The following is a 56,674-nucleotide window of genomic DNA, read 5'->3' as shown; positions in this document are numbered from 1 at the left end:
GACCTTGATGACCGCGATGCCGCCCGAGAGCTTCGCCAGACGCTCTTCGAGCTTCTCGCGATCCCACTCGGAGTCGGTGTTCTCGATCTCGCGGCGGAGCTGACCGACGCGCGCGTCGATGTCGTCCTGCGTGCCCGCACCGTCGACGATGGTCGTGTCGTCCTTGGTGACGACGACGCGACGAGCGCGACCGAGCAGCTCGAGTCCGGCTTCCTTCAGGCTCAGACCCACATCGGCGGTGATGACCTGGCCGGCCGTCACGACCGCGAGATCGTCGAGGAACGCCTTGCGACGATCACCGAAGAACGGTGCCTTGACCGCCACGGCCTTGATCGTCTTGCGGATGGAGTTGACGACCAGCGTCGAGAGAACTTCACCTTCGGTGTCCTCGGCGATGATGAGCAACGGCTTGCCACTCTCGGCAACCTTCTCCAGCAGCGGCAGAAAGTCCGGAAGCGAGGTGATCTTCTCGCGGTACAGCAGGACGTACGCGTCTTCGAGAACTGCTTCCTGCGCGTCGACGTCGGTGACGAAGTACGGCGAGAGGTAGCCCTTGTCGAACTGCACGCCTTCGGTGACCGAGAGCTCGGTGAGCAGCGTCGAGGACTCCTCGACGGTGACGACGCCGTCCGCGCCGACGCGGGTGAGCGCCTCGCCGACGAGTTCGCCGATCTCGGGGTCACGCGAGGACACGGTGGCCACTTGAGCGATCGCCTGCTTGCCCTCGACCGGGGTTGCGGCGGCGAGCAGAGCCTCGGCGACCTTGTCGGCCGCCTTGGAGATGCCGGTGCCGAGTGCGATCGGGTTGGCACCTGCGGCGATGTTCTTCAGACCGCCGCGCACGAGCGCCTGCGCGAGGACCGTCGCGGTGGTGGTTCCGTCGCCTGCGACGTCGTTGGTCTTGGTGGCGACGCTCTTGACCAGCTGCGCGCCGAGGTTCTCGAACGGATCTTCCAGGTCGATCTCACGAGCGATCGAGACGCCGTCGTTCGTGACGGTCGGACCGCCGAATGCCTTGGACAGGACGACGTGGCGTCCCCGCGGCCCGAGCGTCACCTTGACGGCGTCGGCCAACTTGTCGACGCCGCGTTCGAGTGCGCGGCGCGCTTCCTCGTTGAATTGGATTTGCTTTGCCATGTTTCGGTGTTACTCCTTCGAGTAAAGAAACTCGATCGAACGCACACCGCCCCGGGACCGACACGAAAATCGGATACCGGGGCGGGATGCGTTGTGGCCTACTTGGCGATGACAGCCAGCACGTCGCGTGCCGACAGAATCAGGTACTCCTCGCCGGCGTACTTGATCTCGGTGCCGCCGTACTTGCTGTAGATGACGGTGTCACCTTCTTTGACGTCGACCGGGATGCGGTTGCCCTTCTCGGTGACACGGCCTTCGCCTACGGCGACGACGGTGCCCTCCTGGGGCTTCTCCTTGGCTGTGTCGGGGATGACCAGACCGGAGGCGGTCGTCGTCTCGGCCTCGTTGGCCTGGACGAGGATCTTGTCCTCGAGCGGCTTGATTTTCACGCTCGCCACGTTGAGCCCTCCAAAGTTATGGGGTACGCGTCCGGGGTCGGATCCCCGGACAGCTGTGTGTAAGTACTTCTCCTGCGGTTCTGACAATCACGGCCTGAACTCGTTCCCGTCGTCGCGGGTGCCGGGACTTCGCTCGGTGCCAACTAGCACTCTATACACGAGAGTGCCAGCACTCAAGGGCTGGGTTCGCCAGGTTCGTGACACGTGGGTCGCGCGCGTGCGCACGCGCCCTCCTGCACCACCGCAAAGATCCGAAAACGGGCGAATCAGGACCCGAAACGCCGAACACCGGAGTCGTTTCCCGCTGTTTTACCGGCGTCCGCGAAGCCATCGAAAGACCAGGTAGGAGGCTATGAACTCTCACCGAAGAACCTACCGAGCGGCATATCGCGCTCGCGATGAGGCACGAAGTAACGTTACGATAACGGAGCTGTCCGAGCGATAACGGTCGACAGCCGTGCCGCGACATGGCACACAGAGCAGTCGATTCCGGACAGGTACACAGGGGCGGGAGGTGCAGCATGCGAGTAGGCGTGGGTATATCCACCGGATCCGAGGTCGTGTGCGCAGCCCTCGTCACCGTCGACACCGACGGTAGTCGCACGGTCGAATACCGCACCGTATCCACCGATCGCCAAGCGAACACCGACATCGGTGATCTGGTCACCTCGGCCATCGAACTCATGGCCTCTCTGATTCCCGGTCACCGGACCCCCGACGCGATCGCCGTCACCTACCGCACCGAGGAGCACGCTGCGGGAATTCGCGCAGCGCTGGCCCACACCACCCGCGATGTTCGACTGGTGCCCGAATCCGCTGCCGCGTCCGCGCATCTGGCGACCACCGGCCTCATCGATCGATACGACACGATCGCGCTGGTCGATCTCGGTGCCTCGGGCATGTCGGTCACCGTCACCGATCGGACCACCGACAAGGTACTGGCGCACGGCCGATCGGACGCCGTCGGCGGCGACGCCATCAACGTGCTCGTCCGGAACCTCGTGCAGGACATGACCCGTGACAACCTTCGGGACGACATCCGCGACGACCGCGGAATCGGGTCCGCGCGGTACCGATCGGTCAAGGAACAGCTGTCCCACTCGGACGAAGTCAGCATCGCGCGTTACAGCGGAATCCCGCTGACGGTCACCCGGGACGCATTCGACACCGCCGCGACCCCGATCTTCGGCACCGCAGCCGAGTTCGTACGAGGAGTGTTCGACGAGAGCACTCACGAACCCGAGGTCATCGTGCTGATCGGTGGAGGGGCGCACATCCCCCTGCTCGCCGCCACGCTCACCGACATGTTCCACGCCCCGGTCGTTCGAATGTCCGAGCCCGACGCGGTTCTTGCCGTCGGCGCTGCCTCCGTTGCCGCATCTGCCGACGGCGGCGGCTACCAACTCGTCTCGGCCACGCGCAACACCGCGACCCGGATGAGTCGATACTCCGGTGCGATCGCGGCCGCCGTCGTCGCAGGTGGTCTCGTTCTCGCCTACGGCGTGCAGACGATGACGCCTGCCGACGATGCCAGCGTCTCTCCGGCCGGAAGTACCGCGCGATCCGCGACCGAATCCAGCGATACCGGTGCGCCGGCCACCGGGGGCTACTCCCCCGACGAGGATCAGACGACAGCAGGACGCACCCCCGGGGATCGATCCGACCCCACGGCGACCTCGGTGGACGCCACCGGGTCGTCGGCGCGGTTCACCACGACCGCTCCGCCGACCAGTACCCCGACACTGCGTCCCGCACCGGACCTCCCGCGGATCGAGTGGCCGATCGACCCCACCACGAACCCGTCGTCCCCCGATGCCACCACCGGGATCCCGATCGAGCCGCCGACCTCGGTCACCACGACTCCGGTTCGACCCTCCGAACCGATCGAGTCCTCGGACCCGAGCGACACGACCGAGATCGTTCCCGGCCCGACGCCCGAGCCCACTACCGAGGTCACACCCGAGTTCACTCCGGTGCCGACCGAGTCGATCACCGTGCCCACCACCGATGTCAGCGGTTCGGAACCCACCCCGGAACTGACGGCACCACCGACGGTATGGTCGCCGCCGGTCGCAGCTCCCGCGGCGTCCGGATCCCCGACCGAGCCACTGTCGGCAGCCGAGCCGTCGGTTCCGCGTTCGTCCGAGACCACAGCCGCAACGCAGGACGCTCAGCCGGGCACCTGACTGGTCGCGACCGAAAGGCCGGGGTCGGTCACAGCGGTCAACGCCGACGGCTCGGCTCCGCCTGCAACGAGGTGGGCACCCAGTGCGGCGATCATCACGCCGTTGTCGGTACACAGTCGCGGCTTCGGAATTCTCAGCGTCAAACCCTGCTCTGTACAGCGACTTTCGATCAGCGAACGAATGCGAGAGTTGGCGGTGGCACCCCCACCCAGCACGATCGTGTCGACATCGACGTCGGTTGCCGCGCGAACGGCCTTCATCGTCAGGACATCGGCGACGGATTCCTGGAAGGACGCCGCGATGTCTGCGACAGGAATCGGATCCCCCGCACGTTGTCTGGCCTCGACGAATCGAGCGACGGCCGTCTTGACCCCGGAGAAGGAGAAGTCGTAACGGGCATCGCGTGGGCCGGTCATGCCTCGGGGAAACGCGATCGCAGCCGGATCGCCCTCGCGCGCAGCATCATCGAGTGCCGGGCCACCCGGGTATCCCAATCCGAGGAGCCGCGCAACCTTGTCGAAGGCCTCCCCCGCTGCGTCGTCGACCGTGGTCCCGAGCTCGGCGATCGGCCGGGACAGATCGTCGACGTGCAGCAGATGAGTGTGACCTCCGGAGACCAACAGCGCCACGCACGACGGCATCGGGCCGTGCTCGAGCGTATCGACCGCGACGTGGCCACCGAGATGGTTGACCGCATAGAAGGGCACGCCCCAGGCCGCGGCGTACGCCTTCGCAGCGGCAACCCCGACCAGCAACGCCCCGGCCAGCCCCGGCCCGATCGTCACCGCGACGGCGTCGGGCCGCTCGATGTCCGCGGCCGCCAGAGCCCGCCGCATGGTCGGCACGATCGCTTCGAGATGTGCGCGCGACGCCACCTCGGGCACCACTCCGCCGTACCGCGCGTGTTCGTCGACGCTGGAGGCGACCTCGTCGGCCATCAGTTCGCACGTCCCCGCTCCGCCCCAGCGGACGATCCCGACTCCTGTTTCGTCGCAGGAACTTTCGATACCCATGACGATCATCGGGCTGATCCTTTCGTGTTCTGGGGCCGACGCATGGTGAAGGCGTCGGCCCCGCTCGGCTGGTAGTACCCGGCCCTGGTGCCCACGATCTGGAACCCTTCGCGTCGGTACAGCTCGATGGCGGGCTCGTTGTCGGTGCGGACCTCGAGAAAGACCGGCCCACCGTGCTCGTCGGCCACGCGCAGCAGTTCGTCGAGCAATCGCCCGCCGATTCCCCTGCGGTGATGCGACGGATCGACTCCGATGGTGTGCACCTCGGACTCACCGACGACGAACGCTCCGCGGCTCGGCTGCCCCAGCAGCGAGATGCCTGCGTAGCCGACGACCTCGTCGTTCTCTCGCGCGGTGACGTAATGATTGTGTGGCGCGGCCAATTCCGCGATGAATGCATCCTCGGCCCACGGGTCGTCACCCGGGAACAGCACGGTCTCGAGATACGCGCACCGAGCAGCATCCGCCGCCGTCATCGACTCGATCGACACGGTCACTTCGGAGCCTTCGCTGCGGCTCGCTCGTCGAGCGTCTTGGCGTCGGGGCGGCGCAGGTACAACGGGACGAGCGGGCCGGGCACGATCCCGCTGCCGATATCGGCGGCGGCCACCGCGACCAGTCCGGCCGGAGACGGTGCCTGCACATCATGAACCGGAAGCTCGAATGCCGCAGCATGCGGTGCCGATCCGGCGACCGCGTCGACTCCCACACGGTCCAGTTCGGCCGGGGCCACGACGTCGGGTCCCGCGACTCGCACTCCCGCTTCGTAACGCGCCCAATAGATTTCGCGTCGACGCGCATCGGTCACCACCAACAGGGACCCGGGTTCGGAGACATCCGAGGCAATGGCGTCGAGACTACAGACGCCGAACACCGGAAGACCGAGTGCGTCACCGAAGGCCGCTGCCGTCGCCATTCCCACCCGTAAGCCGGTGTAGGGCCCTGGACCGACGCCGACGACGACGGCACCGAGATCGGCGGCGGTGATCTGCGCCTCGGACAGGCACTCGAGGATGTTGGGGGTGAGTATTTCTGCATGCGATCGCGCGTCCACCCGAACCCGCGTGGCGAGCGTCGTGGCCACTGCACCGACGGCGGACTCGGTCAGACTCACCACACCTGCGGTGACGGCGGGGGTCGAGGTGTCGACGGCAAGTACAAGCACGATGTTTCAGATTACCCGCACGCTCGCATGCCGACTCACTGCCGTCGTGCACAGCCGGCCGGGCTCAGTGCTGCGGCGTGACCACCGATTCCACGCGGCGTGCCGTCGCGCGTCGAACGTCGGAGTCCGGGTCACGCGTCAGATGAACCGACACATGGCCGTCAGTCAGCTTCTCGACCAATCCCTCACCCCACTCGACCACGACCACGGCGTCCGTGAGGTCGGTATCGAGGTCGAGGGCATCGAGTTCGTCGAGCGCCGACTGCCCCGTCATCCCCAGCCGATACGCATCGACGTGGACGAGCGCAACCGGCGGCAGACCGTGGGGCCGCGACCCGGCCCGGTGCTCACGGGCGATCACGAACGTCGGCGAGGTGACGCGGCCCTGCACACCGAGTCCGGCCGCAATCCCCTTCGTCATGGCTGTCTTTCCGGCCCCGAGCGGGCCGTCGAGAATCACCAGATCGCCGGCGACCAGAACGTCCGCAAGCCGTGCGCCGAACTCGGCAGTGTCTGCGGCAGTGGCCAATTCGACATCCACCGGCAAGATCAGCGGCTCGTCAGACAACGCCCCACCGCCGCTTCTTGCCCGCGGCCTCCGTTGCCCGTGCCACGAGGCGCGCGATCGCACCGTTGACCTGTTCCGGAAATTCGAGTTGAACCAGGTGCCCGCCCTGGCGCACACGCACCATCTCCGAACGCGGCAGGGCCTGAGCCAGAGCCTCCGAGCTCGCGAACGGAATGATCCAATCCTCGTCGCCACACACGACCGATACCGGAATGTTCTCGAATTCCAGCAAGGCCTCGGACTCGTCGTGCAACTCGAGCGTCTCGAGGAAATTGACGATCGTGACGACGGACGTGTCGTCGATCATCGACTGGGAGAATGCCACCAGTCGTGGGGACACCCTGGTGCCGTAAGACGCCGCGCGCAGTACCGGTGAGATGAGTGCGCGCACAGCTCCGCGACCGAACTGCACGAAGCCGGGCGACGTCCGCACCGCGAGCCGGAACGCGTCGACGGCCGGATTCTGCAGACTTCGGCCCACCCCGGATTGCGCGAGACCGGCAGCTGTCGTCGAGATCAGGACTGCGCCGATGACACGCTGACGCAGCACGTCCGATCGTTGCCGCGCCATCGACAGGATCGACATTCCGCCCATCGAGTGCCCCACCAGAACGATGCGGCCCTTGGGTACCACCGAGCGAATCACCGCATCGAGATCGAGGCCGAGTTGACCGATGGTGCAACTCTCCGGGCTCGGTACTCCCGACCGCCCGTGACCGCGCTGGTCGTAGAAGACCATGCGGACCGTCGAACCCCATTGCTGTTCGAGTGCACGTCGTTGGAAATGCCACGACGACGTGCGAAGGCAGTAACCGTGTACGAATATCACGGTCAGTTCGGCATCCGAGGGACCGACTTCGCGAACCGCGAGCGGCACGCCGTCGTCCGCGGTGACGATACTGCCTCGGTCGGCATCCATCAGGTCGAGATTCTCGGTGGCCAGCGGATCCTTGTTGGACCGGAACGCCGTCTCGCGCACCACAATTGCAATACTCTGCAGCAATCCGAGCATGATCTATTTCGTCGCCTCCCCTGAGTGCGCGGCGACGAACCGTCGTCGAACACGTCCACGAATGCCGGTGACGACCTCGTAGCTGATTGTGTCGAGCGCATCCGCCCAATCCTGAGCGTGCGCTTCTCCCCTGTCCCCTGGCCCGAACAGTAGCGCCTCGTCGCCGACCGCGACACCCGAGCCGCCGCCACCGAGGTCGACGACGAATTGATCCATGCACACGCGCCCCACCGAGGGATAGCGGCGACCTCCGATGGTCACACCGAACCGCCCACTGAGGCGGCGAACGACACCGTCGGCGTAACCGAGAGCGACGAGTGCGACCACGGTGTCTGCGGGAGCGGTCCAGGTGTAGCCGTAGGACACCGATTCACCTTCGCTCACCTTCTTGATGTTCGCCACCTGCGCCGAGAGCGTCAGGACCGGGCGTAGCCCGTATGTCCCCAGCTCGGGTACCGGCGACAAGCCGTACAGAGCAATACCCGGGCGGACCATGTCGAAACCGAGATCGGGTCTGGTCAAGGTGGCAGCCGAGTTGGACAGATGCACGACGGCGGGAGGTGTTCCGCGGCGGGTAGCGCGCCGCACGGCGTCTCGAAGCCGCTCCGCCTGGGCATCGTTGGCCGGATGACCCGGCTCGTCGGCGCATGCAAGATGCGAGAACATTCCGGTCAACCGAACAGTGCCTTCCGCGACGGCAACCGCCGTCGTGTCGAGGACGTCGTCGAGATCTGCTTCCGCGACCCCGTTGCGGTTGAGCCCGGTGTCGATCTTGAGCGTGAGATCAGCGGTTCGGCCGACTCGGCGCGCGGCGTCGACCACGGCATCGAGCTGGGCGGCCGTGGACACTGCGATCCCCACCTGCCCGGCGATTGCCGCAGCGAAGTCCGAATCCGTTCGATGCAACCACGCCAGCACCGGGACCGTGATTCCCGCTGCCCGGAGTTCGAGGGCCTCGCCGATGGTGGTGACGCCGAGCTCCTGCGCCCCCGCTGCCACTGCGGCGCGTGCGACTTCGACGGCACCGTGGTTGTATCCGTCGGCCTTGACGACCGCCATCACTGCGGCGTCCCCGGCGAACTGCTGCAACATGTGGACGTTGTGAGCCACTGCGTCGAGGTCGACGGACGCCACAGCGCCCGAACCCGTCCGAGGATCGGTCCTCTCGTCGTCGCAGCCGATACTCACAACATTCGATAGTGCCATCCGGGCCGCCGATACGACGGATCAGGGTGCCACAAGTCGTGACACACCTGGTGTCGGACGTGGGCCACGCACGACCACGGTCACGTTGGGAGTGAGCGCACGGTTCGGATCGCGTCGGGAACGGCCTCACACAGTGGGCTCGCAGAAATGGGTGCCGCGAACTCTCCACCGGACCCGTGAGCCGCACGGGCGGCGGCCAGGGCGTGGACCTTCGCTCCGCAGGCAGCCGCCGTGGACGGTGCCATTCCCGACGCGAGCAGGGCCCCGAGAATGCCCGACAGTACGTCGCCCGAGCCGGCGGTCGACGCGGCCGATCCTCCGGCATCGCTGACGAACGTGGTGCCGTCCGCATCGGCCACGATCGTCGCCCGTCCCTTGAGCAGAACGGTGACGCCCCAACGCGCGGCGAGATCTCGAACCGATCCCACTCGGTCGGGTGCGGGGTCGGATCCGGTCAGGCGGGCGAATTCTCCGGCATGCGGGGTCAGCAAAGTCGGTGCGGCGCGTCCGGCAACCCAGCGTTCGTTCTGTGCGAGGACAGTGAGCGCATCCGCATCGACGACCACCGGCAGGTCCGTGTCCAGAACTCGACGCACGATCTCCGCCGAATCCTCGTCGGTGCCGAAACCGGGACCGACCACCCACGCCTGCACCCTCCCGGCCGTGTCGAGATCCGGGGCGGCAACGACCTCCGGACAGTGAGACACGACCTCTGTGCCTGCACTTCCCACGTAGCGGACCATCCCGGAGGTGGCCGCAACAGCCGCGCCTACACAGAGCAGTGCGGCACCGGGGAACGTGGCGCTGCCTGCCAAAACACCCACCACGCCCTGCGAGTACTTGTCGTCCGCGGCCGTGGGAATCGGCCACACCCGTCCTACGTCGGCCGGCTCGAGCGACGCCATCGCCGGCGCGGGCAGCTCGAGGCCGATGTCCACGAGTTCGATTCGGCCACAACGAGGTACGGCCAGTACATGCACGGGCTTGCGCGCTCCGAACGTCACCGTCACGTCGGCGGTCACGGCCGGCCCCGGTGCGGCACCGGTCTCCGCGTCGACTCCGCTGGGAATGTCCACGGCCACGATCGGTGCGGTGATCTGCTCGACCACCGCAGCCGCATCGGGCCGCAACGGACCCTTGCCGGAAATTCCCACGATGGCGTCGACCACGATGTCGGTAGGTCCGCACCGAGTCACCACTCGTCCGCCCGACGCTCGCAGGGCTGCAAGACCTTCCGCGTGCGCCCGCGTCGGGTCGAGCAGAAGTGCCGACACCGAGACACCGCGGCGACGCAGATATGTCCCCGCCCACAGACCGTCTCCGCCGTTGTCGCCCGTGCCCACCAGAATCGTCACACGCCGTCCGGCGACGCCGCCCGTGCGCGCAGCCAGTTCGCCGGCCACGACGGTCGCCAAGCCGTACGCGGCGCGCCGCATGAGAACACCGTTGGGCAACGAGTTCAGCAGCGGCGCTTCCGCATTCCGAATCTGCTCGGGTGTGTAGTAACCACGCATGCCGAGCGCTACTCGACGGTGACGGACTTGGCCAGGTTGCGCGGCTTGTCCACGTCGTAGCCGCGCGCCTGCGCAACCTCGGCGGCGAACACCTGCAGCGGAATCGTCGACAGAAGGGGCTGCAACAGCGTCGAGGCTGCCGGGATCTCGATGAGATCGTCGGCGAAAGGCCGAACGGCCTCGTCTCCTTCTTCGGCGATGACGACCGTTCGTGCACCACGCGCTTGAATCTCGCGAATGTTGCTCAGCATCTTCGAGTGCAACACCGCACGACCCTTCGGCGACGGCATCACGATGATCACCGGGACACCGTCCTCGATCAGCGCGATCGGACCGTGCTTGAGCTCGCCCGCTGCGAAACCCTCCGCGTGCATGTACGCGAGTTCCTTGAGCTTGAGCGCGCCTTCGAGCGCAACCGGGTACCCGACGTGTCGGCCGAGGAACAGAATGGTCGTGGCCGTCGAGAGCTCTCGTGCCAGTGCCCGAACCGGTTCGACCGTCTCGAGCACCCTCTGCACCAACTCGGGCATCGCTTCGAGTTCGGCGAATTCACGCGCGACCTCGTCGGGATACTTGGTGCCGCGAGCCTGCGCCAACGCCAACCCGACCAGATAGTTCGCGGTCACCTGCGCGAGAAAGGCCTTGGTCGACGCGACGCCGATCTCCGGACCGGCACGCGTGTAGAGCACGGCGTCGGCCTCACGCGGAATCTGCGATCCGTTGGTGTTGCACACCGCGAGAACCCGGGCCTTCTGATCCTTGGCGTGCCGAACTGCTTCGAGAGTGTCCGCAGTCTCGCCGGACTGCGAGATGGCGACGACCAGGGTCGATCGATCGAGTACCGGGTCGCGATAGCGGAATTCGCTGGCCAGTTCCACCTCGACCGGAAGCCGAGTCCAGTGCTCGATCGCGTACTTGGCGAGCAGGCCCGAGTGGTACGCGCTACCGCAGGCCACGACGAACACCTTGTCGACGTCGCGCAGCTCCTGATCCGACAGTCGCTGCTCGTCGAGCACGATTCGACCGTTGTCGAAGTGGCCGAGCAACGTGTCCGCCACCGCGGCGGGCTGCTCCTGGATCTCCTTGAGCATGAAGTAGTCGTGGCCGCCCTTCTCGGCGGCTGCCAGATCCCAATCGATTCGGAACGGACGCCCCTGCGCCTCGTTGCCCTCGAAATCGCTGATGTCGTAGCCGTCGGCGGTGATGACGACGACCTGATCCTGGCCGAGTTCGACGGCGTTGCGGGTGTGCTCGATGAACGCAGCGACGTCGGACCCCAGGAACATCTCACCCTCGCCGACGCCGAGAACCAACGGCGTGGAGCGGCGCGCCGCGACGATCGTGTCCGCATGATCGGAATGGGTGAACACCAGGGTGAACGCACCCTCGAGACGACGCAGAACTGCTTTCGCGCTGGCCACGAAATCGCCCGCGGTCGGGCCATCGGCGTAAGCCCGCGAGACCAGGTGCACCGCGACCTCGGTGTCGGTATCGGAGAGGAACTCGATCCCGACCGCTTCCAGTTCGGCACGCAGCGGTCCGAAGTTCTCGATGATGCCGTTGTGCACCACCGCGACCGTTCCGGACGCGTCCCGATGCGGATGGGCGTTGCGGTCGGTGGGACGGCCGTGTGTCGCCCACCGGGTGTGACCCATTCCGGTGGTGCCGACGAACGTATCGGTACCGATGTCGTCCAGTTCGGCTTCGAGATTCGCCAGTCGACCCGCCTTGCGCTCGACGGCTGTCGCTCCTGCACCGTCGAGAATGGCGATGCCCGCGGAGTCGTAACCCCGATATTCCATACGCCGAAGCGCTTCGACCACCACACCCAGAGCTGGGCGGTGGCCGACGTAACCCACGATTCCGCACATGGACAATCAGGGTACTCGGCGGGGCGCGCACGACCCATTCGCTCAGGTTGACGTGTCCGGTGTCCCCCTGCCGGGCCGCGGTTCGGTAGCGTCTTCTCTCGTGGCGAAACCGAAGAAGCTGGCATCTGCTCTCTCCAAGCGCGGCCCGCACAAGGTGCTGCGAGGCGACCTGGCCCTCGCCGGGCAACCCGGTGTCGTCTACACCCCAGCCGAGGGTTACGGCCTGCCCGGCGTCGCCTTCGCACACGGCTGGATGCTGCGTCCCAGTCATTACACCGACACCCTGAAGCATCTCGCGTCCTGGGGCATCGTGGTTGCGGCACCGGACACCGAGCGCGGTCTCGTGCCCTCACACCGCGGACTCGCCACCGATCTGGGCACTGTGCTCGACATCATGACGGGCGTGCGACTGGGCCCAGGCAACATCAGCGTGCATCCGGACAAACTCGCCACGGCGGGCCACGCGATGGGGGCAGGCACCGCAGTGCTCGCCGCCTCCCGACGATCGGACATCAAGGCCGTCGCCGCGCTGTTCCCCGCACCGACTGCGCCCTCGTCCGAGGACGCCGCAGCCGGCCTTTCCGTGCCGGGACTCGTCGTCGGAGACAACTCGAACGCCGATTCGCTCACCGACAACTCGCTCGCGCTCGCCCAGGCCTGGAACGGCCCGACTGTCCTGCGCCGAATCGACGGCTCGACGGCGGACGGTTTCGTCGAGGGCCGCCGGATACTCGGCGCACTGGGCATCAACAAGCCCGACCGCAAGACTCAGCAGCGCACCCGCGCCGTCCTGACGGCCTTCCTGCTGTTCCATCTGACCGGTGACTCCGACTACGAGGAACTGGCCGGATCGACCGGCGAGATCGACGGCACCCGAGCTGTCGATCCACACGCGCCTCTCGACGCGCAGCCCAAGCCCAAGGCGTCCGCGTCGATCAAGGCGCTGCTCGGACGGGGCTAGTCTCGGCTGTCGTCAGACCAGCCAGGACCTCGGCCGTCCGTCGGGTTCGGTCTCGACGTGCGGCGTGGGTTCGCGACGGTCCAGGTGAGCCGGTTGCAGCACCGATCCCGACCCTGGCTCGACGTCGAAATCCGCTCCGCTCGCCTCGGCCGAACTCCGTGCTCCTCGGTCCATTGCCGGAGCCTGCGCCCGACTCAACGCCTCCGCCGCCCGCCCCATCGCGATTCGGTGCTGGTCTCGTATTCGATGCAACTCCCGACGCCACCCACTGTCGGTGCTCACAGCTCCCCTGCTTCACTGAGGCCCGCACCGCTACCGATGTCGGCGGGTTGCGGATCGGTGACCGGTCGATCCGCAACCACCGGATGCTGCACAGCAGGCTGCTCGATGTCGGGTGACTCCGGCGTGCACTGCACCGATGCATCCGAGTCGAATTCGGATGTGGGTGCCGGTTCGGCAGCCGGCACGGGTTCGGCGGATAACACCGGTTCCGCCGCTGCGACGGATTCGGCCGTGGGTGCCGGTTCTGCCGTGGGTGCCGGCTCGGACGGGGGTTCCGGTTCGAGCGGCGACGCTGCAGCCGGGGCCGGTGCGTCCACCGCGTCGACGACACCGGGGACCTCGACGATCTGAGGTAGGCCGAGCGGTCCGATTCCGAGCTCGAACGAGCGAGTTCCGAGTCCAGGAGTCTCGAGTTCGACAGACACCGTGCCGTCGTGTTCGAGTGCGATGCGGGCGCGATGCCCGTCGAGCTCGGCCTCGAGATGGCCGCGCTCGTCGCCGGCCGCGGGCCACGACTGCCCGGGCTGCGGCAACGGGTCCGACTCGGGTGGCCGGTCGCCGCTCACGTCCGGAGAAGCTTCCTCGGTGTTCTCGTCACCTGTCCGGCTGTCGAGTGCGGTATCGCCTGAGCCCTGGAGATCTCCACTGTCGATCGTCTCGGCCAGCGCGTCGTCGACACGGTCGACGATCTCGGCAACGACTAGATCCACGAGTCCGTCCAGAGAGTCCCCCAATCGATCGACGACACGACCGTCGGCGATCTGGGATTCGGCCGGATCCACGCTGTCCGATCCGGCGAGTGCGTTGCCGCCGGGTGGCGAGACGGCCGGGCCGACAGCGGCGGGTCCGACCGCTGGCGGCCCGACAGCTGCGGGCCCGAAAGCTGTTCCGGCTCCGGAACCGGCAGGCGTGGAACCGATCCCGGCAGGAGTCGGGTCTACCGAAGAGCTGTCGGGCCCCGTCCACGGCACTGCTGTACCGGGCTCGAGTGCCCAACTGCGCTCGTCGAGTCCGCCGAACGAAGGCTCGTGGACACTGCCCAGAATGTCCACCACCAACTTCAGACAGTCTCTGACGGCGGTGTCCGTGGCGCTGCATGCTGCGAGGACGGCCTCGCACGCGCCCTGTACGCGCGGAACGAACTCGGTGTCGATCCAGCGCCCGCAGCGTTCGGTCACCTCGGCAGCGAACTCGTCGGAGACATCGCCGCTGCGCACACCGTCGTTCAGATCCTCGAACGCAGACGCCAATCGTGGGAACACCGACTCTCGATCGACCGGCAGGCACTCCATTCCCGACGCAAGCAGAATCGCATCGATCTGGTCGACGTCCTTACCGTCCACCAGGTCGATGTCGAGGCCGCCGACGAGCTCGGCCTTGTCGGTCACTGCGTCACGGAGAACGTCGACGGCCGCACACATCGTCTGGTGAGAATCTTCGATCGACGCAAGGAACTGGGAAGCCTTTTCCTGTTCGGCCGAAAGATAGGTCTGCACGGCCTGCCCCGCCTCACCGTGCCAACGCAACTGCAGGATTCTACGAAGCTGAATCTGCTCCTCGAGTTGATCGGCGAGTACTGCGGACACCGTCCCCACGGCGTCTGCATCGTGTCCGAGCGCACCGAGGTTCAGCCCACGCTGCTCGTCGTACCTGGCGCACATGTCCTGATACTGCGGAACCTCGACGCCCGGGACACGGCCGACCAGCGGCAGGAACCGCTCGAAATACAGCAAGCCTTCTGCGTTCGCATCGAGAATCTCGTCGATCGACGCCCTGTCACCGGACGAGGCCGAAGGAGGTGTCACCGGGGTGACTCGATCGCGTACGCGGTGGCGTCGTCCTGTTGCTCGTACTCGTTCATCGCGGTGGTGAGGGCATCGGCAATGTCGTCGACCGCGGACCGCCATGCCCCGACGGCACGCCCGAGCCCCAGGTACGCCTGGGAGTACGCAGCGCCCAGGTCACCGTAGTTCCGTCCGGCCCCGGCTGCGCCGAAGCCTGCGTCGGCAACGGAATCGGCGGCGTCACCGAGCACTTCCGCCGACGACACCAATGCATCTGCCACCCCGCGAACCCGGTCCGCGTCCACCCGAACTCCGTCGCTCATACGTTCCCGTTCCCCCTCCGAGTACCCCTTTCTCACTATGACGTGCGCCGACTCACATCGGTTCCCCAGAGAGCGGTAACGTCCCGATGTGAAATGTCCGTAACAGGTACCTGAAGTGGCTGCACCAGCTACTCACCGAACGAGGAGTCCCATGCACATCGGAACGATGCTGAACTACAGCGGTGGTTTCAACGAGACCGTTGCCGAGGTCGCCGAGCTCGAGAAGGCAGGTCTCGACATCATTTTCGTGCCCGAGGCCTACTCGTTCGACGCCGTCAGCCAACTCGGATTCCTCGCGGCCAAGACGAGCACGATCAAGATCGCGTCCGGCATCTTCCAGATCTACACCAGGACACCGTCACTGACCGCCATGACCGCCGCCGGTCTCGACTACGTCTCCGAGGGCCGATTCGTGCTCGGGCTCGGCGCTTCGGGGCCGCAGGTCGTCGAGGGCTTCCACGGCGTCAAGTACGACGCTCCGATCGCCAGAACCCGCGAGGTCATCGAGATCTGCCGCCAGGTCTGGCGTCGCGAGAAGGTGCAGTATCAGGGCAAGCACTATCAGATCCCGCTGCCGGCCGACCAGGGAACCGGTCTGGGCAAGCCGCTCAAGTTGATCAATCACCCTGTGCGCGATCGCATTCCGGTTGTCATTGCCGCACTGGGCCCCAAGAACGTCGAACTCACCGCCGAAATCGCCGAAGGCTGGCAGCCCATCTTCTACTTCCCGGAGAAGGCCGCCGACGTGTGGGGCGATTCCCTCGCAGCAGGCAAGGCCAAGCGTGACCCGTCACTCGGCGAGCTCCAGGTCTTCGCAAGTCCGACGCTGGCCATCGGCGAGGACGCGGAGAAGTACCTCCCCTGGGTCAAGCCACATCTGGCGCTGTACATCGGCGGCATGGGAGCCAAGGGCAAGAACTTCTACAACTCCCTGGCCCAGCGATACGGATACGAGGCCGAGGCCGAGAAGATCCAGGACCTGTACCTGGCCGGCAAGAAAGAGGAGGCCGCCGCGGCAGTTCCCGACGAGCTCGCGCGCGCGGTCAACCTCATCGGCCCAGAAAGCTTCGTCAAGGAGCGGGTCGCAGCATTCGCCGAAGCGGGTGTCACCACTCTCAATGTCGCGCCCCTCGCCGAGAACACCGCAGGCCGCGTCGCGCAGCTGACCGCACTGCGCGAACTGACCGCCTGAGAAACGTCAGACCGACGCGACCCGGCCCGCCAGCTCTTCGGCGAGCCGGGTCGCGACGTCGAGTTCGGACGCTTCCACCATCACCCGCACCAACTGTTCGGTACCGCTGGGGCGCAACAGAACTCGACCAGATTCCCCTAGTTCGCGCTCGGCCGACGCGACGGCGTCCGACACCGACGGTGCCGACGCCACCGCGGCTTTGTCCGACACACGGACGTTGATCAGCACCTGCGGCAGTGTCCGCATCGCCGACGCCAGGTCCGCGAGGGACCGCCCGGTCTGCGCCATCCGCTCCATCAGTCGCAGGGCAGTGGCAATTCCGTCTCCGGTCGTTCCGACTGCGGGCAGCACGACGTGTCCACTCTGCTCACCCCCGAGCGCGAACCCGCCGCGGCGCAACTCCTCGAGCACGTATCGATCTCCGACCGCCGTGGTACGCAACGTGATTCCGGCCTCGCGCATCGCAATGTGCAGACCGAGGTTGCTCATTACCGTTGCGACCAACGTGTCGTCGGTCAGGTGACCGGCGTCGTGCATCGCGATGGCCAACACCGTCATGATCGCGTCGCCGTCCACCACGGAACCCGACGCATCGACGGCAAGACAACGGTCGGCGTCTCCGTCGTGCGCGATACCGAGGTCGGCACCGTGCTCCACGACGGCCTTCTGCAATCCCTCCAGGTGCGTCGACCCGCACCCGTCGTTGATGTTGATGCCGTCGGGTTCTGCATTGATCGCCACGACCGTCGCACCGGCCCGTCGGTAGATCTCGGGCCCGACGACAGAGGCGGCACCGTGCGAGCAATCCACCACGACGGTCACGCCGTCGAGTCGATGCGACACCGACGAAGCGAGATGCTCGGTGTAGCGGGCTGCCGCGTCGCGCGCGACGTCGATGCGGCCGATCGCGGCACCGGTGGCGTCGTAGGGCTGTCTGTCGTTCGAAGAGCGCCCCTCGGGATCGAGGGCAGCTTCTATCCGGTCTTCGACGTCGTCGTCCAGCTTGTGCCCGCCCGCGGCGAAGATCTTGATTCCGTTGTCGGGCATCGCATTGTGCGACGCCGAGATCATCACGCCGAGCGCCGCGTCGTATTCGGCGGTGAGGTAGGCAACCGCAGGCGTGGGGAGAACTCCGACGTCGATCACGTCGACCCCCGATGCGGTCAGTCCCGCGGACACGGCTGCGCTCAGCATCGCCCCACTGATACGCGGATCACGACCGACCACTGCCACACGTCTGATGCCGTCGACGTTCGGTGCCAACACGGCGGCTGCGGCTCGCGCGATTCTCAAGGCCAGTTCTGCGGTCAGAACCCCGCCTGCCAGTCCGCGAACTCCGTCGGTGCCGAACAATCGCGCCATGAACCAAGAACCCTTCGAGCGGAGAGAATGTGGTGGGAAACGCCTCGAGGGCAGGCGTCCGATACTGCTGGATGCCTGCCCTCGAGGATGAAACGGGTAAGACGCGTCAGCGCTTGGAGTACTGCGACGCCTTACGGGCCTTCTTCAGGCCGTACTTCTTGCGCTCGACTGCACGCGCGTCACGCGTGAGGTAGCCCGCGGCCTTGAGCGGCGGGCGATCGTCGGGTGCGAGTTCGATCAGTGCGCGCGAGATGGCCAGACGCAGTGCGCCTGCCTGTCCCGACGGTCCGCCACCGTGCAGCAGAGCGACGATGTCGAAGGACTCCGCGCGGTCCACCAGAACGAGAGGAGCCTTGATCAGCTGCTGGTGCACCTTGTTCGGGAAGTAATCCTCGAGGGTGCGGCCGTTGAGCTTGAATCCGCCGGTGCCCGAGGACAACCGAACACGAGCGACGGCTTCCTTACGGCGACCGACGGTCTGGATCGGGCGATCGAACACGATCGGGGCCGGAGCGGCTGCGGCTTCGATGTCCGAGACGACCTCGGGATCTTCGACTGCCACGAACTCGTCGGCGGCGATCTCTTCGATGTTCTCCTGCGACGTCACGTCATTTCCCTCCGGCGCCGTCACTGGGACACCTGCTTGATCTCGAACGGAACGGGCTGCTGAGCGGCGTGCGGGTGGTTCGGTCCCGCGTAGACCTTCAGCTTGCTCGCGATGGCACTACCGAGCTTGTTCTTGGGGATCATGCCGACGACGGCCTTCTCCACGAGACGATCGGGGTTGCTCTCGAGGACCTGACGGGTCGAACGCGACTTCAGACCGCCCGGATGGCCGGAGTGGTGGTGGTGGAACTTGCCGTCGAGCTTGTTGCCGCTGATGGCAACCTTCTCGGCGTTGATGATGACGACGAAGTCGCCGCCATCGACGTTGGGTGCGTAGGTGGGCTTGTGCTTACCGCGGAGCAGTGTCGCGGCCTGGACGGCGAGGCGTCCGAGCACGACGTCCGTGGCGTCGATCACATGCCACGTCCGGGTGGTGTCCCCGGCCTTCGGGGCGTAAGTAGACACAGAAAATTCCTGTCTTCATGATGTCGCTGCTGGCCAAGACGTGTGGATGCCCTCGGCGGCCAGTTGAGACCCGAGGACAAGAGCTCGATACGCACGTGAATACGTGGCGAGCCCATACACGCCAACGGGGAACGATACCGGGAGCGGACGCCCAGGTCAAAACGCCTCCGCTCGTCAGCGCAGGCGCACACACTGCACGCACCGACGGGCAGCGGGCAGCGCCTCCAGCCTGATCGCCGGAATCTCACCACCGCACCGCTCACAGAAGCCGTACGTCCCGGCCGTGAGCCGCGACAACGCCGCACCGATCTCGCGTATCTCGGATTCGGTGTCCGTGATCAGCGCCGCGATCTTCGCTCGCTCGAACGCGATCGTCGATCCCTCGGGATCGTGCTCGTCATCGTCGGTGGTGAGCCGCGATCCCTCGATCACCGACGCGAGTTCGCCACGAAGCGACTCGAGACGATGCAGGGAGCGCGACCGCTCCGTCCCGAGTGCTGCTGCGAAGTCCGTCACCACTCCAGTAGACACCGCGACGGACCGGCGTGCGACGAAACGACGTCTGCCCCGACCGATGTTCTCGGTCGGGGCAGATGCGTGTTGTCGAGACAGGTCAGCGAGCCATCCGCGCCTTGTTGGCCATCTCGACGCCGTGCATCGTCTCGCCACCGGTGCGGGCGGCTGCGACAAGGCTCGACAGAATGAGGTTGAGCTCGTCGGATGCAGAATTCCACTGACGCTGCAGCTCGTAGTAGGACGTCATCGCGTCGCCCTCCCACGACTGGTAGAGCCGCTTCGCGGTGCTGTCCACGTCCCCGAGGAGGTCCTTGGTCACGTTCGCCTGCTTGTTCATCGCCTCTGTCAGCGCCGCGATCTGCGCGAAGTCGTATTTCATATCGGATCGGTCTCCTTGGTCGAGCGTGGTCGTGTGAGTTGTCGTGTGGTCACCGGATGCGGCGTCACTTGAACGAGGACAGTCCCGAGTTCAGGGATCCGGCCACCTGGTTCACGGCCGACACGTTGTCGTCGTCGGCGTCCGAGTAGCCGTGGCCGTTGGTCTTGATGTCCGCGGAGATCTGTTCGAGCGCACTGCGCATCTTCTGCGCACTGGTGTCCCACTGGGCCATCACGTCCTGAAACGATTTGCCCGCCTTGCCGACCCACGCCTCGGCGGTCTGCTCGACGATCGAGCGAACGGCCGAATTGGACGCGTTGATCGACACGCTCAGGCCTTCGATCGTCGCTCCGGCAGCCATGAGCTCCTGCGGCGTGACTATGACACCGTTCGACGAACCCGTAGATTCCGGTCCCCCTGGATATCCCACTTCGACTCCTTGTCTTCGATACTCGATTCACCTGCACCCGCGGCGCACGTGCTGCTCGACCGAGAGGCCACTGTCGGCCCGCTCACTCCCCTACATCTCCTTGGACGCAACGACCCCTCGATTCGGTTCCGGCCGTGCGTGAAAAATGTGGGCCGCTCTCAGGAGGCCGGAACGATGTCCAACGTCTGCGTTGCCTGCCCGCATTCGGCGTCGATCACCGTCGCGTCGTCTCCCTCGAACTGACAACCGAGGCTGACCTGCAGGTCGGATTCGACGAACACCCGCCACAGCACCGTCGAATCGTCGATCGGCCGCTCGGTGTAGGCGATTCCGACGCGGCCGCCGAAATCTCGTGTGGATTCGAGAGATCCGATGGTCGAATCCGGCCCACGGGCATCGATGGCCGACCGGAGCTCGGCAGCGACCTGCTCCTGCGTCGAGCCCGGCAACAGGTCCGCCACGGTGACGACGATCCGACGCTCGGGCGGGGTCGGTGGAATCAGCACCATGCGGTCGGGGTCGTCCAGCTTCGTCCAGGTGCTGGGCAACTGCATCGACACCCGGCCGGACACGAAGGTGACCGTCTCGACCGGCGGTGGCGCGTCGGCTGTCGTGGTCGGTAGCGGTGCGGCTACGGACGAGGATGTAGCACTCGGGGCCACGACCGGTGAGAACGGTTGTGCTGCAGTCCCATCCGGCTCCATCGGAGACCGTCCGGCGAAATACACAGCTGCGCAGACGAACACGAGGATCGCCGCCACGGCACCCACGGCTGCGAGCAAAGGGCGACGTCGTTTCTCCCGGGACCGCGGCGGTGCGGCGACGTCGTCGAGCCATGCCGCCGATCGCGTCGTCGCGGCACGTACCGACGGTGCCGGGACGAGATCCGCCCCGGCTCGCCGGTACAGCGATCCGGCGACATCGAGACCGGTCAGCCATTGCGTGGGGTGATCGACGACGGGATCCGCTCCGATGGGCGCCCCCACCACGTAAACCTCATCGGGGCAGCGCGTGATCGACGACCGAACGTAGTCCCCGACCGCTCGTCGCCACGCATCGTCGTCACCGATGCCGAACGGAAGGATCGCGCCGGTGTCTCCGCCGTGCGCCCCCGACTCGTCGAGCACGACGACGGACGTATCGAGAGCTCCGACTTCGACGACCACCGCGGCCGACGGTGCCCGTTCACCCGAGGACGCAACGGCGGCCTCGGCCGTCTCCACGAGCACCACCTCGTTTGCCGAGGTCGCGAACATTGCACGAACGATGCCCACACGTTCCTCGCCCCAGGTCGACGGATACGCGATCTCCAGCACGTCGAGTCGGTCGTGTACGCCGGCACCGCGCAGGGCCGACCACACCATTCCGTGGAACACCGCCTCTCGATCCCACACCGTGGTCCCGACCGGGATCGACGCATCGTCGATGCACAGCAGCGGCGGTATCTCGTCTTCGGCTGCGCCCCGGCCGAACACCAATCGGCCACCCTCCTCGGTGGCGAACGCCGATCCGACGCTCTCTCTCGGCCCCTCGAAGGCTGCGCCCGTGGCGACGACGGAAATTTCCGTGTAGCCCAGATGCACTGCGGCATAACGCCACGAGTGGCCCGTCAACTCGAATGTCCGAGCTGGACGAGCGACTGGCCGGAGCGGTCGACGAAGACCCCGCGTCCGGGTGGCATGGCACTGGGACGGACCGTCCCGAGCAGGTTCCCCTCGTCGCGGCTTCCGCTCATGACCAGTCCCGGCGTCACCAGATCGCGCAACCGTCCGATCACCGGGTCGAACAGCGCCCGGCCTGCGCCGCCCGAACGACGCGCCACGATGACGTGCAACCCGATGTCCCGCGCATGAGGAAGGTGTTCCACCAACGGGGCCAACGGATTTCCCGACGACGTGGCAACCAGGTCGTAATCGTCGACGACGACGAACACCTCGGGGCCGTTCCACCACGACCGCTCGCGAAGCTGTTGCTGGGTCACGTCCGCTCCTGGCATGCGATCGGCCATGCGGCCGGCGAGGTCGACGAGCATGGCCGTCAGCGTCGCCTGCGAGGCCGCGTACCCGGCCAGATGCTCGGAATCGACGGTGCCGAGCAGAGTGCGGCGGTAGTCCGCGACGATGAGTTTGACGCTGTCGGGCGAGTTCGCCTCGACGAGCGATCGACAGATTCCACGCAACAAGGAAGTCTTGCCGCACTCGCTGTCACCGAACACCACGAAATGTGGATTCTCCGCGAAATCGACCTTCACCGGTGCCAATTCGGCCTCGTCGATGCCGATGGGAACTGCGAGCTCTGGGATGCCGCCACGGGTTCGTGGCCACGCATCACCGAGCTGATCGAGCACCGCTGATCGTTCGAGCAGCTCCGGCAGCATCCGCACCGGCGACGCTGGAGTTCCCGCAGATGCAGCCGCGATCGCGGCGACCGACTCACCGACTGCGCGAGACAGGTCGTCGACGGAACAGACGTCGTCCACTCGCGGAAGTGCGATCAGTAGATGCAGTCCGTCCCTGGTCATGCCCCGGCCCGGCCGCCCCTCGGGAACGCTCGCCGCCTTGGCGCGACCCATGTCCGAATCCGACGGGTCACCGAGTCGCAGTTCCAATCGGGTACCGATCAGGTCCTTGGTCGCGGGCCGAACTTCCGCCCACCGCGAGGCGGTGAGGATCAGATGCAGACCGAAGGCGAGGCCCTGCGTCGTCAAAGTGGCGATCTGCTGTTCGAGACTCTCGAAATCGGACCTGATGGACGGCCAACCGTCGATGACGAGAAAGACGTCGCCGAATCGATCCTCCGGGTCGACGGGTTGCGTTGCACGTCGCCGTCGGAACTCGGCCATCGAGTCGATCCCGCGATCCCGGAATGTCTTCTCTCGCTGCCGAACGACGCCGGCGACTTCGGCCACGGTACGCCGAACCCGATCGACGTCGAGCCGATTGGCCACCGATCCGACATGCGGCAGATCGGCCAACCCGGCCAGCGTTCCGCCGCCGAAATCCAAGCAGTAGAACTGGACCTGCGCGGGCGAGTGCGTCATCGCGAGAGCCAGGATCAACGACCGAAGCGCCGTCGACTTGCCCGATTGTGGGGCACCGACGATGGCGACGTGGCCCGCAGCACCGGACAGATCGACGGTCAGTAGATCGCGGCGCTGATCGAAAGGCCGGTCGATGATTCCGATCGGGGCGCGGAGGGTGCTGAGCGGACCGTTCCGCTCGGTCAGAACCGATGCGGGCAGCAACCGGTTCAACGTCGGTGCGGTGTCCAACGGCGGCAACCACACCTCGTGGGCCGGCACTCCCCGACCCCGAATTCGTCCGACGACCACGTCGAGCACCGTCGCACCGGTGCTCTCGGAGTCGACCGGATCCGGTTCGGCCGCCGGCGCAGTGGCAGCCTCGGTCCGGCCGACATCGATGGAATCGAGTGGTACCGCGTAGGCGGTGAAGGGCTTCGGTCTGATGTCACTGCCGAGCGAGGGCCGCGCGCCAGGACCGGAACGCGGGGGCGAGTAAGGACCGGAGACGTATGCCGCAGCGAACCTGACGATCTCGGCCGAATCGCACTTGAGATAGCCCGCACCCGGCTGAGCGGGAAGGTGATACGCGTCCGGAACCCCGAGCACCGAGCGAGACTCGTTCGCGGAGAACGTCTTCAGACCGATTCGGTACGACAGGTGACTGTCCAGACCGCGTAGCTTCCCTTCTTCGAGACGCTGGCTGGCCAGCAGCAGGTGCATGTGCAGCGAACGTCCGAGCCGACCGATCGCGACGAACAACTCGGCGAATTCGGGTTGCTGACTGAGCAATTCCGAGAACTCGTCGACCACCACGAACAGGGCGGGCATCGGTGCCAGATCCGCTCCCCCGGCGCGCGCCCTCTCGTAGTCGGAGACGTTCGCGAAGTTGCCTGCCGAGCGCAGAGACTCCTGCCGCCGGTTCATTTCACCGGCCAACGCGTCGCGCATTCGATCCACCAACGCCAAGTCCTCGGACAGGTTGGTGATGACCGCGGCCACGTGCGGTGCCGATTCGAGACCCGCGAACGTCGCGCCACCCTTGAAGTCGACGAGCACCAGATTCAGCTGTTCCGGCGAGTGAGTCGACACCAAGCCGAGCACCAACGTACGGAGAAACTCGGATTTCCCGGAACCCGTTGCCCCGATGCACAATCCGTGCGGTCCCATACCGTTCTCGGCGGATTCCTTCAGGTCGATCTCGACGGCGCTGCCGTCGGGGGCGACACCGATCGGTACCCGCAGCCTCTCGCGTCCGCGGCGCATCGTCCACGCTCGTTCCGTGTCGAGTGCGCCCACATCGGCGATACCGACCAGGCTGTTCCACCCCGAAATCCGGACTCCGCCGTCGTCGACCACATCGACGACCGACGAGGACGACGGCGCGCGGTACGGCGACAGGCGTCGCGCAACGGCGTGTGCTTGCGTGGTGCTCATCGAATCCGCGACGGCGAACACTTCGACCGTGGTGCCGCTGACCGCTCCGATCGACCCGTTCTCGGCGAACAGCTGGATTCCACGCGATGCAGCCAGTCGTGGGCAGAGGCCGGACAGATCGATGATCGTGACGGAATCGAGGCCCGTGTCGGTGAGATCGGTCGAACGGTTGTCGAGAAGCCCGCCGTCCACCACGATCACCAACTGCACGACGCCGGCAACCGGCACAGCTCCACGCGCAAATCGATTCCGCACACTCAGCACGTCGCCCAGCGCACCCTCGAGTTCGAGGAAACTACCGAAGATCATCCGGGCGGACCCGGCCCCGTCGCGCAGAACGTCGTGCTGAGTGTGCGGAAGCCACTTGGCCCACTCCCACTGCTGCACGGTGTCCGGACCACTGACGATCGCGACCGCGACGTGGTCGGGCCCGTGAAACGTGCACAACGAGGCCAACATCGCGCGCACCATAGCGCGGGCATCGTCCCGGTCGCCCGCTACGGACAGCGCCGCGAACCCCCTCAGTGACACCGCGGTCGGCAGTGCGGCCACCACCGAATGCGCCCGCACGAATCGACGCAGGGACACCGCCGAAACCGGTTCGAGTTCCTCCACGGGCCCGGTCTCAGGCGGAACCAGTCGAGTCGCAAGCCGCTGATCCCCCACGCCGACTCGGACGTGAGCAAAATCCGGATCCGACAGTCGCCGTTCCCACATGCGCTCGGTTCCGGCGACCGACCACAACGTATCGGGGCCCGGGTGGCTCCATTCGAGGGCTCGGCGCTGCGCGCGTTCGGTTTCTGCAACGTCGCGGCGGAGCTGATCGAGATAGCGGAGGTAATCCTTGCGGTCCTCGTTCGCCTCGGCGGTGCGCGCTCCGCCGGACTTCCCGCCGCCGGCCAGCATCCCCACCATGGACATCAGCATCATGGCCGGGAACATCAACATCATCGGGTTCGCCGCTGCCCCGGAGGTGAACATCAGCGCGACCATCCCGACCATCGCGGCAACCATCACCAGCGGCATCAGCTTCATCAGCAAATTGCCCGGCACCGCGCGTGGGATCTCGGGTGGCGGCTGCAGGGTGACTTCCCCGCCAGGAGATCGAGGCACTTGCCGTCGGGCACCGCGAACGAAGCGCACGGTACTCATAGATCCGCCCCCACGGCCACGCCCCCAGAACTGCATCGCGGCAGCCTCCCCCCGAGGCTGCAGGACGACAGGCTAGCGCATCGAAGACCGGGCGGTCCACGGTCGGTGTCGCCGGCCCCGGACGGACATGACCACCGGTATACCCGACGAGAAATAGAACGCTGCCCGACGCCGTTGCACCTGAATGCGGCTCTTCGGCCGCGTGCTCGACGAACGAAAGGCTGGCCTCAACCGTGTCTGTACCCCTGTCCATCCTCGATCTCGCTCATGTGGGCGAGGGCGAAACAGTCCGCGACAGCTTCGATGCAAGCGTCACCCTCGCTCAGCATGCCGAGAACTGGGGATATCGACGCATCTGGTACGCCGAGCACCACAACATGAAGACGATCGCGTCGTCGGCCACGTCGGTTCTCATCGCGCACGTCGCTGCCAACACCGAGCGAATCCGGCTCGGATCCGGCGGAATCATGCTTCCCAATCACGCGCCGCTGACCATCGCCGAGCAGTTCGGCACCTTGGCGACGCTGTACCCGGGACGGATCGATCTGGGACTGGGCCGTGCCCCCGGCAGTGACCAGGTGACGATGCGGGCGATGCGGCGCGATCCAGCGTCGGCCGATCGCTTCCCCCAGGACGTCCAGGAACTGCAGGGCTACCTGTCCGAAGAGTCTCTGATCCCCGGAGTGAACGCGACTCCCGGCGCAGGTACGGAGGTACCGCTGTACATCCTGGGGTCGTCGCTCTTCGGCGCACAGCTCGCCGCTGCACTCGGCCTGCCCTATGCCTTCGCCTCCCACTTCGCACCCGACGCTCTCGAGCAGGCCGTCGAGATCTACCGACGTGACTTCCGGCCGTCCGCTCAATTGTCCGAGCCACACCTGATCGTGGGCGTCAACGTGATCGCGGCCGACTCCGTGGCCGACGCACAGGCCCAGTTCCTTCGCACCAAGCGCAGCCGCGTCAGCCTCCTGCTCGGCCGCGGCCGGACCTTCACCGACGAGGAAGCCGACATGGTCCTCGAAGCGCCTGCGGGCCAACAGATCACGAAGATGACCAAGTACTCGGCCGTCGGCACGCCGGACATGGTGAAGGACTACCTCGACCGTTTCGCCGAACGCACAGGAGCGGACGAGCTGATCGTCGCGTCCGGTGTGTCCGATCGCGCATCGTGGCTTCGCTCGTTCGAGTTGCTCGCACAGGTGAGTGACCTGGTTCCTGCCTGACAGCGGCGCTGCGTCACCGGCAGATTCCGACGGGCGATTGCTTGTCGCCGCGATGTCGTAAGGTTTGGACACCGATGCCCACTGGGGCGGGCATCGGAACGCGAATCGAACGTATCCGGGGGGATATCCATGACACGCGCCGACAGCCGTCCACCGGCCGGCATTGCGCCGTCACGCACGGCACCTGCCGATCCGACACAATCACCCGCCGCCGCGGACGCGAGTCGACGGGCATCAGGTCCGCAATCCGTTTTCGCGCAGGAAGTCTGTCGGGTGACGGTGTTGGCCAGGTCCACGCAGGTGGACATGGCGCTGCCGGTGGACGTTCCGGTCTCGCTTCTCGTACCGGGAATCGTCGACCTGATCGCGGCGGGAGTGGAGCCTGCGGAACGAGCGGTGCGCCGTGAACCCCGCGACGGGGATCCCGCGTCCGATGGGTTGCCCGTGGCGTGGACGCTCGCGCGGATCGGGTTCCCTCCGCTGTCACCGACTGCGACGTTGGCGGAGCTGTCGGTGCGTGACGGTGAGTTGCTCGTGTTGGGTGTGGCCGAGCGGCCCGCGCCGGTTCCACTGTTCGACGACCTCATATATTCCGTTGCGCGATCGGGTACCGACGATGTTCCGCACTGGACTGCGCGTACCGCGCGCACGGTGGGTTCGGTTGTCACCGGTGCGCTGGTGTTGCTGGCGTGCGCGGTCCTGTTGCGTGGGCCGATCCGGGCCGGAGCCGAGCACGTCGGCAGTCTCGTCGAGGGGCTCGCTGCCGTCACTGCGTCGATACTCTTCGCGATCGCGGGAGTGATTCTGGGGCGGGTGTATCAACAGCACGCCGTCGCCGTCCTCTTCGGCGGGTGTGCTGTCGCGCTGATGTTCACCGGCGGAATCGTGCTGGTACCCGGGCAGTTCGGCGCGGCTCAGCTGATGCTGGGTTCGGCCATGGCCGGTGCGACGGCTCTGCTGTCCCTTCGTATCGGCGGGACCGGGTTCGCACTGTTCACCGCTGCGATATCGGTGGCGCTTCTGACGTTCGCTGCCGCGGTGTGCGCATTGTTCACCACCATGGCATCACCGGCGATCGGTACTGCCGCGGCCCTGACCGGCCTGGCGGGAATCGCGCTCTCTGCCCGCGTGTCGATGATGCAGGCCAAATTGCCGCTTCCACCGGTCCCCACCGCGGGAGCACCGCTGGACACCGTCGAGGAAGCCGAACTCGACGCGATCTCGTTCGAGGATCTGCAGGTCGCCGCGGCCGAGGCGCGTAGTTGCCTGACCGGTCTGCTGTCGGCGTTCACCGTCGCCGTGGTGGCTGGCGTGCTTGTCGCGGCGGCAGCCGATTCGGGAGATGGCGTCCGTTGGCCTGCGGTTGCGCTCGCGGCGCTGTGTGCGCTCGTCCTGCTGCTGCGTGGTCGTACCTATGCCGTTGTGACGCATGCCGTTCCGCTGGTCGCAGGCGGAGCGACGATTCTGCTGGCACTCCTCGTCGGTGCTGTTGTCGCGCTACCGGATCTCGTCCTCGCCCTGTTCGGGGTGGCACTGGCCGGCGCGGTCGCCTCGTCGATCTTCGGGGCATTCGTGCCCACCCGCACGTATTCACCGGTGATGCGAAGAGCGGCCGAACTGCTCGAGTACGCCGCTATCGCCCTGGTCATTCCGATCGCAGTGTGGGTGTGCGGTCTGTACAGCGTCGTCCGCGGGCTGTGACGCCGCACCGACGGCGAACGGTCGTCATCGCGGCGTTCACTGCTCTGTCGCTGTCGTCCAACGCAGTCTTCGGCGGGTATCCCGCACGCGCCGAACGTCCGGTGATCGACCCCCTCCAGCTGCCCGAGCCGAGCGATCCCGGCCCACTCGAACCCACCGAACAGAAGAACGCCTGCGCGCTCCCGTCCTCGACCGGCGATGCCCAGGATGTCCCGACCGCGCTGAAGGCGCTCGACTTCGCATCGGTCTGGCCCATCACCCGTGGGGCAGGTCAAGTGGTTGCCGTCATCGACACCGGCGTCACCGCACATCCGCGCCTGCCGGGTCTGATCGCCGGCGGCGACTATGTCGGCGCAGGCGACGGGCTGTTCGACTGCGATGCACACGGAACGATGGTCGCCGGCCTGATTGCCGCACAGACCGCACCGGGCAGCGGATTCGCTGGAGGCGCACCCGACGCCCGCATACTGTCGATTCGTCAGTCCAGCAGTGTCTTTCAGATCGTCGACAACCGGCCCGAGGAGGAGAAGACGGCAGAGCCGGAGAATGCCGCGGGCTACGGCAACGTGCGCACCATGGCCATGGCCATCCGAACTGCGGTGGACTCGGGTGCCTCGGTCATCAACATCTCCGAGGTCGCCTGCGTGCCCGCCGGAGGCGGTGTGGCCGACGGTCCGCTCGGCGCGGCCGTGCAGTACGCCGTCCGAGAGAGGAACGTCGTGGTCGTTGCAGCAGCCGGGAATCTCGGCAGCGCTGCCTGCCAGGCCCAGAACCCGACAACCGACCCGCTTCGGCCCGACGCGGACCCGTGGGCGTCCATCGCGACCATCGCGACTCCGGCGTGGTTCGACGACGTGTTGACGGTCGGTTCGGTCGAGTCGGACGGCACACCGTCTCCGTTCAGCCTGGCCGGTCCGTGGGTCGACGTCGCCGCTCCGGGCTCGAATATGACGTCGCTGTCGCCGACGGGCAACGGACTGGCGAACGGCACCCGGGGCACCGATGGCGTGATTCCCATGACCGGAACGAGTTTTGCGGCACCGCTTATTGCTGCGGTGGCAGCGCTGGTGCGCTCCCACCGGCCCGAACTGTCGGCGCTGGAGGTGGTGGATCGGATCGAACGAACGGCGCACGAGCCGGCCGAAGGGTGGAACCCCTTTGTCGGCCACGGCATCGTCGATCCGCTTGCAGCGGTCACCGATTCGGTGACGCCCATCCCCAGGTCGGTTCCTGCAGACAGCATTGCGATGAGTGCGCCGTTGCCGCCGCCCACGCCGGATCATCGACCGCGGACCGCAGCGGTCACCGGTTCGGTGCTGGTGGCAGTGATCCTGGCACTCGGACTCGCGCTGTCGGTACCGCTGCGCCGACGCGGCAGAACCGACTGAGCCAGGCGCTACTTCGTCGGAAGTGCCGCGGCCTGCGGGTCGGGAGCAACACCGTCGTGCATCGTCAGGGCCTGGCCGCGCCCGAGAGTTGGCCCATTGCCCAGCAATTGGAGTATCTGCCAGGGCGCGGGTGCCGGCGGTCCGAACCCCAACGCCGACGCAGCCTCGGCACCGTCGACGCCGTACCGCACTCCGGTATCGGCCACGAAGAAGACACTGCCCTGACGTGTACTCGACGCGGAGATACCGGTACTGCGCACGAAACCGCCGCTACCGGGTGCCAGATAGACCTGGTCGACGGCGTCGCCGCCACCATCGGCCTGAGCCAGCGCAACCGGTTGTGCATCTGCCTCCAGCGGCAGCCCGCGACCGGCGGACTCGACCAGTCGAGCCGACGGCCCGCCGTCGGCAACTGCGAGTGGCTCCCACGTCAAGCAACCCACCGGGCGCTCCCCGGTATCGACGATCGTGGGAGCGGTCTCCGGAAACGTCGAAACCTCCAGCCCGAAGGACGTTTTGGGAGCATTCGCGAGTAGGTCGGGATTGACGGCTGCGATTTCCGGACTGCCCTGCGAATCGGTGAATTTCAGGAGCAGGGCCGCAGTTTCGTTGATCGCTTGTATTCCGTCCTCCAGAACCACGTAGTACTGGACGTCGCGACCGGCGACCTTGACGACCGAACCGATCGTCCGGCCGTCGAACGGAAACGTAGGAGCCTCACCCGCTCGCGGCACGAACGGTGCTGCGACGGGGGGTGATTCGGGCACGGAATTGAGCAGACCGGCACTGACCGGAGACGGTGTCGCGTCCTCGAGTCCGAGTGCCCGGACCACTGCCCTGTTGTTCAGGTCGACCGGCGATTTGGTGCCGTCGTGCACGAGATAGGCAGTGCCGTCCGATGTCCAGAGGAACGCCTCGGAATCGGCGAGCGCAGCCGTGCTCTCACCGAAGCGAGGATCACCCACCACAACCGTTGTCGAGGTCACTCCCGTGATCCGGTCGACGGTGTCGCAGACGGTCCACGTTTCTGCGCTGCCGTCACTGTCGTGCGGTAGCGCAGACGGAGCACCGGGAATACCCACCAGCGCCCCGCGGGGTCGTGCGGACAATTCGGATTCCTTGACCGTCAACGGGTCGTCGGGCTTGCCTACGATCAATCGAGCCGACGCGAGATTGAGCACCGGATGGAACACGTCGTCCACTTTCACGAACATCGCGGCCGAATCCTTGCCCACCACGATCGACGCGTTGCCGATCTTGTCCTGCGGCCGAAACAGTGCCAGCGCAGCGCATCCCGCCAAGCCGATGCAGGCTACGACGACGCCCACGAGCAGTGCCCGCGACTGCGACTTCATCGGATCGTGCAGCATCCGAACGTCGCGTCTGATCAGCGCATGTTCCATTCTGCGGACGAGAAAGCGGTAACCGCCAACCTGCCACTTCGTTGTCGGCGTCGACGCCACGCTTCCTCCCCAGGATTGTGCGGACCCGATCCCCATTCGGGTCACGCGACACAGTACAGTTCGTCCGCACACCTCGGCGACCGCGTTGGCGTTCGTCGATGGGGCACTGTGACCTTCGGGGGGAGGGTTTCGATGACGCGTACCGGTCGGGCAGGGCGTGGGCGAGCCGCCGTTCCTTTCGTCGCGCCCACGGTGCGGCGGGTGATCGTGGCCGAGACCGCAGCCGTGGCGATCGGCTGGGCTCTGTTCGCGGCACAGGTGAGACCAGGGCCGGCTCTGCTCGCTGCTGCGGCGGTAGCGCTCGTTCCGTTCGTCGCCGTTCGGCGCAGATCCGTCGTGGACTGGGTCCGGACAATCTGGCGGTTCCTCGCCGATCGTGCCCCCGATGTCGGTGTGAGCACGGACCACACCGACACGGCAGTCGGCCCGGTCGGGGTCCACTGGCAGCGCGACACCGTCACCTGCACCATCGAGATCGTCCCGCCCGGGCACGCCACCACGGTCCTCGGCAAGGCGAGCGCCGAGACGCAACACACGCTTCCTGTCGACGCGTTGGCGTCGTGTCTGCGACAGCACGACATCGAGGTCTGCTCCATCGACGTCGTTGCACTCGGATTCCGCAGCTCGGCAGGCTCGGTCGCCACCGAGGTGTACGAGTCACTCATCGGTCCGCTACCGGCAGTAGCGGTGCGAACAGTCTGGGTGGCAGTCACTCTCGACCTGCGTGCGAATGCTCGTGCGATCGGGGCCAGAGGCGGAGGCAGGGCCGGGGCAGCCCGCGCCGCTGTCGTCGCGACCACTCGCGTACATCGCGCTCTGAACGCCCACGGGCTGTCCTCACGACTGTTGACGAGCTCCGAACTACGATCGGCTGTGTTGCACCTGTGCCGGGGCGTGAGTATCGACGACCTGACCCAGACGTGGTCGACAGCACCCCTGCCGGGTGCGTCTAGTACCGGCTTCGGAATCGATTGCAGCACAGTCACTGCCGAGGACATCGCGACCCTGTGGGCAACTCCCTCCCTCGGAACGACGCTGTCCTTCCGCCTGCAACCGACCCACGACACCGGGAAGGTGCGCATCCATGGGTCGTGCAGATTCGCCACTCGAACACCGATCACGAAGCCTCGTGTACGCGCGCTGACCTCGATGAGCGGGAGTCAACGCGACGGCATCCTCGCCCAGCTCCCGCTGGCCCTACCCGCCCTGGATTCGTTGTCTCCCAGCCGAATTCTCGACACAACGACGATGCACGAGCTGAAACTCCCGGTAAGCGGGTGCGGCCAGCTGTTGGGATCCGACGCTCACGGACACGGTGTCGCGGTGCGGCTGTTCGGACCGGGCCTGACGCGAGTTCGAATCGCCGGAGAGCTCTACCTCGCCCAGCAACTGATCTTCCGCGCCATCGCCACCGGTGCCAGGGTTCTCGTCCGCACGGACCGCCCGCACGCCTGGCGTGCGATCCTCGACGCCATCGGCGCACCCGATCGACTACTGGTCGACGGCACCACGTTTCGATCCCGGCCGTCGTACGACGTGATCCTGATCGACTTCGCCGACGGTTCGGCACCGCCTGTGCAACAGGGACTTTCGGGTGTAACCGTGATTTCGTTGTCCGAGCACCTACCGCGGACCGGCCGCCCCGAACAGGAGCGAAGCGTGCCGGAGCCGGATCTGACGATCGTCCAGCCCCATGCGTCGGGAGATCGAATTCGAGTCCGATCCGGTCCACTCGACGTCGAGCTGACACTGGTCACGATTCCGCAGGAAACGGCGTTCATCGGCCGCCCCAGGAGTCTGCGCCCCGCGGTTCGTGCATGACCGATTCTCAGCCGGGGTAGTCGGCGCGCCCACGAGCGCCGGCCACCGCATCGGCCCACCACTCCAGCTGATCGAGAAGACGCCCGAGAGCGTCGCCGGCTGCGGCATCGTCGATCCGTCCCGACTCGTCGAACCGCTTGCGCACCCGGTGCAGCGACACGGCATCTCGGACCGAGACCATGTGCAATTCGGCAGTGATCTGCCGCAGCTGTTCGGTCGCTCGAATCCCACCGCCCAGCCCGCCGTAGGAGACGAATCCCACCGGCTTGCCACGCCATTCGTACTTCACCGTGTCGAGCGCAGTCTTCAACGCACCGGGTACGCCGTGGTTGTACTCCGGAGTGACGAACACGAAGGCGTCGGCGGCACCGATGATCCCGGTGAAGCGTTCGGAGTCCTCGCACGGAACGAGAGAATTCGGTAACTCGAAATCGGCCAGGTCGACGTCCACCACCTCGACGGTGGTGCGTTCGGCGGCAACACCTCGAACCCAGGCCGCGACGGTCGGTCCCACTCGACCGGCACGCACACTACCGACGACGATGGCGAGCTGTATCGGCTGCATCGCTCCGACACTAGACCCGGTGACGCTCGGTCAGCCCTCTCCCCCACAGCAACCGTCGCCGGTGATCGCCGAGCGCACTTCTCGGGTGGCCGCGTTCCGAGCAGCCAGCTCGTCGGCCGGCGGGTAGTCGACTCCAACCAAGGACAAGCCGTGCGCCGGAGCCACCGCCACCTCGCTCGCCCGCTCGCGGCGAGTCAACAGTGACCGCGCCCAGTCGGGAGTTCGACGCCCTTCCCCCACGGCCTGCATGGCACCGACGAGGCTACGGACCATCGACCAGCAGAACGCGTCGGCGCTGACGTACGCGGTGAGACGGTCGCCGTCGCGCTCCCAGTCGAAGCGCTGCAGTTCCCGAACGGTGGTGGCACCGTCACGTCGCTTGCAGAACGCGGCGAAATCGTGCAGACCGATCAATCCCGCGGATGCCTCACGCATCGCACCCAGATCGATGGGCCTGGGCCAGGAGACGACACCGGCGACATCGAGGGGGTCGACACCGTAGAGCGCAGTGCCGAAACGATATTCGTAGTGCCTGCGGTATGCCGAGAATCGCGCGTCGAAATCCCGGGAGACGGCGGTGATGGCCCGCACTCGAACATCGGTGGGCAGAAACCGGGCCATTCGGCGGACCAGTTGGTCATGATCGTCGGGAACGTCGACGGCGTCGAAGTGCGCCACCTGTCCCGTTGCGTGGACTCCCGCGTCGGTTCGTCCCGCCACGGTCAGCTCTATCGATTGCCGCAGCACCGTGGAGAAGGCTTCATCGAGCACTCCGCAGACGGTGCGGATACCCGGTTGGCGCGCCCACCCGGAGAAGCTCGTGCCGTCGTACGAGATGTCGAGCCGAAATCTGGTGGGGACCGACAAAGCGGGCCCGCCTTCCCCGGAGGGAATGGCGGGCCCGCTTCGATCGTGCGCGGAGCTCAAAGGACTAGTCCTTCTTGGCTTCCTCGGCCTCGGGGGCGTCCGACGCGTGTGCGTCGTTGTCCTCGATGCCTTCGATGACTGCGTCGGCGTTGGCCACCTCGGCGTCGGTCGCGTCGGCTTCGACAGCCTCGACGACGTTCTCGTCGGTCGCGTCCTCAGCCGGAGCCTCGGTTGCGGCGGGAGCAGCCTGCGAAGCCTTCACGCGGCGAGCGCGATCGGCTTCGTTGGACACCGTCTGCTCGTTGACGAGCTCGATGATGGCCATCGGCGAATTGTCACCCTTGCGGGGGACGGTCTTGATGATGCGCGTGTAGCCACCGTCGCGATCGGCGAAGAAAGGCCCGATCTCGGCGAACAGCTTGTGCACGACATCTTTGTTGTTGATCGTCTTGAGAACCTCACGACGATGCGCCAGATCACCCTTTTTGGCGTGGGTGACGAGCTTCTCGGCGTGGGGACGAAGGCGCTTGGCCTTCGACTCGGTGGTGGTGATGCGGCCGTGCTCGAAGAGTGACGTCGCCAGGTTGGCCAGGATGGCCTTCTGGTGCGACGCCGACCCGCCGAGACGGCGGCCCTTGGTGGGCTTGGGCATGATGAATCTCCTAGTAAGAGCTCCAGCGAGCTGATTACAGCTGTTCTGTCTCGGCGTAGTCCTGCTCGGCACCTTCGGTGTCGCTGAAGGAGCCGGCGTCGGTGTCACTCCACGTGCCCGTGGTGGCGTCGTAGCCAGGCACGGTGCTCGGATCGAACGACGCGGGGCTGTCCTTGAGGGAGAGGCCGAGCGAATGCAGCTTGACCTTCACCTCGTCGATGGACTTCTGCCCGAAGTTACGGATGTCGAGCAGATCGGACTCGGTACGACCAACCAACTCGCCGACGGTGTGAACACCCTCGCGCTTGAGGCAGTTGTAGGAACGGACGGTGAGGTCCAGATCCTCGATGGGGAGTCCGAAGGAAGCAATGTGATCGGCCTCGGCGGGCGAGGGTCCGATCTCGATGCCTTCTGCTTCGACGTTCAGCTCACGGGCGAGGCCGAAGAGCTCAACCAGGGTCTTGCCCGCCGAAGCGAGCGCGTCCCGCGCGGTGATGGAATTCTTGGTCTCCACGTCGAGAACGAGCCGATCGAAGTCGGTGCGCTGTTCGACGCGGGTGGCCTCCACCTTGTAGGTGACCTTGAGCACGGGTGAGTAGATCGAGTCGACCGGAATACGGCCGATCTCGGCACCCGAAGCCTTGTTCTGAACGGCGGGGACGTAGCCGCGACCGCGCTCGACTACGAGCTCGATCTCCAACTTGCCCTTGTCGTTCAGGGTCGCGATGTGCAGATCGGGGTTGTTCACCGTGACGCCGGCCGGAGGCACGATGTCGCCTGCGGTCACAGCGCCGGGGCCCTGCTTGCGGACGTACATGGTGACCGGTTCGTCTTCTTCGGAGCTCACCACGAGGCCCTTGAGGTTCAGGATGATGTCGGTGACATCTTCCTTGACTCCGGGGACGGTGGTGAATTCGTGGAGGACGCCGTCGATACGGATGCTGGTGACAGCAGCGCCGGGGATCGACGACAGCAGGGTGCGGCGGAGCGAGTTGCCGAGTGTGTAACCGAAGCCGGGCTCGAGCGGCTCGATGACGAATTTCGAGCGGTTGTCGGCGATGACCTCTTCGGTCAGCGTCGGGCGCTGTGAAATGAGCATTGTGTGTTCCTCCTGTACGGGCGTCCGCTATTTGACGCCCACGTGTGGAGGCGAAGACGCATGTGAGCCTCACGGGGAGACTCACATGCGTGCTGCGCCTTACTTCGAGTAGTACTCGACGATGAGCTGCTCCTGGAGCGGCACGTCGATCTGTGCGCGCTCCGGCAACCGGTGCACCAGGATGCGAAGACGGTTGGGGACGACCTGCAGCCACGGGGCGACGGGACGGTCGCCGTAGCTTTCGCGGGCGATCTGGATCGGCAGAGTCTGTGCCGACTTCTCACGCACGTCGATGATGTCGTACTGCGAGACGCGGTAGCTGGGGATGTCGACGCGCTTGTTGTTCACCAGGAAGTGACCGTGCGTGACCAGCTGACGGGCCTGACGACGCGTGCGTGCCAGTCCGGCGCGGTAGACGACGTTGTCGAGACGACTCTCGAGGATGGTCAGCAGGTTCTCGCCGGTCTTGCCGACGGTCCTGTTGGCTTCCTTGTAGTACAGACGGAACTGCTTCTCCATGACGCCGTAGGTGAAGCGAGCCTTCTGCTTCTCCTGCAGCTGGAGCAGGTACTCGCTCTCCTTGATCCGCGCGCGGCCGTGCTGGCCGGGCGGGTAGGGACGACGCTCGAACGCTTGGTCGCCTCCGACGAGGTCGACGCGCAGACGACGCGACTTGCGGGTGATAGGACCGGTATAACGTGCCATTTTCTAAACCTTTCCTTCCCGCTAGACCCGACGCCGCTTGGGCGGACGGCAGCCGTTGTGCGGCTGAGGGGTGACATCGGAGATGGTGCCGACCTCGAGGCCAGCGGCCTGAAGCGAGCGGATCGCGGTCTCACGGCCGGAGCCGGGACCCTTGACGAAGACGTCGACCTTCTTGACGCCGTGCTCCTGTGCCTTGCGCGCAGCGTTCTCGGCTGCGAGCTGTGCGGCGAACGGAGTCGACTTGCGCGAGCCCTTGAAACCCACGTGTCCCGAGGACGCCCACGAGATGACGTTTCCGGCGGGGTCGGTGATCGACACGATCGTGTTGTTGAACGTGCTCTTGATGTGCGCAGATCCGTGCGGGACGTTCTTCTTGTCCCTGCGACGCGTCTTCTGCGCCTTCTTCGGACCGGTACCGCGTGCTTTGGGGGGCATTACTTCGCCTTCTTCTTGCCGGCAATGGTGCGCTTGGGTCCCTTACGGGTACGCGCATTGGTCTTGGTGCGCTGTCCACGGACGGGCAGACCACGACGGTGGCGAAGACCCTGGTAGCAGCCGATTTCGATCTTGCGACGGATGTCGGCCTGAACCTCGCGGCGCAGGTCGCCCTCGACCTTGAGGGACTCGTTGATGTAATCGCTGAGCTTGCGCAGATCGTCGTCGCCGAGATCCTTGCTTCGCAGGTCGGGGCTGACGCCCGTCGCTGTGAGGATTTCCTTGGAGCGGGTACGGCCGACGCCGTAGATGTAAGTCAGTGCGATCTCCATGCGCTTTTCGCGCGGCAGATCCACACCTGCGAGACGTGCCATGTGGCATTTCCTTTTCTTGTCCGGAGGTCTGCTCCCAGTCCGTCCCCTGTGTCCTTCTCACCGCTGGGGTGTGAAGCGTCTTTCAACCAACTCAGTGGGGCCCCGGCCTCCGTGCCGGGGGTATGCCGCAACGCGTGTGTCGCGGTTGGTGCTGGGAGGTCATCTTCTAGCTGTTGCCAAGCCGACGTGCGAAATGCTCGGTGGTTATCCCTGACGCTGCTTGTGACGCAGGTTGTCGCAGATCACCATGACGCGTCCGTTACGACGAATCACCTTGCACTTTTCGCAGATCTTCTTGACGCTCGGCTGAACCTTCACGTCGTTGATCTCCTGTGTGTAGCTCGGCCCCGCTGCATGCAGTGGCCCCGAGCATGGTTCTCCCCGACCGGACGTGGCCGGGGAAGCTGTTACTTGTAGCGGTAAACGATGCGTCCACGCGTGAGGTCGTAGGGCGAAAGCTCCACCACGACGCGATCCTCGGGAAGGATGCGGATGTAGTGCTGACGCATCTTTCCGCTGATGTGAGCGAGTACCTTGTGGCCGTTTTCGAGCTCAATGCGAAACATCGCATTGGGCAGCGGTTCGACAACTCGGCCCTCTACCTCGATAGCACCGTCTTTCTTGGCCATATCCTCCGCGATCCTGGCTCTCACACCTGCTTGATTGCATCTGTTTCCGTTACCGTGATGCCCACTGACCGACCCGAATGAACGGGCCGACGTATCGCCGGAACGGTTCGCAGCCCACCAGGGCACGCGAACATCCGGTACGCAGGGCGCACCGTCGATCCATGCTACCGGGTAATGCACGTCTGGCCAAATGCGTCCAGTGTCCATACTCCAGGTCAACGTTTGCCCCAGTTCGATTTCCTGAGCTAACGTTCCGCCGGGCTGCATCACAGCCGCACAACCACTGGCCGTACCGACTGCGTTCGCAGCGGCGGCCGTGTCCGCGACGACGACTACAAGGCACCCCTCTTGAGATCAGACACGCGCGCCGGCGACCCGGTCGTATCCGTCATCATCCCAATTCACAACGCCAAGGACGTTCTCGACGATCAACTGCGAGCTCTCGCTCGACAGGACTACGAGCATCCGTTCACGGTGATCATCAGCGACAACGGCTCGACCGACGGCCTTCGCGAACACATCGACTGCCATCACCTTCGTGGCGCTCTGGACCTGAGATACGTCGATGCTGCGGGAACCCCGGGGGCATCGTTCGCACGCAACCGGGGTGCAGACGCCGCCCGCAGCGAATTGCTTGCATTCTGCGACGCGGACGACGCGGTGCACCCGAGCTGGCTCCGACGCATCGTTGCGCGCCTCGACGAGTACGACCTCGTGGGTACCGGCCTGGAGACGGAGACACTGAACTCCGTTGCCACGCGAGCATCGACGCCTTTCGCACCGCCCACGGATCAGGGCAAGTCGACATTCCTGCCGTTCGTCATCGGTGCCAGCATGGCGTGCCGCAGATCGACCTACCGTCAGCTCGGCGGCATGCTCGAATACGTACACGCCAGCGAGGACATGGAATTCTCGTGGCGCGCACAGCACGCGGGCCGTCGGTTGCACTTCATCGCCGAACCACTGGTCTCGTACCGACTGCGCACCGGCCACCGGGAGAACTGGAAACAAGCGGGAGCTCTGGGATATGGATCGGCTCACGTGCGCGGCCTCTACCGAGTCCACGGCTGCCCGCCGTTCCGGGCCCGCTCGATCTACGTCGCCCTGCTGATGCTGGGCGTACGGAACCCTCTGCTTCCGACTGCCGTGACCAGGATGCCCACTCGACTCTGGCTACGTCTGGTGGCCGCGCACCTCGGCCTGCTCCGTGGCGGGCGGCGCTACGGCTCGTTGGCCTGGTGACCCCGGCCGGGTCTGCCCCTAGCTGGGTCGCAGCGTCAGGATCCGCGGCCCGTCCTCGGTGACGGCAACGGTGTGTTCCCAGTGCGCGGATCGGGATCCGTCGGTGGTCACGACCGTCCACCCGTCGTCGAGGATGTCGGTGTCGTAGGTACCGAGGGTCAGCATGGGCTCGATCGCGAGGGTGGATCCGACGACCAGCTCCGGCCCCTTGCCGGGCGCACCCTCGTTCGCGAGGAACGGGTCCATGTGCATTTCACGGCCGATGCCATGACCGCCGTACCCGTCGACGATTCCGTACTTGCGGCCGTGTGCCTGCTCGGCCGCGTGGGTTCCTGATTCGATGGCGTGCGAGACGTCCGTGAGCCGGTTGCCGGGAAGCATCGCGGCGATACCGGCTTCCATCGACAGCCGCGTCGCCTCGCTCAGCATCGCATCGGCCTCGATGATGTCGCCGACACCGAACGTCCACGCAGAGTCTCCGTGCCAACCGTCGAGAACTGCCCCACAGTCGATGGACACCAGGTCGCCTGCGACCAGCAGCTCATCTGCCGACGGAATGCCGTGCACCACACGGTCGTTCACCGACGAGCAGATGCTGCCGGTGAAGCCGTGATACCCGAGGAACGACGGCACAGCGCCGGCGTCGCGAATGACCGCCTCGGCCACTCGGTCGAGTTCGAGAGTCGAGACACCCGGTACCGCCGCTGCCCGAACGGCAACCAGAGCAGCGCCGACGACCGCGCCGGCCGCAGCCATGGCGTCGAGTTCGCCTGCGCTGCGGAACGGCACGACCTTGCGTTTACGGCCGAACGCCATTACTTGCCGTGGTCCTCGATGGACTTCAGCGCGCGAGCGTTGACCTCGTCCACCTCACCGATCGCGTCGACCGTGACGAGTTGACCCTCGTAGTAGTCGAGCAGCGGCGCGGTCTCGTCCCGGTACACCTTGAGTCGGTTCCGGATGACGTCTTCCTTGTCGTCCTCGCGTCCACGCGAGAGCATGCGTTCGACGACGACGTCCTCGTCGACGGCGAAGGAGAGTACTGCGTCGAGCTCGGCGTTCAGATCCGCCAGGATGCCGACCAGCGCCTCGGCCTGACCCACCGAACGCGGGAAGCCGTCGAGCAGGAAGCCGTTCACCGCGTCGGGCTCGGCGAGGCGACTGCGGACCATGTCGATGGTCAGCTCACTGGGAACAAGGTCGCCTGCATCGAGGTACTTCTTCGCTTCGAGTCCGAGCGCCGTCTTCTCACCGATGTTCGCGCGAAACAGGTCGCCGGTGGAGATGTGCGGAACGCCCAGCTTCTCGGACAGGAGGACGGCCTGGGTGCCTTTGCCGGCACCGGGCGGACCGAGCAGAACAAGTCTCACTTGAGGAACCCTTCGTAGTTACGCTGCATCAGCTGGCTTTCGATTTGCTTCACGGTATCCAAGCCCACGCTGACCATGATCAGAACGGCGGTGCCGCCGAACGGGAGGTTCTGTCCTCCACCCGAACTTCCGATGTCGAGGAACAGGTTCGGGAGCACGGCAATGGTGCCCAGGTAGACCGCACCCGGCAACGTGATGCGACTGAGGACGTAGTTCAGATAGTCGGCGGTCGGCTTGCCCGGACGGATGCCCGGGATGAACCCGCCGAACTTCTTCATTTCGTCGGCGCGCTCTTCGGGGTTGAACGTGATCGCCACGTAGAAGTACGTGAAGAAGACGATCAGACCGAAGAAGATCGCGATGTACACCGGGTTTGCGGGGTTCACCAGGTACTCGTTGATGATGCGCTGCCACCAACTCGGATCGACCGCGGTGCTCGCCGAGGTGAGCTGGGCGATGAGGTTCGGCAGGTAGAGCAGCGAGGACGCGAAGATCACCGGGATGACGCCGGCCTGGTTGACCTTGAGCGGAAGGTACGTGGACGAGCCGCCGTACATCTTTCGACCGACCATGCGCTTGGCGTACTGCACGGGAATTCGACGCTGCCCCTGCTCGACGAAGACCACGCCGGTGATGATCAGGAACGCTGCGAAACAGACGAATCCGAACACCAACCCGCCGCGGCTCTCGAGGATCGAGTTGCCCTCGGACGGGATACGCGAGGCGATTCCGGCGAAGATGAGCAGCGACATGCCGTTACCGACACCGCGCTCGGTGATGACCTCACCGAACCACATGACGACGGCTGCACCTGCGGTCATGACGAGCACGATGATGACGAGGCCGAAGATGGACTGGTCGGCGATGATGTCCTGCTGGCATCCCTGAAGGAGCTGCCCACGCGAAGCGAGGGCCACCAGGCCGGTCGCCTGCAGGATGGCCAGCGCGATCGACAGATAACGCGTGTACTGCGTCATCTTGGCCTGCCCCGACTGCCCCTCCTTGCGGAGTTCCTCGAACTTCGGGATGACGACGGTGAGCAGCTGCACGATGATGCTGGCGGTGATGTACGGCATGATGCCGATCGCGAATACCGAGAGCTGTAGGAGCGCTCCACCGGAGAACAAGTTGATCAACGAGTAGATGCCCGCCGAGTCTCCACCGGAGACCTGGTCGATGCATGCTCGGACATTGGCGTAGTCGACACCCGGCGACGGCAGTGTTGCACCGAAGCGATACAGGGCGACCAGACCGAGCGTGAAGAGGATCTTCCGTCTCAGGTCAGGAGTCCTGAGGGCCGACACGAAGGCGGAAAGCAAAGATCCTCCTGGCACGACTGCGTTGACGCTGCGAGTGCATCGTCGGGAGCGCAACTGCTGCTCCCGTGAGCCTCACGAGCATGGACTGCAAGCGACATGCGTCGCCCGCATCGAAACGAACTTCTGTGAACTCTAGAACTCTAACAGTGCGTATCGAACCGCCCGACGGTCAGTGTTGGACCCTGTCCGTTCGGTCGACCTCGGCACGTGGTGCCGAGGCAACGATGGCCGCAGCTCAGCTGCGAGAGCTGTGGCTGCGGCCATCGTCACGAACTGCTGGTCGATGCGCTACTACTCAGCACATCGAACCGATGCTCATACCTCGGTTGCAGAACCGCCGGCAGCGGCGATCTTTTCCTTGGCGGAGCCCGTGAACTTGTTGGCCGAGATCTCGACCTTCACGGTCAGGTTTCCGTCGCCGAGAACCTTGACGGGCTCGTTCTTGCGAACGGCGCCCTTGGCGATGAGCTCGGGGATACCGATCTGACCGCCCTCGGGGAACAATCGCTCGATGTCGCGCAGGTTCACGACCTGGAACACGACACGGTTGCGGTTGGTGAAGCCCTTGAGCTTCGGGAGCCGCATGTGGAGGGGCATCTGGCCACCCTCGAAGCGTGCCGGCACGTTCTTGCGTGCGCCGGTTCCCTTGGTACCGCGACCTGCGGTCTTGCCACGCTTGCCACCTTCACCACGGCCGACGCGAATCTTCGTCGACTTGGATCCGGCTGCGGGGCGCAGGTGGTGCAGTTTGATGGTCATGGTTAGACCTCCTCAACAGTTACGAGGTGGCGCACCGTGTTGACCAGTCCGCGGTTCTGCGGGTTGTCCTCGCGGACGACCGTCTGGCGGATGCCCTTGAGCCCGAGAGTACGCAGGCTGTCACGCTGGTTCGCCTTCTGGCCGATGGTGCTCTTGATCTGGGTGACCTTCAGCTGAGCCATTACTTCACCGCTCCTGCCTGTGCGCGTGCGCGCAGCATTCCGGCGGGTGCAACCTCTTCGAGGGTCAGGCCGCGGCGAGCCGCAACTTCCTCGGGACGCTGCAGACCCTTGAGGGCTGCGACGGTCGCATGCACGACGTTGATGGCGTTGTCGCTACCGAGCGACTTCGACAGCACGTCGTGGACACCGGCGCACTCCAGCACGGCACGCACAGCGCCACCGGCGATGACGCCGGTACCGGCGCTGGCCGGACGCAACATGACGACGCCGGCTGCGGCCTCGCCCTGGATGGGGTGCGTGATGGTGCCGGCGATCATCGGGACGCGGAAGAAGCTCTTGCGAGCCTCCTCGACACCCTTCTGGATGGCCGCGGGAACTTCCTTGGCCTTGCCGTAGCCGACGCCGACCAGTCCGTTGCCGTCACCGACGATGACGAGGGCGGTGAAGCTGAAGCGTCGACCACCCTTGACCACCTTGGAGACGCGGTTGATCGTGACGACCTTCTCGATGAAGTTCGACTTGTCCGCAGCGTTGCCGCCACGGCCGTTGTCACGACGGTCACGACCGCCACCGCGGTTGTCGCCGCGCTGGTTGTTGTCGCCACCTGCGTTGGGGCCACTGTTCTGTCCGGCGGGGCCGCTTCCGCCGTCACGCCGTTGACGTCCCGGCATCAGGCTGTCCTTCCGTTGTCAGTCATTGTCATCATCAGAACGTCAACCCGCCTTCACGGGCTGCGTCTGCGAGTGCCGCGATGCGGCCGCTGTAGTTGTTGCCGCCGCGGTCGAACACGACTGCCTCGACACCGGCAGCCTTCGCGCGGCTGGCGATGAGCTCGCCGACCTTCGCGCTGACGGCCTTCTTGTCGCCCTCGAGGGCGCGCACATCGGCTTCGATGCTCGACGCGCTGGCCAGCGTGTGGCCGGCGAGGTCGTCGATCAACTGCACGTGGATGTGACGCGAGGACCGGTTGACGACCAAGCGGGGACGCTCGGGCGTGCCGGAGATCTTCTTGCGAAGGCGGAAGTGACGACGTGCCTTCGACAGGCGACGCTTCGTCGAGACGTCGGTGCCACGCGGAGTGCGCTTGACGACGTTCGCCTTGTCTGCTGTTTGCTGGCTCATATCACTTACCCGTCTTTCCGACCTTGCGGCGGATCACTTCACCCTCGTAGCGGATGCCCTTGCCCTTGTACGGGTCCGGACGCCGCAGACGACGAATGTTGGCAGAGATCTGACCGACCTTCTGCTTGTCGATGCCGACAACGGTGAATCGCGTGGGCGACTCGACCGTGAACGTGATGCCCTCGGGTGCTTCGATCAGCACGGGATGGCTGTAACCGAGTGCGAACTCGAGGTCCTTGCCCTTGAGTACGACGCGGTAACCGACGCCGTGAATCTCCATCTTGTTGGTGTAACCGTTGGTCACACCGGTGATGAGGTTCGCGACGAGAGTGCGCGAAAGTCCGTGCAGTGCACGGCTCTTGCGCTCGTCATCGGGCCGGGTGACGGCGATGGTGCCGTCGTCGGCGCGAGCGATCTGGATGGGCTCGGCGACCGTCAGGCTCAGGGCACCCTTGGGGCCCTTGACCGCAACGTTCTGGCCGTCGATGGTGATATCGACTCCAGCGGGGACCGGTACCGGCAATTTTCCAATACGTGACATGGTGGTGGCCTCCCCTACCAGACGTAGGCGAGGACTTCTCCGCCCACACCCTGCTTGGCCGCCTGACGCTCCGTGAGCAAACCTGTGGACGTGGAGATGATCGCCACGCCCAGGCCGCCGAGAACCTTGGGCAGATTGGTGGATTTTGCGTACACCCGGAGACCGGGCTTGGAGACGCGTCGCACGCCGGCGAGGCTGCGCTCACGGCTCGGGCCGTACTTCAGATCGACGATGAGGGTCTTGCCCACCTCGGCGTCTTCCGTGCGGTAATCGGAGATGTAGCCCTCGCGCTTGAGGATCTCGGCGATGTTCGCCTTGAGCTTCGAGTGGGGAAGCTTCACCTCGTCGTGGTACGCCGAATTGGCGTTACGCAGACGGGTCAAGAAGTCTGCAATTGGATCGGTCATCGTCATGGTGTGACCTGTGCACCTTTCTCGCAGCGGTTCCCATGCAGCACGCGCGAGCTGGTGCCCCTGGATTCTCGAGAACCCGGCGGGCCTGGCTCGTCACATCGTGGGCCTACAACGAAGTGAACATGTCCTGACCGACTGTTGCCGGTCAGGGGTTGCGCTCCAAGCAATGCATCGCTGCACTGCCAGGTGTTTCGAGCTTCCGCATTTCGATGCTGACGTACGGAGAACTCGAGGTTGCGTTTCCATTGCAAGGACTCGCGTGCAGGCACGACGAAGCCCGGGCAACCGCTCTAGTGTAGGGAACCGGGTGCCGTTCTCAAAATCGGGCGTGGTAGCGCTCGACGAACACTATGCCGGATGGACGGGGCGGGTACGGCCGAGCCAGTCGGTTCGGTGCAGTAGTCTTCCGACATCATTTCATCGCTCCGGGGGGTTCGATGCGCACAACCGATTCTGTTGCCAGGACGGTCGACGTCCCACCATGGCCGGGTTCGTCCCGCACGACCCTGTGAAAGCCGATCCCGATCGGATCCGCCGTGCCTCTGCTCGGATGTCCGGCCTCGCCGACGTGTTGTGGGATGACATCGATCTCGTCCGTCTCGCCGCAGAGGAATTGCTGGAGACCTCCTGGACAGGCGCTGCGGCCGATTCCCATGCAGTTCTGTGGGCGGAGTGGGTCGATTCGGCTCGGAAGATACGCGGCGCGCTCACCGAGGACGCGTGGCTGCTCGATGGCATTGCGACCGAATATGCCGCATCGGACAACGTGATCGATGAACACGTGGTGGACTCCGGCCTTCGGTTGGACCGTTGACGGCGCGCTACGTCGCCGACGTCGAGCGAATTCTCGCTCTTGTCGATCGCGCGCATGTAGTTGGAGCCACGATCGAATCCGCTATCGCCGATGTCGAGCGCGAGGTGAACGATCTCGGCATCGAATGGGAAGGCAAAGCAGCTGAGGCGCACCGCTCGAAGCACGAGCTGCTCCGGCAGGAACTGACAGATATGCGAACCGCGCTCGCCCAACTCGGCACGATGGCGCGATGCGCCCATGATCGCTATCGCGCAGCCGTGGACCACAACAAGCGAATGTGGCCCTGATGGCCCCGATCAGCGTCGACCCGGACATCCTTGCCGATGCGGCTTCCCAGTACGGCAGCGCCAAGACCATCTCGAGCGGCGCGATAGCGAAACTCGCCGCGGAACTCGACCGGAACTGGGGCTGCGCAGGCACCGACAACGCCGGAGAGTCCTGGGCAGACAGTTACGATTCCGCGGCATTCGACGCCGTTTCCACAGCAACCGACATCACGAATGCGTTCGGCAAACTTCATGATCTGCTTGCAGCAACCGGCGTCAACCACGCTAACGCAGAGAATGCGAACACCGTTCCGCCGACTCCGCCGCTGCCCGCTCCCCCACAACTTCCTCCTACGATTACACCGCGGTTCAACGGTTCCTACGGCGGCGACACCGACGCCCCGATGGGGTGGGGGCTGATCACGCGATGGCTTCAGGGCCACATGTGGCCCAACGGTGATCCGGAGAAGTTGCGGGGTCTCGGAAGCGCGTGGCGCACCGCCGCCGAAGAGCTGAGACGAGCGAGCGACGCCACGAACTCCGCGTGGACCGACATGGAGGAACTTGCCTCCGACGAAGTGCCGCAGGCCCTCGCCCAAATGGACGGCGTCGACAGCGCTGCGCACAACGTCGCCGACCAGTTCGACACTCTCGCGAGCGCTTGCGGCGAATGGGCCTCGACCATTCAGGACGCTCACCAGAGCGTCATCGATATCGTGGGAACCGCTATCGTTGCCGGCACGATCGCCGGCGCAGTTGCCGGCTTCTTCACCCTCGGCGTGGGAACGGTCGCCGTTACCGGCGCGACGGGCAGCGTCATCGCCGGAAGTGTCATCGCCGTCCTCACCGGAGTGGAAGCGGCGTCCGCAATTGCCGTCGGTGTCACCGTGGCAACCGGGGCGGCGGCTATCGGAATTGCGATGGACGTGCAACCGCTACTACAAGCAAGTCCGACGACCTTCAACGCAAACACTGGTGGGGGAAATTGGCACTACCATCCCGCGCCCCGGGGCGGTCTGCCAGGCTTTCCAAACGCCACACGAGGAAAACCGCTCAACCGCAGAACGCGGTGGACTGACGACAAAGGGAACATCTACGAATGGGATAGCCAACACGGCGCAGTCGAGAAATACAGCAAGAACGGCAAGCACTTGGGCGAATTCGATCCGAATACCGGAGCACAAACCAAGCCCCCAGATCCCACTAGAAAGCCTGGTCGATGACCAACCGAGGCCCGACATCTTGGTAACTCGAACCGGAGACGACGCCGGTTCACGACCGCTCGAGAATAAGGCAGCACGGTCTGACTACTACCAACAAGGAGAGGACAATGTGGTACTTGGAATCATACGATAACCAAACCGATTTGATCGCGGACAGCTATCCCCTGACTGCTATCACCGGAGACGAAATCAGAGAACTGATTGACGTCGATGAAAGTGAACTTCCACTAGAAATGGGACCGTACCCAGTCGCATTGGCCGACGTGCCGAAGTTCGCCAAGTACATCGAGGGCGATTTCAGAGTCAGCTCTGATAATGAATACTTCATCGGCTTGTTCACCGACTGAGGACTGAAAACCGGCTCGAAATTCACGTGCTCGGGAACATGACTGTCGACAACCAGTAACTGTCATTCGGCACCTGACATCACAACGCGCCCTGACACGGTCCGGAGGTTCAGATGCAGGCCTCGGGCACGCTTCAACCCTGTTCCAATGTCGTCCGTGAGACTCACCGCCGCCTCGACGTCGCCCTGGGCTCAACTGCAGGGACGATGAAACGCGGGCATCCGCTCGGTTCTGCAAACGCTCAGCCCAGCCATTTCGCAACCCGCAGGTCCAGTTGAATACCCGGACTCCGACTTCTTCGCTAACGTCGGACCATGACGGACTCGAAGGCAGTCGACATCGACCACCTCACTCACACTCTGCGCGACCGCAACATCGCCGGGGTCACCATCGGCTGGGTCGACAACAACGGCATCGTCCGATCACGCACCGTGCCCACCGCGGAATTGACGGCAGTCGCGCGACGCGGAGTAGGAGTCACCGCGGTGTTCGCGGTGTTCGATTCGCACGACGGGATCACGTTCGCCCACGATGGACTGTCGACGCCGTCCGGCGATGTGCGGTTGATTCCGGTGATCGACAACGCGTCGAGCGTGGTCGCACTTGCCGGCCAACCGGGGCTTGCCTGGGTACACGGCCGGCAGCTCTCGGCGGACGGCTCTCCCTGGCCCTACGATCAACGCGCGGTTCTCGAGCGGCAGGTGCAACTGGCGGCCGATGCCGGTTTCGAAGTGCGGGCCGGATTCGAGATCGAGTTCGCGCTCACCCGCGAATCGGACGGCCTGTCCGCTCATCGCGGACCTGCCTACTCTGCGAACGCAGTACGCGACGTCGACGAATTCATCGTGCTGCTGCTCAACGCGCTTGCCACGAACGGTCTGAGCATCGGCCAGATTCACGCCGAGTACGGCGCTTCCCAAATCGAGATCGCACTCAGTCCACTCGATCCGCTTGCCGCGGCCGATGCACAGATCCTCGCGCGGCAGACCATCCACTCAGCGGCACAAGCTCTGAATCTGCGGGCCAGCTTCGCTCCCCTGCCGTCGTCGAGCAGTGCAGGCAATGGTTGGCATCTGCACACGTCGCTGGTCCGCGACGGTCGCAACGCGCTGACCGGCGACGGAGAGCACGGACTGTCCGACACCGGGCGTTCGTACATTGCAGGCCTGGTTCGAGAACTCCCGGGACTCGTCGCCATCACCGCACCGAGTTCGGGGTCGTTGCTGCGCCGTCGACCCGGCTATTGGGCCGGTGCCTTCGGATTCTGGGGCGTCGAAAACCGGGAGGCTGCAGTGCGGCTCGTACCGGCCACGACTCTTCTGGGTCGGGAGCACACCAACGTCGAGTTGAAGGCGTGCGATGCGTCCGCCAATCCGTATCTGGCGCTGGCCGTTACGATCGCAGCCGGTCTGTCGGGTGTGGCGGAGGGCGTGCAGTTGCCGCCACCGGTTCAACAGGATGTAGGCGGCTGGGATGATGCCCGTCGCGACGCTGCGGGTATCTCCCCACTCGCGACGACCCATGTGCAACAACGTGAGAACCTACTGTCGTCCGCGTTGGTCCTAGACGTGTTGGGCGAGGATCTTCTGGGCGCGTTCGTTGCCTGCCGGGACGCCGATGCCACGTGGGCAGAGAGCCATACCGAGGACGAACTGCTCGAATCGTTGCGCTGGATCTACTGACGTGTTGCGACGGTTTGCCGGGGCATCTGTGATCATCTCGACTCTCGATCAGGTTCTGCCACAACCGGATCAACTCTGTGGACCGTTCTCGGCGTCGGTAGCACTGACCGCCGTTCTCGACGAAGACGCACCGGATGTCACGGCACTCGCGGTCGCGTCGGGATCCGCGATCTGGCCGGTCGAGGTCGCGTCGGCGCGTCCTCCTGGATCGCCCCGGCTCACCGACGGGTGGGATGGACTGCCGAGGGCCGCGTCGACCGACACAGCCGGGACCACAGCAGCAGGTCTCGCGGAGGGTATCGCGACCGCGACCGACCACCGCGTTGCCGTGATTCCGATCAGGGGACCCGGTGCCGAGAGACTGCGCCTGCTACTTGCCCGCCTCGCGGACGCGCAGTTCCGATTCAGCCTGCTGGCGAATGTCCATACTGCAGAGTTGACCGAATTCGATTGGAACGTAGGGCATTTCGTGACCGTCTGGGGATTCGACCAAGCCGAGGACGGAGTAGCGATTGCCGACACCTATCGGGAACTCGGAGACCCGAATATGCCACCCGGATGTAGGACCGTCTCCACCGACGCCTTCGCGTCGGCGATGTCCGAACGTGGCCTGCTCATGATCGTCGAGAGCGATGATCACGATGCCGCACTTGCCCTGACCCGATCGCTCGATCTACGACACGACGTGTGGTCGGTATGAAGCTCCGGGCCTGAAAAACACGAAATGGGCGTGGGTTCCTCGAAAGGAACCCACGCCCATCAGCGTGGTGTGGTGAAGCCCGAAGGCCTCAGATCACCAGGAGCTCTTGCGAACTCCGGGAAGCTCTCCGGCGTGTGCCATCTCGCGCACGCAGATACGGCAGAGGCCGAACTTGCGGAACACGGAATGGGGACGGCCGCAGCGGTTGCAGCGAGTGTATGCACGCACCGCGAACTTCGGCTTCTTGTTGGCCTTGTTGACCAATGCCTTCTTCGCCATGGACTCAGTTCTCCTTGAACGGGAAGCCGAGGTGCTTGAGCAGCGCGCGGCCTTCTTCGTTGTTGGTTGCGGTGGTTACTACGGTGATGTCCATGCCGCGCGGACGGTCGATCTTGTCCACGTCGATCTCGTGGAACATCGACTGCTCGTTGAGGCCGAACGTGTAGTTTCCGTTGCCGTCGAACTGCGTGCCCGAGAGGCCGCGGAAGTCCCTGATTCGGGGAAGGGCAATGGAGACCAGACGGTCGAGGAACTCCCACATGCGGTCGCCACGGAGGGTGACGCGTGCGCCGATGGGCATTCCTTCGCGCAGCTTGAACTGTGCGATGGACTTGCGAGCCTTGCGGATCTCCGGCTTCTGGCCGGTGATGGCAGCGAGGTCGGCAACTGCACCGTTGATCAGCTTGGCGTCACGGGCGGCGTCGCCGACACCCATGTTGACGACGACCTTGACGATGCCGGGGATCTGCATGACGTTCTCGTATGCAAATTCGGTGTTCAGGGCGTCTTTGATCTCGGCGCGGTAGCGCGCCTTGAGGCGGGGCTGTTCGCCCGCGATGTTTTCGGTGGTAGTCATCTCAGATGTCCTTCCCGTTCTTCCGGGAAACACGAACGCGCTTGCCGGTTTCTTCATCGGTCCGGTAGCCCACGCGAGTGGGGTTTCCGTCCGAGTCGACCACTGCGACGTTCGATACGTGGATCGGGGCTTCCTGAGTGACGATGCCACCCGAGGATGCGCCGCGCTGGTTGGCGGAGACCGCGGTGTGCTTCTTGATGCGGTTCACACCCTCGACCAGAACCTTGGAGTCAGCGGGGTAGGCCTGAATGACCTTGCCCTTGGCACCCTTGTCCTTGCCTGCGATCACGAGAACGGTGTCGCCCTTGTGCACCTTCATTTACAGCACCTCCGGGGCGAGCGAGACGATCTTCATGAACTTCTTCTCACGCAGCTCACGGCCGACCGGGCCGAAGATACGAGTTCCACGGGGATCGTTGTCGGGCTTGATCAGCACCGCAGCGTTCTCGTCGAAACGGATGTACGAGCCATCCGGACGGCGACGCTCCTTGATGGTGCGGACGATGACGGCCTTGACGACCTCACCCTTCTTGATGTTTCCACCGGGAATGGCGTCCTTCACCGTAGCTACGATGATGTCGCCGATTCCGGCGTAGCGACGTGACGAACCACCGAGAACGCGGATGCAAAGGATTTCCTTCGCGCCCGTGTTATCAGCGACGCGTACTCGCGACTCCTGCTGAATCACTAACTTCTCCTTGACCTGGATGTACGTACGTGCCGGATTTCCGTCCCGACACGCGCGGTCGGCTGCCGGGAGCGGGCGCACGAAGGCACACCGCTGCCACAGGCAACCGGTCAAGTGTAGGGGAACGGGCCCTCGGGATCCAAATCGCCATCGCGCGAGCACCGGCCGCCGCCTGCCGACCCGGAACTCTCGGTACGGTTTCGGGGATGGGACATCTTCGGATCAGCGGGGCGCGGCGATGACGTCGACGGGCGACGGCGGCCACTGGTGGTCGAGTCTGCCACTGGATCGGGTCGTCCGACTGCACGGTGCCACCGAGCGTGAACTCGCCGAGTCGGTGAATCCTCTGCCGTCGGACGCGCCCTCGATCGTGTTCTTCGCGGTCGATCCAGCGACGGCGAATCGTGCCGTCGATCTCGTCGATGCGGTGGTCGCAGAACTCGAGAACGCTGCAGTCGACTCGGTTCCGCTGTTGCTCACGGAATTCGACCATCAGGAAGACTCGTCGACGTTGCATCGACGCGCTGCACGCGCCGCCGCTGTGCGGCTCGCCGGCGACACAGCGCACTTCGGTCCGTACGTCGGGGCCCTCGCAGATGCCGCAGTCGCGGGGCGGTCGCCGCGTCGAACCGCATTCACCGTCGAGACCCGAGCCGCAGGGTCGGCCCGAGTACTCGCCTCCGCTCAGCACAGAAGCACTGTTGCCCTCGTGTTGGTCGTGCCCGTCGGAACGGACGCCGGAGTCGTCGCGGGAGCCGCGGAATGGTTGTGCGCCCACGCCGGGGCAGGGGTCTGGGTGACGGGCCTCGGGGCGTCGAACATGGACCGATTCCCGTCGGTCTCGGTACGTGCGCCGGAAGTACCCGACGGCGTCAGCACTGTCCTCGATCGATTCCGGCCGCTCAGCTATCCCCCGATCGCGGGTCACCCCCACCCGGCGAGCGAACCCGAAAAGCGTTTGTGCCGCGCGCTGGACGCCCATGACTGGGCCACCGGGCGTGAGCACAACCGCTCGATTCGGCTCGACGAGCTCAGCCGACCGTTCACGGTCGACGTACTGTGGCGCACCGAGAAGGTCGTGGTGGAAATCGACGGAAACGAGCACCGGGCCGTCGATCGGTTCGCCGAGGACCGCGTCCGTGACAACCAACTGCAGACACACGGCTACATGGTGTTGCGCTTCACCAATGCTCAGGTGATCGACGATCCGCAACGTGTGGTCGCTACCATCCGCGAGGCAGTATCGAGAAGACGATCGAAGGGGGATCCTCGATGAGCAACGAAGACCTGAACGGGACGGAAGCGGCAGTGCTGCTCGTCCTGATGGCCGAGGCAAGTCCGGTCAAGAACTCCGAACTCAGAGCGATGGGCCCCGAGCTCGCGAAGCCGTCCAGGGACAAGCTGAAGAACGCCGGTCTGATCGAGGTGAATGCAGCCGTCCGACCGATGACTCTCGAACTGACCGACAAGGGTTGGCGCACCTGCGGCGAACTCATCGGCGGTGAGCCACCGGCCCGGTCGACGGGAGCAGGAAAGGCCATGTTCACCGTCTTGGCCGGGTTGCGTCGGTGGCTCGACCGCACCGACAACCGTCCGGCGGACGTGTTCTCGCCCCGCGGAGACGAGGCTGCACCCGACGAACCTGCAATCGACGAGAAGGCCGTCGGTTCCGATACCGTCGACATCGAAGCCTCGATTCGCGCGGCGTATGCCCGGATTGCGCGCGAACCCGGCAGCACCGTGCGACTCTCGCGCCTGCGAAACGAGTTGCGCGACATAACCAGAAGCGATCTCGACGACGCCCTGGCGCGTCTGCGTCGTGCGGCGGACGTCTCGTTGATTCCCGAAGAGAATCAGAAGACCCTGACCGACGAGGAACGCGCTGCGGCCGTTGTCGTCGGTAACCAGCAGAACCACCTTCTCTCGATCGAACCATGATGGGCGTTGAGTCGACGATGACGGACAGCGAGCAGATCCGAGCTCTCGAATCGGTGCGGTTGAGCTGGGCACCGACCCCCGACGACGTGTGGCGTTCGCAGTCGAACGTGCACGTGCCGGGAATGCACGAACGAGTGTTCCTCGAAGTGATGAATGCATACGACGACGCGGACGCCTCCGACGACGCCAGTCCGCTCGGGGTCGTCGTGCGCGGCCCGGCCGGTTCGGGCAAGACGCACCTGCTCGGCCAGGTGCGCGAAGAAGTGCAGCTCAAGGGCGGCTACTTCTTCCTGATCAGGTTGCTCGACGCTGCCGGCTTCTGGCGCTCGACGCTGATGGGGATGCTCGACGACCTGATGCGTCCGTCCGGCCGCGGATCGGACAGCCAGCTCGGGCTGTTGCTCCGACGCCTGTGCGAGATCGGCGAGATCGGCGACGATCAACGCGCAAAGATCATGGGCGAGAACATGATCGATGCCGAGACGCTCGATGCCTTCGTCACTGCGGTGTACAAGGTTCACCCCCGTCACCGCCGGACGTCGCAGCACACGCTGCGCGCACTCGTGCTGTCCATCGCCCCCGACTCGGCAATTCAGGATCTGGGTGACGCATACCTGCAATCGATCGACGATGTCGATCCGGACGAGTTCTCGGCCTGGGGCATCCGCCGGGCCGAACTCGGCCATCAGGGCATCGCCGAGAACATCTCGCGTCTGCTTGCCATCACCGGTCCGACGATTCTCGCGATCGACCAGATCGACACACTCGTGGCGCAGTCTCGTACCGGATCGGATCAGGAGTTCGCCGACGCTCAGGAAGACAAGGTCGTCGAGCAGCTCGCGCACGGCTTGATGTCGTTGCGCGAGACCCTCCCCCGCACCGCCTCGGTACTTTCTGCGCTGTCGAGTGCCTGGGAACTGATCGCCGCGCGCGGAGTCGCGCCGATGCGTGACCGCTTCCGAGTCACTCAGTCGCTCAAGCCGATTCCATCGTCGGACATCGGACGCCTCCTTCTCGGACGACGTCTGGCAGCGTGCTTCCTCGAAGCCGGGTTCACTCCGCCGCACCCCACGTGGCCGGTCGCGCCCGACGCGTTCGAGCAGGCCCCCGATTTCACTCCGCGCCAGCTGCTCATCGCCGTCGATCGCCACATCAGGCACTGCCTCGACGCCGGCGTTGCGTCGGAGTTGGAGAGCTTCACCGACAGGTCGGGTCCGGCCGATGCGCCGGATCTACCCACGGCGCGGGTCAACGAACTCGACGCGCTCGACGATCGCTACAAGCAACTTCGCGAGCAGGTCGACGTCTCGATTCCGCTCCGACCCGACAGCGAGGACTCGATCGTTCCCGCACTGCTGTCCGCGGGCCTGACCGCGTGGATTCACGAGCATCAGTCGTCCGACGACAGCCTGGCCCAGGATCCGCCGCCGAGCGGCAAGCCCGCGCTGCACGCTCGCCTGCGCCACACCGTCGACACCGATACCGACGACGAAGAGCACTGGTGCTTCCGTGCGGTCACGTCCGGTAACGCCCGCGCCGCGCTGGCCCGTGTCGAGCGCGCAGTGACGACGGCGGGTCTGCGGATAGACATGCCGAGGCGTCGGCTGATCCTGATCAGAAACGATCCGTGGCCCAACGGAGCGAAAACCGAGCAGACCATCGCGGCCCTGCGCCGCGCCGGAGGCATCGTGGTGCCCTTCGGCGACGAGGACCGCAGGGCTCTGGCGGCGTTGTCGATCCTGTTGACCGAGAACTCCCCCGCACTCACGTCCTGGCTGCTCGCACGCAAGCCGGCGCACGATGTCGAATTGTTCCGGGCGGTGCTGCCCGCTGTCAGTGTCGTCGACGACGACACCGCCCTCATCGAACCCGAGACGCCGAGCGTCGCAGCGCAGCCCGCGTCGCCGCGGCGACCGTCCATCGTGGTCGGTGCCGAACTCAGCACTGGTGCGGACGTCGCCGTTCCACTCGAAGCGTTACGCAAGCACACTGCGATCTTCGCGGGCTCCGGTTCGGGCAAGACGGTGCTGATTCGTCGCCTGGTGGAAGAGTGTGCCCTGCAGGGAGTTTCGGCGATCGTGCTCGACGTCAACAACGACCTGGCTCGACTCGGCACCGCCTGGCCGGAGGACGAGCGGACGTGGCCACCGGGGGACGAAGCGAAGGCGACCGCGTACCTGCGCGACACCGACGTCGTGGTCTGGACGCCCCGCAAGTCCTCGGGTCGGCCGCTGAGCTTCCAGCCACTTCCCGACTTCGTCAGCGTCCTCGGCGACGCCGACGAGTTCGAGGCGTCCGTCGAGTCCGCACTG

Annotated in this window: 61 protein-coding genes (2 of these 61 running past the window's edge); 17 read left to right on the top strand and 44 right to left on the bottom strand. The window is 65.4% G+C overall.

Features of this window, described 5'->3' with window-relative positions; genetic code table 11:
- Positions 1–1,137: the 5' portion of a chaperonin GroEL gene (gene groL, locus CH283_RS05885; RefSeq protein ID WP_094639155.1), read on the bottom strand. Its footprint begins 477 nt before the window's first position; the window shows 1,137 of its 1,614 coding nt (coding positions 1–1,137); the start codon lies at positions 1,135–1,137; its stop codon lies off the left edge, out of view.
- Between the two features lie 98 nt (positions 1,138–1,235).
- Entirely contained in the window at positions 1,236–1,535 is a 300-nt protein-coding gene (gene groES, locus CH283_RS05880; RefSeq protein WP_008718149.1) for a co-chaperone GroES, read from the bottom strand.
- A gap of 521 nt (positions 1,536–2,056) precedes the next feature.
- On the opposite strand from groES, the gene CH283_RS05875 reads away from it, so the two are divergent.
- Positions 2,057–3,721 carry an Hsp70 family protein gene (locus tag CH283_RS05875; RefSeq protein WP_094639154.1) on the top strand — a complete coding sequence of 555 codons (1,665 nt, stop codon included), beginning with the start codon at positions 2,057–2,059 and terminating at the stop codon, positions 3,719–3,721.
- On the opposite strand, the gene tsaD is transcribed toward CH283_RS05875, so the two are convergent.
- The 8 genes from tsaD to glmS all read right to left on the bottom strand — a co-directional run bounded on the left by tsaD (position 3,706) and on the right by glmS (position 12,070).
- The gene (gene tsaD, locus CH283_RS05870; RefSeq protein ID WP_094639153.1) at positions 3,706–4,743 is read right to left on the bottom strand and encodes a tRNA (adenosine(37)-N6)-threonylcarbamoyltransferase complex transferase subunit TsaD; all 1,038 of its coding nucleotides are present in this window, start codon (positions 4,741–4,743) and stop codon (positions 3,706–3,708) included. The two genes, CH283_RS05875 and tsaD, sit on opposite strands and share 16 nt — an antisense overlap.
- Positions 4,740–5,231, bottom strand: a complete 492-nt coding sequence (rimI, locus tag CH283_RS05865; RefSeq protein ID WP_094639152.1) for a ribosomal protein S18-alanine N-acetyltransferase — start codon at positions 5,229–5,231, stop codon at positions 4,740–4,742. Before rimI ends, tsaD begins: the two co-directional genes overlap by 4 nt.
- Positions 5,228–5,899, bottom strand: a complete 672-nt coding sequence (gene tsaB, locus CH283_RS05860; protein WP_094639151.1) for a tRNA (adenosine(37)-N6)-threonylcarbamoyltransferase complex dimerization subunit type 1 TsaB — start codon at positions 5,897–5,899, stop codon at positions 5,228–5,230. The genes rimI and tsaB overlap by 4 nt, the downstream gene beginning before the upstream one ends.
- 64 nt (positions 5,900–5,963) lie before the next feature.
- Complete coding sequence (tsaE, locus tag CH283_RS05855; RefSeq protein WP_094639150.1) at positions 5,964–6,467, bottom strand: tRNA (adenosine(37)-N6)-threonylcarbamoyltransferase complex ATPase subunit type 1 TsaE; 504 nt, start codon at positions 6,465–6,467, stop codon at positions 5,964–5,966.
- Positions 6,460–7,479 carry an alpha/beta fold hydrolase gene (locus CH283_RS05850; protein WP_094639149.1) on the bottom strand — a complete coding sequence of 340 codons (1,020 nt, stop codon included), beginning with the start codon at positions 7,477–7,479 and terminating at the stop codon, positions 6,460–6,462. Before CH283_RS05850 ends, tsaE begins: the two co-directional genes overlap by 8 nt.
- A gap of 3 nt (positions 7,480–7,482) precedes the next feature.
- Complete coding sequence (gene alr, locus CH283_RS05845; protein WP_179275569.1) at positions 7,483–8,685, bottom strand: alanine racemase; 1,203 nt, start codon at positions 8,683–8,685, stop codon at positions 7,483–7,485.
- 80 nt (positions 8,686–8,765) lie between these two features.
- Positions 8,766–10,199 carry an NAD(P)H-hydrate dehydratase gene (locus tag CH283_RS05840; protein ID WP_094639148.1) on the bottom strand — a complete coding sequence of 478 codons (1,434 nt, stop codon included), beginning with the start codon at positions 10,197–10,199 and terminating at the stop codon, positions 8,766–8,768.
- Between the two features lie 8 nt (positions 10,200–10,207).
- Positions 10,208–12,070 (bottom strand): glutamine--fructose-6-phosphate transaminase (isomerizing), encoded by a 1,863-nt coding sequence (gene glmS, locus CH283_RS05835; RefSeq protein ID WP_068051303.1) that lies wholly within the window; start codon positions 12,068–12,070, stop codon positions 10,208–10,210.
- Positions 12,071–12,170: 100 nt separating this feature from the next.
- Here glmS and CH283_RS05830 point away from each other — a divergent pair, with 100 nt between their 5' ends.
- Positions 12,171–13,031 carry a dienelactone hydrolase family protein gene (locus CH283_RS05830; protein WP_094639190.1) on the top strand — a complete coding sequence of 287 codons (861 nt, stop codon included), beginning with the start codon at positions 12,171–12,173 and terminating at the stop codon, positions 13,029–13,031.
- A gap of 12 nt (positions 13,032–13,043) precedes the next feature.
- Here the strand turns inward: CH283_RS05830 and CH283_RS05825 are convergent, their stop codons facing one another.
- Genes CH283_RS05825 through CH283_RS05815 form a run of 3 tightly spaced genes read right to left on the bottom strand, consistent with a single transcriptional unit; the run spans position 13,044 to position 15,420 of the window.
- Positions 13,044–13,313, bottom strand: a complete 270-nt coding sequence (locus CH283_RS05825; RefSeq protein WP_141215276.1) for a hypothetical protein — start codon at positions 13,311–13,313, stop codon at positions 13,044–13,046.
- Positions 13,310–15,118 carry a hypothetical protein gene (locus tag CH283_RS05820; protein ID WP_094639146.1) on the bottom strand — a complete coding sequence of 603 codons (1,809 nt, stop codon included), beginning with the start codon at positions 15,116–15,118 and terminating at the stop codon, positions 13,310–13,312. Before CH283_RS05820 ends, CH283_RS05825 begins: the two co-directional genes overlap by 4 nt.
- Entirely contained in the window at positions 15,115–15,420 is a 306-nt protein-coding gene (locus CH283_RS05815; RefSeq protein WP_094639145.1) for a type VII secretion target, read from the bottom strand. Before CH283_RS05815 ends, CH283_RS05820 begins: the two co-directional genes overlap by 4 nt.
- Before the next feature lie 151 nt (positions 15,421–15,571).
- On the opposite strand from CH283_RS05815, the gene CH283_RS05810 reads away from it, so the two are divergent.
- Entirely contained in the window at positions 15,572–16,612 is a 1,041-nt protein-coding gene (locus CH283_RS05810; protein ID WP_037188278.1) for an LLM class F420-dependent oxidoreductase, read from the top strand.
- 6 nt (positions 16,613–16,618) lie between these two features.
- On the opposite strand, the gene glmM is transcribed toward CH283_RS05810, so the two are convergent.
- From glmM to eccCa, 8 genes are all read right to left on the bottom strand, one after another.
- Positions 16,619–17,974, bottom strand: coding sequence for a phosphoglucosamine mutase (gene glmM, locus CH283_RS05805; protein ID WP_094639144.1), 1,356 nt, complete (start codon positions 17,972–17,974; stop codon positions 16,619–16,621).
- 106 nt (positions 17,975–18,080) lie between these two features.
- Entirely contained in the window at positions 18,081–18,605 is a 525-nt protein-coding gene (rpsI, locus tag CH283_RS05800; protein ID WP_032397516.1) for a 30S ribosomal protein S9, read from the bottom strand.
- Positions 18,602–19,045, bottom strand: a complete 444-nt coding sequence (gene rplM / locus CH283_RS05795) for a 50S ribosomal protein L13 (protein ID WP_037188282.1) — start codon at positions 19,043–19,045, stop codon at positions 18,602–18,604. Before rplM ends, rpsI begins: the two co-directional genes overlap by 4 nt.
- 174 nt (positions 19,046–19,219) lie before the next feature.
- Positions 19,220–19,561 carry a TraR/DksA family transcriptional regulator gene (locus CH283_RS05790; RefSeq protein WP_094639189.1) on the bottom strand — a complete coding sequence of 114 codons (342 nt, stop codon included), beginning with the start codon at positions 19,559–19,561 and terminating at the stop codon, positions 19,220–19,222.
- 97 nt (positions 19,562–19,658) lie between these two features.
- Complete coding sequence (locus tag CH283_RS05785; RefSeq protein WP_068051312.1) at positions 19,659–19,940, bottom strand: WXG100 family type VII secretion target; 282 nt, start codon at positions 19,938–19,940, stop codon at positions 19,659–19,661.
- Between the two features lie 64 nt (positions 19,941–20,004).
- Positions 20,005–20,370: a WXG100 family type VII secretion target gene (locus CH283_RS05780; RefSeq protein WP_141215277.1), complete on the bottom strand. Its 366-nt coding sequence runs from the start codon at positions 20,368–20,370 to the stop codon at positions 20,005–20,007.
- 158 nt (positions 20,371–20,528) lie between these two features.
- A complete protein-coding gene (locus CH283_RS05775; RefSeq protein WP_141215278.1) occupies positions 20,529–21,983 on the bottom strand; it encodes a type VII secretion-associated protein in 1,455 nt (484 codons plus the stop codon).
- The gene (eccCa, locus tag CH283_RS05770) at positions 21,980–25,978 is read right to left on the bottom strand and encodes a type VII secretion protein EccCa (RefSeq protein ID WP_094639141.1); all 3,999 of its coding nucleotides are present in this window, start codon (positions 25,976–25,978) and stop codon (positions 21,980–21,982) included. Before eccCa ends, CH283_RS05775 begins: the two co-directional genes overlap by 4 nt.
- 233 nt (positions 25,979–26,211) lie before the next feature.
- Here eccCa and CH283_RS05765 point away from each other — a divergent pair, with 233 nt between their 5' ends.
- The 3 genes from CH283_RS05765 (at position 26,212) to mycP (ending at position 30,290) form a co-directional block, all read left to right on the top strand.
- Positions 26,212–27,201, top strand: coding sequence for an LLM class flavin-dependent oxidoreductase (locus tag CH283_RS05765; protein ID WP_094639140.1), 990 nt, complete (start codon positions 26,212–26,214; stop codon positions 27,199–27,201).
- A gap of 129 nt (positions 27,202–27,330) precedes the next feature.
- The gene (gene eccD, locus CH283_RS05760) at positions 27,331–28,902 is read left to right on the top strand and encodes a type VII secretion integral membrane protein EccD (protein WP_094639139.1); all 1,572 of its coding nucleotides are present in this window, start codon (positions 27,331–27,333) and stop codon (positions 28,900–28,902) included.
- Positions 28,869–30,290 (top strand): type VII secretion-associated serine protease mycosin, encoded by a 1,422-nt coding sequence (mycP, locus tag CH283_RS05755; protein ID WP_441344166.1) that lies wholly within the window; start codon positions 28,869–28,871, stop codon positions 30,288–30,290. The genes eccD and mycP overlap by 34 nt, the downstream gene beginning before the upstream one ends.
- An 8-nt stretch (positions 30,291–30,298) precedes the next feature.
- On the opposite strand, the gene eccB is transcribed toward mycP, so the two are convergent.
- Positions 30,299–31,753 carry a type VII secretion protein EccB gene (gene eccB / locus CH283_RS05750; RefSeq protein ID WP_094639187.1) on the bottom strand — a complete coding sequence of 485 codons (1,455 nt, stop codon included), beginning with the start codon at positions 31,751–31,753 and terminating at the stop codon, positions 30,299–30,301.
- A 132-nt stretch (positions 31,754–31,885) separates the two neighbouring features.
- On the opposite strand from eccB, the gene eccE reads away from it, so the two are divergent.
- Positions 31,886–33,574, top strand: coding sequence for a type VII secretion protein EccE (gene eccE, locus CH283_RS05745; RefSeq protein ID WP_094639138.1), 1,689 nt, complete (start codon positions 31,886–31,888; stop codon positions 33,572–33,574).
- 7 nt (positions 33,575–33,581) lie between these two features.
- Here the strand turns inward: eccE and CH283_RS05740 are convergent, their stop codons facing one another.
- The 9 genes from CH283_RS05740 to infA form a co-directional block, all read right to left on the bottom strand.
- The gene (locus tag CH283_RS05740) at positions 33,582–34,139 is read right to left on the bottom strand and encodes an NADPH-dependent FMN reductase (RefSeq protein WP_094639137.1); all 558 of its coding nucleotides are present in this window, start codon (positions 34,137–34,139) and stop codon (positions 33,582–33,584) included.
- A 30-nt stretch (positions 34,140–34,169) separates the two neighbouring features.
- Complete coding sequence (truA, locus tag CH283_RS05735; protein ID WP_094639136.1) at positions 34,170–35,066, bottom strand: tRNA pseudouridine(38-40) synthase TruA; 897 nt, start codon at positions 35,064–35,066, stop codon at positions 34,170–34,172.
- A gap of 4 nt (positions 35,067–35,070) precedes the next feature.
- The gene (rplQ, locus tag CH283_RS05730; protein WP_068051325.1) at positions 35,071–35,658 is read right to left on the bottom strand and encodes a 50S ribosomal protein L17; all 588 of its coding nucleotides are present in this window, start codon (positions 35,656–35,658) and stop codon (positions 35,071–35,073) included.
- A gap of 34 nt (positions 35,659–35,692) precedes the next feature.
- Positions 35,693–36,757, bottom strand: coding sequence for a DNA-directed RNA polymerase subunit alpha (locus CH283_RS05725; RefSeq protein WP_008718222.1), 1,065 nt, complete (start codon positions 36,755–36,757; stop codon positions 35,693–35,695).
- A 99-nt stretch (positions 36,758–36,856) separates the two neighbouring features.
- The gene (gene rpsD, locus CH283_RS05720) at positions 36,857–37,462 is read right to left on the bottom strand and encodes a 30S ribosomal protein S4 (protein WP_032397528.1); all 606 of its coding nucleotides are present in this window, start codon (positions 37,460–37,462) and stop codon (positions 36,857–36,859) included.
- Between the two features lie 21 nt (positions 37,463–37,483).
- The gene (gene rpsK, locus CH283_RS05715; protein WP_027496331.1) at positions 37,484–37,897 is read right to left on the bottom strand and encodes a 30S ribosomal protein S11; all 414 of its coding nucleotides are present in this window, start codon (positions 37,895–37,897) and stop codon (positions 37,484–37,486) included.
- Positions 37,897–38,271 (bottom strand): 30S ribosomal protein S13, encoded by a 375-nt coding sequence (gene rpsM / locus CH283_RS05710; RefSeq protein WP_008718227.1) that lies wholly within the window; start codon positions 38,269–38,271, stop codon positions 37,897–37,899. Before rpsM ends, rpsK begins: the two co-directional genes overlap by 1 nt.
- A 204-nt stretch (positions 38,272–38,475) precedes the next feature.
- A complete protein-coding gene (gene rpmJ, locus CH283_RS05705) occupies positions 38,476–38,589 on the bottom strand; it encodes a 50S ribosomal protein L36 (protein WP_025347279.1) in 114 nt (37 codons plus the stop codon).
- 89 nt (positions 38,590–38,678) lie between these two features.
- Positions 38,679–38,900 (bottom strand): translation initiation factor IF-1, encoded by a 222-nt coding sequence (gene infA, locus CH283_RS05700; RefSeq protein ID WP_005140011.1) that lies wholly within the window; start codon positions 38,898–38,900, stop codon positions 38,679–38,681.
- A 348-nt stretch (positions 38,901–39,248) separates the two neighbouring features.
- Here infA and CH283_RS05695 point away from each other — a divergent pair, with 348 nt between their 5' ends.
- On the top strand, positions 39,249–40,142 hold the full coding sequence (locus CH283_RS05695; RefSeq protein ID WP_176460344.1) for a glycosyltransferase: 894 nt from the start codon (positions 39,249–39,251) through the stop codon (positions 40,140–40,142).
- An 18-nt stretch (positions 40,143–40,160) separates the two neighbouring features.
- On the opposite strand, the gene map is transcribed toward CH283_RS05695, so the two are convergent.
- The 9 genes from map to rpsH all read right to left on the bottom strand — a co-directional run bounded on the left by map (position 40,161) and on the right by rpsH (position 45,848).
- Positions 40,161–40,958 carry a type I methionyl aminopeptidase gene (gene map, locus CH283_RS05690; RefSeq protein ID WP_032397529.1) on the bottom strand — a complete coding sequence of 266 codons (798 nt, stop codon included), beginning with the start codon at positions 40,956–40,958 and terminating at the stop codon, positions 40,161–40,163.
- Positions 40,958–41,512: an adenylate kinase gene (locus CH283_RS05685; RefSeq protein ID WP_094639134.1), complete on the bottom strand. Its 555-nt coding sequence runs from the start codon at positions 41,510–41,512 to the stop codon at positions 40,958–40,960. Before CH283_RS05685 ends, map begins: the two co-directional genes overlap by 1 nt.
- A complete protein-coding gene (gene secY, locus CH283_RS05680; protein WP_032397531.1) occupies positions 41,509–42,831 on the bottom strand; it encodes a preprotein translocase subunit SecY in 1,323 nt (440 codons plus the stop codon). Before secY ends, CH283_RS05685 begins: the two co-directional genes overlap by 4 nt.
- Positions 42,832–43,146: 315 nt before the next feature.
- Positions 43,147–43,590: a 50S ribosomal protein L15 gene (gene rplO / locus CH283_RS05675; protein WP_032397532.1), complete on the bottom strand. Its 444-nt coding sequence runs from the start codon at positions 43,588–43,590 to the stop codon at positions 43,147–43,149.
- A 2-nt stretch (positions 43,591–43,592) separates the two neighbouring features.
- A complete protein-coding gene (gene rpmD, locus CH283_RS05670; protein WP_008718256.1) occupies positions 43,593–43,772 on the bottom strand; it encodes a 50S ribosomal protein L30 in 180 nt (59 codons plus the stop codon).
- Positions 43,772–44,443 carry a 30S ribosomal protein S5 gene (gene rpsE, locus CH283_RS05665; protein WP_032397534.1) on the bottom strand — a complete coding sequence of 224 codons (672 nt, stop codon included), beginning with the start codon at positions 44,441–44,443 and terminating at the stop codon, positions 43,772–43,774. The genes rpmD and rpsE overlap by 1 nt, the downstream gene beginning before the upstream one ends.
- A 34-nt stretch (positions 44,444–44,477) precedes the next feature.
- Positions 44,478–44,894, bottom strand: a complete 417-nt coding sequence (rplR, locus tag CH283_RS05660; RefSeq protein WP_032365631.1) for a 50S ribosomal protein L18 — start codon at positions 44,892–44,894, stop codon at positions 44,478–44,480.
- Between the two features lies 1 nt (position 44,895).
- Positions 44,896–45,435: a 50S ribosomal protein L6 gene (rplF, locus tag CH283_RS05655; RefSeq protein ID WP_032397535.1), complete on the bottom strand. Its 540-nt coding sequence runs from the start codon at positions 45,433–45,435 to the stop codon at positions 44,896–44,898.
- 14 nt (positions 45,436–45,449) lie between these two features.
- On the bottom strand, positions 45,450–45,848 hold the full coding sequence (gene rpsH / locus CH283_RS05650) for a 30S ribosomal protein S8 (RefSeq protein WP_008718266.1): 399 nt from the start codon (positions 45,846–45,848) through the stop codon (positions 45,450–45,452).
- Positions 45,849–46,329: 481 nt separating this feature from the next.
- On the opposite strand from rpsH, the gene CH283_RS28195 reads away from it, so the two are divergent.
- From CH283_RS28195 to CH283_RS05620, 6 genes are all read left to right on the top strand, one after another.
- Positions 46,330–46,662 (top strand): WXG100 family type VII secretion target, encoded by a 333-nt coding sequence (locus CH283_RS28195; protein WP_176460345.1) that lies wholly within the window; start codon positions 46,330–46,332, stop codon positions 46,660–46,662.
- Positions 46,659–46,949, top strand: coding sequence for a WXG100 family type VII secretion target (locus tag CH283_RS05640; protein WP_094639132.1), 291 nt, complete (start codon positions 46,659–46,661; stop codon positions 46,947–46,949). Before CH283_RS28195 ends, CH283_RS05640 begins: the two co-directional genes overlap by 4 nt.
- Complete coding sequence (locus CH283_RS05635; RefSeq protein WP_217901092.1) at positions 46,949–48,151, top strand: colicin E3/pyocin S6 family cytotoxin; 1,203 nt, start codon at positions 46,949–46,951, stop codon at positions 48,149–48,151. The genes CH283_RS05640 and CH283_RS05635 overlap by 1 nt, the downstream gene beginning before the upstream one ends.
- A gap of 107 nt (positions 48,152–48,258) precedes the next feature.
- Positions 48,259–48,498 (top strand): DUF7683 domain-containing protein, encoded by a 240-nt coding sequence (locus tag CH283_RS05630; RefSeq protein ID WP_094639131.1) that lies wholly within the window; start codon positions 48,259–48,261, stop codon positions 48,496–48,498.
- Positions 48,499–48,812: 314 nt separating this feature from the next.
- Complete coding sequence (locus CH283_RS05625) at positions 48,813–50,180, top strand: glutamine synthetase family protein (protein ID WP_094639130.1); 1,368 nt, start codon at positions 48,813–48,815, stop codon at positions 50,178–50,180.
- 28 nt (positions 50,181–50,208) lie between these two features.
- A complete protein-coding gene (locus tag CH283_RS05620; protein WP_141215279.1) occupies positions 50,209–50,880 on the top strand; it encodes a DUF6885 family protein in 672 nt (223 codons plus the stop codon).
- Positions 50,881–50,973: 93 nt separating this feature from the next.
- Here CH283_RS05620 and CH283_RS05615 read toward each other — a convergent pair whose 3' ends face one another.
- The 4 genes from CH283_RS05615 to rplN are packed head-to-tail and all read right to left on the bottom strand — an operon-like array spanning position 50,974 to position 52,424.
- The gene (locus tag CH283_RS05615; protein ID WP_008718273.1) at positions 50,974–51,159 is read right to left on the bottom strand and encodes a type Z 30S ribosomal protein S14; all 186 of its coding nucleotides are present in this window, start codon (positions 51,157–51,159) and stop codon (positions 50,974–50,976) included.
- Positions 51,160–51,163: 4 nt separating this feature from the next.
- Positions 51,164–51,736: a 50S ribosomal protein L5 gene (gene rplE / locus CH283_RS05610; RefSeq protein WP_008718275.1), complete on the bottom strand. Its 573-nt coding sequence runs from the start codon at positions 51,734–51,736 to the stop codon at positions 51,164–51,166.
- A gap of 1 nt (position 51,737) precedes the next feature.
- Entirely contained in the window at positions 51,738–52,055 is a 318-nt protein-coding gene (gene rplX / locus CH283_RS05605; protein WP_032397537.1) for a 50S ribosomal protein L24, read from the bottom strand.
- Entirely contained in the window at positions 52,056–52,424 is a 369-nt protein-coding gene (gene rplN, locus CH283_RS05600; RefSeq protein WP_032397538.1) for a 50S ribosomal protein L14, read from the bottom strand.
- A gap of 238 nt (positions 52,425–52,662) precedes the next feature.
- Here rplN and CH283_RS05595 point away from each other — a divergent pair, with 238 nt between their 5' ends.
- The 3 genes in view from CH283_RS05595 to CH283_RS05585 are tightly spaced (at most 17 nt apart) and all read left to right on the top strand, a layout consistent with a single transcriptional unit that may run on beyond the window.
- Positions 52,663–53,700, top strand: a complete 1,038-nt coding sequence (locus tag CH283_RS05595; RefSeq protein WP_094639128.1) for an endonuclease domain-containing protein — start codon at positions 52,663–52,665, stop codon at positions 53,698–53,700.
- Positions 53,697–54,362, top strand: a complete 666-nt coding sequence (locus CH283_RS05590) for a hypothetical protein (RefSeq protein ID WP_094639127.1) — start codon at positions 53,697–53,699, stop codon at positions 54,360–54,362. Before CH283_RS05595 ends, CH283_RS05590 begins: the two co-directional genes overlap by 4 nt.
- 17 nt (positions 54,363–54,379) lie before the next feature.
- On the top strand, positions 54,380–56,674 hold the 5' portion of the coding sequence (locus CH283_RS05585) for an ATP-binding protein (RefSeq protein ID WP_094639185.1). Its footprint extends 831 nt past the window's final position; 2,295 of the gene's 3,126 nt are visible here — the first part of the coding sequence; its start codon is at positions 54,380–54,382; its stop codon lies off the right edge, out of view.

It is taken from the genome of Rhodococcus sp. 05-2254-2 (assembly GCF_002259095.1).
Lineage (GTDB): Bacteria > Actinomycetota > Actinomycetes > Mycobacteriales > Mycobacteriaceae > Rhodococcoides.
This window is presented reverse-complemented; position numbering and strand designations above follow the sequence as displayed.

What these genes read in the sequence shown, in the direction of transcription:
- CH283_RS05875 (WP_094639154.1), top strand. Translation starts at nt 2,057, where the DNA reads ATGCGAGTAGGCGTGGGTATATCCACCGGATCCGAGGTCGTGTGCGCA.
- tsaD (WP_094639153.1), bottom strand. Translation starts at nt 4,743, where the DNA reads ATGATCGTCATGGGTATCGAAAGTTCCTGCGACGAAACAGGAGTCGGG.
- CH283_RS05850 (WP_094639149.1), bottom strand. Translation starts at nt 7,479, where the DNA reads ATGCTCGGATTGCTGCAGAGTATTGCAATTGTGGTGCGCGAGACGGCG.
- alr (WP_179275569.1), bottom strand. Translation starts at nt 8,685, where the DNA reads ATGGCACTATCGAATGTTGTGAGTATCGGCTGCGACGACGAGAGGACC.
- CH283_RS05840 (WP_094639148.1), bottom strand. Translation starts at nt 10,199, where the DNA reads ATGCGTGGTTACTACACACCCGAGCAGATTCGGAATGCGGAAGCGCCG.
- glmS (WP_068051303.1), bottom strand. Translation starts at nt 12,070, where the DNA reads ATGTGCGGAATCGTGGGTTACGTCGGCCACCGCCCAGCTCTGGGTGTG.
- CH283_RS05815 (WP_094639145.1), bottom strand. Translation starts at nt 15,420, where the DNA reads ATGAGCGACGGAGTTCGGGTGGACGCGGACCGGGTTCGCGGGGTGGCA.
- CH283_RS05810 (WP_037188278.1), top strand. Translation starts at nt 15,572, where the DNA reads ATGCACATCGGAACGATGCTGAACTACAGCGGTGGTTTCAACGAGACC.
- glmM (WP_094639144.1), bottom strand. Translation starts at nt 17,974, where the DNA reads ATGGCGCGATTGTTCGGCACCGACGGAGTTCGCGGACTGGCAGGCGGG.
- CH283_RS05785 (WP_068051312.1), bottom strand. Translation starts at nt 19,940, where the DNA reads ATGAAATACGACTTCGCGCAGATCGCGGCGCTGACAGAGGCGATGAAC.
- eccCa (WP_094639141.1), bottom strand. Translation starts at nt 25,978, where the DNA reads ATGAGTACCGTGCGCTTCGTTCGCGGTGCCCGACGGCAAGTGCCTCGA.
- eccD (WP_094639139.1), top strand. Translation starts at nt 27,331, where the DNA reads ATGACACGCGCCGACAGCCGTCCACCGGCCGGCATTGCGCCGTCACGC.
- eccE (WP_094639138.1), top strand. Translation starts at nt 31,886, where the DNA reads ATGACGCGTACCGGTCGGGCAGGGCGTGGGCGAGCCGCCGTTCCTTTC.
- CH283_RS05740 (WP_094639137.1), bottom strand. Translation starts at nt 34,139, where the DNA reads ATGCAGCCGATACAGCTCGCCATCGTCGTCGGTAGTGTGCGTGCCGGT.
- rplQ (WP_068051325.1), bottom strand. Translation starts at nt 35,658, where the DNA reads ATGCCCAAGCCCACCAAGGGCCGCCGTCTCGGCGGGTCGGCGTCGCAC.
- CH283_RS05725 (WP_008718222.1), bottom strand. Translation starts at nt 36,757, where the DNA reads ATGCTCATTTCACAGCGCCCGACGCTGACCGAAGAGGTCATCGCCGAC.
- rpsD (WP_032397528.1), bottom strand. Translation starts at nt 37,462, where the DNA reads ATGGCACGTTATACCGGTCCTATCACCCGCAAGTCGCGTCGTCTGCGC.
- rpsK (WP_027496331.1), bottom strand. Translation starts at nt 37,897, where the DNA reads ATGCCCCCCAAAGCACGCGGTACCGGTCCGAAGAAGGCGCAGAAGACG.
- rpsM (WP_008718227.1), bottom strand. Translation starts at nt 38,271, where the DNA reads ATGGCACGTCTCGCAGGTGTGGATCTGCCGCGCGAAAAGCGCATGGAG.
- infA (WP_005140011.1), bottom strand. Translation starts at nt 38,900, where the DNA reads ATGGCCAAGAAAGACGGTGCTATCGAGGTAGAGGGCCGAGTTGTCGAA.
- map (WP_032397529.1), bottom strand. Translation starts at nt 40,958, where the DNA reads ATGGCGTTCGGCCGTAAACGCAAGGTCGTGCCGTTCCGCAGCGCAGGC.
- rplO (WP_032397532.1), bottom strand. Translation starts at nt 43,590, where the DNA reads ATGACCATCAAACTGCACCACCTGCGCCCCGCAGCCGGATCCAAGTCG.
- rpmD (WP_008718256.1), bottom strand. Translation starts at nt 43,772, where the DNA reads ATGGCTCAGCTGAAGGTCACCCAGATCAAGAGCACCATCGGCCAGAAG.
- rpsE (WP_032397534.1), bottom strand. Translation starts at nt 44,443, where the DNA reads ATGCCGGGACGTCAACGGCGTGACGGCGGAAGCGGCCCCGCCGGACAG.
- rplR (WP_032365631.1), bottom strand. Translation starts at nt 44,894, where the DNA reads ATGAGCCAGCAAACAGCAGACAAGGCGAACGTCGTCAAGCGCACTCCG.
- rplF (WP_032397535.1), bottom strand. Translation starts at nt 45,435, where the DNA reads ATGTCACGTATTGGAAAATTGCCGGTACCGGTCCCCGCTGGAGTCGAT.
- rpsH (WP_008718266.1), bottom strand. Translation starts at nt 45,848, where the DNA reads ATGACGATGACCGATCCAATTGCAGACTTCTTGACCCGTCTGCGTAAC.
- CH283_RS28195 (WP_176460345.1), top strand. Translation starts at nt 46,330, where the DNA reads ATGGCCGGGTTCGTCCCGCACGACCCTGTGAAAGCCGATCCCGATCGG.
- CH283_RS05635 (WP_217901092.1), top strand. Translation starts at nt 46,949, where the DNA reads ATGGCCCCGATCAGCGTCGACCCGGACATCCTTGCCGATGCGGCTTCC.
- CH283_RS05630 (WP_094639131.1), top strand. Translation starts at nt 48,259, where the DNA reads ATGTGGTACTTGGAATCATACGATAACCAAACCGATTTGATCGCGGAC.
- CH283_RS05625 (WP_094639130.1), top strand. Translation starts at nt 48,813, where the DNA reads ATGACGGACTCGAAGGCAGTCGACATCGACCACCTCACTCACACTCTG.
- CH283_RS05615 (WP_008718273.1), bottom strand. Translation starts at nt 51,159, where the DNA reads ATGGCGAAGAAGGCATTGGTCAACAAGGCCAACAAGAAGCCGAAGTTC.
- rplE (WP_008718275.1), bottom strand. Translation starts at nt 51,736, where the DNA reads ATGACTACCACCGAAAACATCGCGGGCGAACAGCCCCGCCTCAAGGCG.
- rplX (WP_032397537.1), bottom strand. Translation starts at nt 52,055, where the DNA reads ATGAAGGTGCACAAGGGCGACACCGTTCTCGTGATCGCAGGCAAGGAC.
- CH283_RS05595 (WP_094639128.1), top strand. Translation starts at nt 52,663, where the DNA reads ATGACGTCGACGGGCGACGGCGGCCACTGGTGGTCGAGTCTGCCACTG.
- CH283_RS05590 (WP_094639127.1), top strand. Translation starts at nt 53,697, where the DNA reads ATGAGCAACGAAGACCTGAACGGGACGGAAGCGGCAGTGCTGCTCGTC.